This is a genomic window from Mesorhizobium sp. M1406 (genome assembly GCF_040317555.1).
Taxonomy (GTDB): domain Bacteria; phylum Pseudomonadota; class Alphaproteobacteria; order Rhizobiales; family Rhizobiaceae; genus Mesorhizobium.
Genome location: NZ_JAMYKW010000011.1, coordinates 1 through 57,223, shown reverse-complemented (window position 1 = coordinate 57,223; position 57,223 = coordinate 1). Strand labels below are relative to the sequence as shown.

Here is a 57,223-nt window from a genome sequence, read left to right as displayed (position 1 = left end):
CGATCGAGGTCTGCACGAAATAGTTCGGATCGCTGACGGTCAGGCCATTGTTGGTGAGCGCGCCATTGTAGTTCATGACGCGATAGAGGCCAGGGCCGAACGTGCCGCCGGGGCTGGTCGTGATGTTCATCTGGCCATCCAGCGTAAGATTGCCGCCGACATTGATCAGGTCGTTGAACGCGCCGCCGGCGACATTCGCCTGGCCGAAATTGTAGTTGAGGGCCGAGCTGTCGTTGAGCGCAAGACTGCCGTTGATCGTCAGGATTCCGGCGGCATTGCCGACGCCCGGATTAAGAGCACCGCCGTCGGCGACGGTGACACCGCCGCCGATGATGCCGGTGCCGCCCAGCGTCGCCCCGCTGGCGACCGAGGTCAGCCCCGTCGCGCTCGACTGGTTGCCGTTGACGAGCAGGGTGCCCGCATTGACGTTGGTCGCGCCGGTATAGCTGTTGGTGCCGGTGAGCGTCGTGACCCCGGTGCCCAGCTTGTTCACCACGCCGCTGCCCGAGATCGCGCCGCCAAAGGTGTAGGCGCTGTTCAGGTTGAAGGCGAGCGTGCCGTTGTTCGTCACGGTTGGCGTCGTGAGCGCGCCGGCCGCCGCGCCGTTGCCGACCTGCAGCGTACCGGCCTGGATCGTCGTGCCGGCGCTGTAGCTTTGATTGCCGGTCAGGATCAATGCGCCCGAGCCTTGCTTGAGGAGGCTCTCGAAGCTGGTGACGTTGGCGCTATCGAGGGTGCGGCCTGCGGCGGTGTTCACCTGCAGCGTGTCGCCGGTTCCGCTCTCGCCGCCAGTGCCGGCATTGACGCCGGTGCCGCTCAACACGGCGGTATCATTGAGCACCAGCGTATCGTTGCCGGCGCCAAGGTTCAGCGCGGCGGCGCCCGTATTGAGGGTGCCACTGACATTGACGACGTCGTTGCCGCCACCGAGGTCGCCATTGGCCTGCAACGTGCCGCCCGCATTGACGTTGATCGTGCTCGCCCCCGCGTCGCCGGTCACCGTCGAAGGCGTGGCGCCGGGTGCCTGCACGGTGCCGTTCACGGTCAGCGTGCCGGCGCCGGTCATGGCGATCGTCGCGGTGGCCAGAGCGCCGTTCACTTGCAGCGTGCCGGCGCTGATGCTGGTCGCGCCGATGGCGTTGCCGGCCGAGGTCAGCACCGTGGTGCCGGTGCCGATCTGCGCCAGGCTGCCGGGCCCGCTCAGCGTTCCCGTGAAGTTGAACGTGTCGCTGCGGTTGATCGACAGCGTCGAGGTCGGGGCGTTGACGATCACATTGCCGGCGCCGGCATTGCCTGACGTGCCGCCATTGCCGATCATCAGATTGCCGTTGTTGATAACGGTGTTGCCGGTGAATGTGTTGTTGCCGGTCAGCACCCAGGTGCCGCTGTCGTTCTTGGCCAGCGTGGTGATGCCGGTGCCGGCATTGCCGATCGATCCGGCGAGCGTGTTGTTGCCGGTGTTGGTGCCGCCTAGCGCGATGGTGCGCGCCTGGTTGGTGCCCGCCAGGGTCACCGGTCCCGTGTCGGTAAAGACCACTGCGCCCGTGCCCGAGGATTCGACGAAGGTGGTGCCGGCCGAAAGGGTGAACAGGCGGTTGGTGATGTCGCCCGCGCCGGTGTAGCGCAGCGTCGAGCCGTTGCCGATGATCAGATTGGACGCGGCGGCCGACGACGCGCCGATGCTGCTCGCGATGCCGCCATTAGAGAGCTTGTCCACCCCGAGTACGCCACCATTGATCGTGGTGACGCCGGTATAGCTGCTGCTCGGGTTGTTGAGAATCCAGGTGCCGAGACCGTCTTTGCTGAGCGACGTCACGCCCGCGCCATTGTTGGTGATCCGCGCGGCCAGGCTGTTATTGCCGGTATTGGTGCCGCCGAGCGTCAGCGTCTGACTGGTGTTGGCAGTCGAGAACCCGATCGGCCCGGTGCCGGTAAACGCGATCGCACCCGTGCCGGAAGCCTCCAGCCTGCTTGCGGCCGAGGCGCCGAGCGTGAACAGGCGATCCGTGCTTCCGGCCGCGCCGGTGTAGCGCAGGGTTCCGCCATTGAGGATCAGATTGCTTGCGCTGGCGCTGGAAGCGCCGATCGCACTGTTGCTGCCGCCATTGGCCAGGCATGAAGCCTCGATCACGCCAGCGTTGATCGTGGTGCTGCCGGTATAGCTGCTGCTACAACCCGTGAGAATTTGGGTGATGGCACCATTCTTGACGAGGCCGCCGCTGCCGCTGATGGCGCCAGCATAGCTGGCGGTCCCGGAAGGCCAGTTCAGCGTCAGCGTCGCCGTGCCGAGCGTGACGTTGCCGCCGAGCGCACCGCCCCCGTTTAGATAGCCGACGGTGTTGTTGAAGCCGGCAAGATCGAGTGTGACACCAGCGGTGTTTGAGAGCGCGACCCCTCCCGACCCGAAGGCGCTGGTCGAGCCGGCGCGCAAGATCCCCGCGGTGACGGACGTGCCGCCGGTGTAGGTGTTGGCGCCGGACAGGACCAAGGTACCAGTGCCCGCCTTCTGCAACAGCCCTGTACCTCCAACCGCGCCGCTGAATTGAAGCGTGGCGGCGGGATTGTTAACCGTGAGGGTTCCAGTCCCGCCCAGCGTGAACCCGCGATTGGTGGTTGTGCTGCCGCCGGTGTAGATCAGGTTGCCGTTATTCAGGACCAGATTGGCGGAAGCACTGCTCGACGCGCCGATGCCACTGGCAAGCCCGCCATTGGCGAGACAGTCCACGCTCAACGTCCCACCACTTACTGAAGTGGCGCCGGTATAGCTGTTGTTGCAGCCGACGATCGTCTGGACGCCGCCGGCCGTCTGGAAGAAGCCGCCGCTGCCGCTGATCGCGCCGGTGAAAGTGCCACTAGCGCCGCCCGAGGTCAGCGTGGCCGAACCCAGGACGACGGAGCCGCCGCCGGCAAGTGCACCGACCCTGTTTGCGAATCCGGCGAGATCCAGCGTCGCGCCTGCATTGACGGTCATCAGTGCGGTTTGGCTGCCGAACGCCTGAACCGAACCCGCACGCAGTGCGCCGGCGGTGATCGTCGTACCGCCCGAGTAGAGATTGGTGCCGGACAGCAGCAGCGTGCCGCCGCCTTCCTTGATCAGCCCGCCAGAACCGATCGCCGTGCCGCTGAGCGTCAGCGTGGCGGCAGGATCGCTCACGCCGATCCGGCCATTGCCAGTCCCCAGCGTGAAACCGCGGTCGCTGCTGCCCGTTACGCCCGTATATTGCAGCCCGCCGCCGCCCTGGAGCACAAGGTTCGCGGAATCCGCTGTCGATGCGCCGATGCCGCTTGCCACGCCGCCGTTCGCCAGCGCGTTGACCGACAGGGTGCCGGCCGATACCGTCGTGATACCGGTGTAGGTGTTGGCGGCGTTCGCGAGCGTCAGCGTGCCCGAGCCGGTCTTGGTCAGGCTGGCGTCGTCCGGGCCGACGACCACGCCACCGAAAGTCAGGTTGGCGCCGCCATTGTCGACCTGGATCGTGCGCGACGGACCGCCGTTCACCAGCGTGAAGCCGCGATCAGTCGTCGCCGTGCCGCCCGTATACTCCAACGTGCCGCTCTCGATCACCAGGTTCGATGAGGCCGCCGACGATGCGCCGATGCTGCTCGCCACGCCGCCATTGGCGACGCTGTTGACGACGAGCGTGCCACCGCTGAGCGTCGTTCCACCGGTGTAGGTGTTGGCGCCGGTCAAGGAGACGCGACCGATGCCGCCCTTGATGAAGCCGGTGGCGCCACCATTGTCGACGATCGCCGATGCGATCGTGAACGTGCCGCTGCCGGTGCCGTTGTGAAGGACGCCGACAGTGCCGCCGCCGGCGCTGCCGGTGAGCGAGCCGCCGGTGATCGTCTGGCTGGCATTGCCGACGCTGGAGGCGACGATGATCGTGCCGTCCACGCCTAGCGTGTTGCCGCCGCCCACGGTGACCGTGGAATCGGCGGCCGCGGTATATTTGAGGCCGCCGAGCCGGACGCTGCCGGCGACGGTGTTGAAGAAGGCGGTATTGGCCGCTCCTCCAGCATCGCTGACGACGTCGCCGGTCGCCCAGGTGCTGGCGTCATCCTTGTTCGCATAGGCGGTGAAGGCGGTGATGGTGCTCGCCTGCACCTGCGCATAGTCCGTGCCGTTGACCGTCGCCCATCCCAGGGCTTCATCGCCGTTGGTCGTGGTGATGGCGCCGCTGGTGGGCAGCGTGAAGTCCATCAGACCGCCCGTGTGCGTCAGCGCGCCGAGGTTCAACGTCATGCTGCCACCCGCGCCGGAGGTCGCAACGATGCGGTTGTTGCCTGCGGTGACGTTCAGCCCATTGAAAGTCTGACTGTTCCCCAGGCCCGTCGCCCCGGTGAGGGTAAGCGTGCCGCCGGCCATGTTGAGGGTGGACGCGCTCGATATGATGTCGTTGGCCGGCGCCCCTGCGGCGCCGAAATTCAGCGCCAGCGAGCCGCCGTTGATGGTCGTGTCGCCGGTGTAGGTGCTTTGCCCGTTCAGCGTCAGGCTGCTCGTGCCGCGCTTGACGAGGCCGCCGGTGCCGGTGATGCTGCCGGCATAGCTCGTGCTGGCAGCGCCGTTGACCGTCAGGTCGGCGCCGTTGAGCGCCACGCTGCCGCCCGTTCCCGCAAGCGAGGTGACTATGATATCGTGCGTGTTGAGGTCCAGCGTACCGCCGTTGACGACCATCGCGTTCGGTGTGCCGAACGCCTGGCTGCTGCCGGCCTGGAGGGTTCCGCTGGTGACTGTGGTTACCCCGGTGAAGCTGTTGGCGCCGCTGAGCAGCCAGGTATTGCCTGCGCTGCCGTTCATGACGAGATTGCCGGCGCCCGAAATTACGCCCGATAAGGTGTTGTTGCCCGCGAAGCTGCCGCCGAGAGTGAAAGTGTCCGCTGGAGCAGCCGCATTGAAAGCAACCGCTCCGCTAAGGGCAAGCGCGCCCGTACCGTCGTTGAGGACGCTGCTGCTGCCATTGATCGAAAGCCCGCGATTGGTGCTGCTCCCGGTGCCGATATAGGACAGCGCGCCGTTGTTGAGCGAGATGGTCCCGACGCCGGCACCGGTCCCCAGCGAACTCGCGGCGCCCTGGTCGGCCAGTGCGTTTGCCCTAAGGGTGACGGCCTGGAGCGTGACGGCACCGGCAAAGGTGTTGGCACCATTCAGTGTAATGCTGCGGTTTGTCCCGCCGCCGCTGAATACAAACGGTCGGGTTGCACGGTTGCTGCTGATGACGCCAAGCAGCGCCAGGTCCGCGGTCTGCGCATCCAGAATGACGGACGCGTCATACCCTCCCCCCGCGATTATGTCTCCGGTAACCGTTAGCGTGCCAGTTCCCTGGTTTCTCAGAGCCGAGGAGCCAGTGCTGGGCGCCATGTTCCAGCCGCGGTTTGAGGTATTGCCGCTGCCAAGATAGATGGCGGAGGCGTTGCGGACGGAGACTGCGCCATTGGCCGCCGTGGTCGCCGCTCCCAGGGCGCTCGCCTCGCCCAGATTGCCGATCGATGTGAAGGACAGGTTGGAGCCATCGGTACCTACCCCCCCGGTGAAATCGTTGGTGTCGTCGCTCAGCGTCGTCGCTGCGACCAGGGAAAAGCCACCCGTCCCGGTGATGTGGGCCGAGCCGACGCCCCCACCAATCGCGGAGGAGCCGGAGAGCAGCGTAACAACGCGGCCAGCGGCTAGCGCGCCGGTGTGCTTCGAAAAGTGGCACCCGAGGACAGATTGATGGCGTTGCCCGCGGCGCCTAGCGACGAATCGCCGCTGACGCTCAGGGTGCCCGCGGCGACGTTGACGCCGCCGCTGAAGGTGTTGGCGCCGGTGAGGGTCAGGACGCCGGCGCCCGCCTTGGTCAGCCCCGCGTTGCCGGCAAGAATCGAATTGATCGTGGCGGTGCCGTCGGTGGTGACCGTCGGTGTCGCGCCGCCGAGCGTCAGCGTGCTGCCGGTCAGCGTATAGGTGGTGTTGAGATCGAAGGTGAGGTTGTGCGCGATGATCGGCGTGTTCAGCGTCACCGTGGCGGTGGTGCCGTTGGGGCCGCCGAAAATGGCGTCATCGATCGCGGCGTTGCTCCAGATGGTGTACGGGCCGCTGACGCCATCCCCGTTGGGGCTCCAGAAAGACGAGCTTGTGTCCCATATGCCCGTGCCGCCGCGGTTGGCTGCCGTGCCGTTGGGATCCCAGTATCTGTCGGCACCACTGGCCGAACCTGCGGCAAGTCCCATCAGCAGCGCGGCCGGCAGAAGCCGGGCGCCCCACTTGCGTGCGACAGTCGAGACGAGATGCGCCACATTTGGCGCATAGCTTGCAGCTTCGCCCTTGCACTTGGTCATGCGGCCTCCGCGCACGATGCGCGAATCTGATGCCGCGCTGTTGCCCCTCGGATTTCCATGCAATCGAAACCCGGATCTCCCAGTGCGTTCGCCGGATTGAGAAAGGCGTTGAACCGTCTCGCCGCCGAGCAATTCCACTATAACTTACCCCACCTAAGTATTATGAGTTGCTAATGTTATTATACATTCGCATTCTCGCCGACTCACACTCTGTAACTGAGAATTGTCCACAAGTTGAGAACTACTGCCAAATATTATTGAGAGCATCTTAATTTTCTGATCAGTGTCGCATCCGCGCCACGGTCGCCACAAAACGAACGCGGTAACGGCTCCGCAAGCCGAGACGTGGCGGGGTCGACTAGGCAGTTCAAAATGACATCGACCGAGGTCCGGAAAACGACCGTTCTCCGTACAGGTTTAATCAGCGGATCAAGAGCTGTTCGTGTACGGAAACTATGTGCGGAATTCTATTATTGTGCCGACAACGCTCCACCAGCCCAATCAAACAGACCCGCATACGACCGCTAAATCCACACCGTCGGAAATCGTTCGTGGGACCTTCTGGGGCAATGCCGACGATGTTGGTTCCAAGCCGCGCCAACTCTGGACTCAAATTCCGACCATGAGGTGCTAAATCGAATCTGATATCCGAATTTCTCCCATAAGCGCATGCAATCCCGGCGGGGACACGACCCCAAAAAGTTCGAAAAGCTTCCAAGAACCCCAGCCATCCCTTTAAGGTCCGTTCCGGACACATGGGTTACGGTTTATACCGGAGACATGGGTAACACTTTTGGCCCGAAGGGGTTTGGAGTGGCTCGAGCCTCCCAGTGCAAATCGCGGCAAACGGGGATCGTCACTTTGCACATGGTCTGAATAGTATTGAACATCTCCCTCTTTTCCATACAAGGTCGTCGAAGAATCGACCAAGAGGGGTGGCGGCTCAAAATGGAACTTCAATGAACCTTCCTATCTTCGCCATCAACCTCGATCGCGAGACCGGTCGCTGGAGCGAATTGGTCGCCAGCGCCGAGGCGGCCGGCCTGACCTTGCAGCGCATTGCCGCCATCGACGGCCGCGCCCTCGCTAAGGAGGAATGGACGGAGATCGATCTTCCAACCGCGCGCAAGCTAAGCGGGCGCGACATTCTGCCCGGCGAATATGCCTGTTACCGCAGCCATATCCAGGCGCTGGAAACGTTCCTGGCCGGTGGCGGCGCCCATGGCCTGATTGTCGAGGACGACGTCCTCTTCAGCGAAAACACCATACCGCGCATCGAGGCCATCATCGCGGCGGTCCCGGATTTCGACGTCATAAAGCTGATCAACCATCGCATGAGCTTCTTCATGCGCGCTGTCGAGACGACGGAAGGCGACGAGATCGGTCGCGCGCTGCATGGCCCGCAAGGCTCAGCGGCCGCCTATCTGGTTACGCGGGAGGGGGCGCGGGGACTGTTGTCGGCGCTCGCCGTAATGAAAATGCCATGGGACGTCGCACTCGAACGATTTTGGGATACCGGCCTGAAAGTCTATTCGGTCCGCCAAAACGTGCTTGGCTTCGCCGCCAGCAGCAAGATTTCCGGCATAGCCGGTCCCTCGGGAAGCTACAAATTCGCAAGGCTTGGCGGGCCGAGCCGGCTACGCGCCGGGGCGTTGCGGGCCAGCGAAGAGCTGCGCCGCCTGCATCACGTCCTGCTGCGGCCCCCTTTGCCGCGAGAAACCCCGGACTACGCCAGGGGCGACGCGCCGCGCAACACCCTGCTTCTGTTGCTTGCGGCACTCGCTATTCTCGCTTTGGTCTCCGCGGTCTGGCGCGAGGCCGACACCTACCGCTATGCGGGCCTGGCGCTCGCTTTGATCGCAGTCGTCCGCTGGTTCAGGGTGGACCTTTGGACCTACAGCAAACCGCTGATTGGTTGGGTCGGCGGTCTGTGCATAGGTTGGTCGCTCTATGTCTTCATCCGACTGGCGATCGTCTATTTCGGCACTCACCAGTTGGGTGGCGCCGAAGGCATTTACCTGTTTCCGCTGTTCTACGCGACGACCGGCTTCGCGTTTCTGCTGCTTGTCAGGCAGCCCGCGCGGCTCGTCCTCTGGTTCATGATCCTCAGTCTTGTCTTCCTGGCGGCGGACACCCCCTATTCGGACATGCTTCATGGTATCCAACCGGCGCCGCGGCTTTTCAACAATCCTATCCACGCGTCGGTGGCGGCCGGTTTCATCTTCCTTTGCACGCTACAATTCATGGCATACACGGCCCAAAAAACGGACCTGAGGAAAGCAACCAAGAACCTGCATTGGGCGCTGTCGACAGCCGTCCTGCTGTTTGCCCTCGTCAACATCATTGGGATGCGGTCAAAGGGTGTCTGGCTTGCGCTTGCGCTGGTCCTGCTCTTGTTGGCGGTCATGACCCTGGCGAGAGGCCATCGCCGCGAACTGTTGGTTTCGGGTGGCGTGCTGGCGATCGTGGCGGCCGGGGTTGTCGCAACACACAACATCTTCTCGTCCACCGCCGGCGAGACCATGATCTTCGCCAAGGCCCTGGTTCCGGATGTCTTGAGGCATGGCGTCCTCCCGGCCTTCGACCGCGCCATCGCGAGCGATACGGTTCCATTTGCAGCCAAGGAACGGCTGATGCTGTGGGCGGATGCGATCGAGATCTGGAAACGCCACCCGATCTTCGGAGCCAGTTCCAGCTGGCTGACCGAATGGGAGCACAGAACCTATCATCCCATGATCTTCAACGTCTTCCACAACGGTTATCTGGAGATTGCCGTGCGTTATGGTGTGGTCGGACTGGCGTTCTTCGCCTTTCTCTACACGTGGTCGGCCAGGCAGGTTCTGCTGGCGATGCGGGCCAAGCTTATCGCTCCGGCCGCATGGTCCTGCTACATCTCAACACTGGTCTTCTTCGCCCTAACCATCCTTACCAATTCAAACAACCGGCTGGCTATGGGTGAGGCTTTCATGTGGTTCGCCGCGGCATTCGGCTTCTATTGTTTCTATGTTCGCCAGCAGAACAACCTTGTCGCGCCGCGAACCTATTTCTAGCCAGACGGGCCGGCGTGGCGCGGGCCGCGTCAGCTCGCCTCGCGCATCGCTTCGGCCGCTTGCAGGTCGACCGACACAAGCTGGCTGACGCCCTGCTCGGCCATGGTCACGCCGAACAGCCGGTTCATGCGCGCCATGGTGATCGGGTTGTGGGTGATGATGACGAAGCGCGTCTCGGTGGTGGCTGCCATTTCGTCCATGAGATTGCAGAAGCGCTCGACATTGTGATCGTCGAGCGGGGCATCGACTTCGTCGAGCACGCAGATCGGCGCCGGATTGGTCAGGAACACCGCGAAGATCAGCGACATCGCCGTCAACGCCTGCTCGCCGCCGGACAACAGCGTCATGGTCTGCGGCTTTTTGCCGGGCGGGCGGGCCAGGATTTCGAGCCCTGCCTCGAGCGGATCGTCGGATTCGATCAGCTGCAACTCCGCCGTGCCGCCGCCGAACAGATGCGAGAACAGCCGCTGGAAATGGCTGTTGACGACGTCGAAGGCGGCGAGCAGCCGCTCACGACCTTCGCGGTTGAGGCTCTGGATTGCTTGCCTGAGCTTGCGGATCGCCTCGATGATGTCCTCGCGCTCCGACACGATCGCCTCGAGCCGGTCGGAAAGCTCCTTCTGCTCTTCCTCGGCGCGCAGGTTGACGGCGCCCAGCCGTTCGCGCTCGATCTTCAGCCGGTCGAGCTGACGCTCGATCTCGGCCATATCAGGCATCGGGCTGTCAGCCTCCAGACCGGTATGGCGGATGACCAGATGCGGCGGCGTGTTCAGCGTCTCCTGGATGCGTGCCTCGACCTCCAGCCGGCGTTCGTCGGCCGCGGTCAGCCGCTCTTCGGCGCGAACGCGGGTCTCGCGCGCCTCGGCCAGGAACTGGATGGCGCCGGTGGCGGCCTTGTCCAGTTCGGATTGCCGGTTCTCGGCTTCCTGCAAACGGTCGGCCGCCCCCTTGCGCAAGGTCTCGGCCTCGGTGAGCTGCGACAGCAGCGCGCGCCGCTTGGCGTCGATTTCATCGGGCGCATCCGCCAACCGCTCGCGTTCGGCCTCGGCTTCGGCCTTGCGTTCGCCAAGCGATGCGATCTGTGTCGAGGCGTTTTCAGCCCGCTCCAGCCAGTTGCCGCGCTCGGCGCCAATGGCATCGAGCCGGCGCGCGCGCGCCTCGGCTTCGCGCCGCAGACCCTCGTGCACCGCACGCGCATCGGCAAGCGTGGCGCGGTCGCGGGCAACATTGGCCGAGGACTGTTCGAGCTGCAATTGCAGGTCGCCGAGATCGGGCGCGTCCTGCAGCAGCATTTCCGCCTCGGCGAAGGCCGCCGAGGTCTCCTCATGGCTGTCGACGATGCGCGCACGCGCCTCATCCAGTGCGGCGCGGCGGCTCTGCAATTCGCCGCCGGCCCGTTCGGCCTCAGCCAGCGCATTGCGGGCAGCGTCCAGCCGATGCTGGGCTTCACGACCGGCCTGGCGCGCATTGCGCTCGGCCTCGCTCGTCAGGCGAAGCGCTTGTTCGGCCTGCGCCAACGCTTCTTCGGCCTGACGCAGGACAAGCGTCGCCTGTATCGCCTCCGCATCGAGTTCAGCCAGCCGGTTCTTCTGCGCCAGCCGCTGTGCGGCGGCGGTCGGTGCGTCGGCACTGGCGGTAAAGCCATCCCAGCGCCACAGCGCGCCCTCGCGGCTGACCAGCCGCTGGCCGGGAGCAAGGAGGGCCCGCAGGCGGCGGCCATCGCCTGATACAACGATACCGATCTGCGCCAGGCGGCGGGCGAGCTGTGCCGGGGCGTGAACCACGCTGGCAAGGCTCCTGACGCCCTCGGGCAGAGCCGCGTCGCCGGGCTGGATTCCGCTTTCGCCCCAATGCACCGGCGCGCTGCGGTCGAGCGGCACGTCGAGGTCTTCGCCAAGGGCCGCACCAAGCGCCGTCTCGAAACCGCGCTCGACGCTGATCTGTTCCAGCACGGCCGGGAAAAGGTCGCCGCTGGCGGCATTGAGTATCTTGGCCAGCGTACGCGCTTCCGTCTCGATCCGCGCCAGCTCGGCCCTGGCATCCTGAAGCGGCGGCCGGGCAGCGCTTTCGGTGGCGCGGGCATCGATAACCGACTGTTCGGCCTCCAATACGGCAGCCTCGGCTTCCTCCAGCAGCGCCATGGCCTGTTCGACCAGCACGCGCTTCTCGGCCGGATCCGGCAGGCCGGCGACCTTGGAGAGTATCTCCGACAATTCGCGGTCGACGTCGGCAAGCTGACGCGCGAAGCGGTCGCGGCGCTCGGCGGTGTCGCGCAGCGTCCGTTCGATCTGGTTGCGCGCGGCGGCAGCCTCTGCCCGCTCGGCGGTCAGCGTGGCGAGCTTGGCCTCGCTTTGCGAAAGCGTCGATGCCGCCTGTTCGAAGGCGGCGCGGGTGCTCGCCTCGCGCTCGGCGGCACTGGCATTTTCGGAATTGAGCGTGGCTTCCTCGGTGCGCAGGCGTTCGAGGATGTCCGCATTGTCGCGAACCATGCGCTCCTCACGCGCGATGTCTCCGTCGAGCTGCTGCAGCCGGCGCTCAAGTTCGGTCTGACGGGCACGGATACGGCCGGCTTCCTCCTCGATCTGCGACTTGGCGATCGACAGGCGCTGGAAGGCAGCGGCCGCGGCGGCTTCCGCGTCGCGCAGATCGGGCAGGCGGTGAGCGCCGATGCCTTGCTCGCGGGCGGCGGCCATCTGTGCGGCGGCGCGGTCGCCGACAAGCGCCGTGGCAACGGCAAGTGCCGAGCGCGCATCGCCCTCCTGGGTCTTGGCCAGCGTCCAGCGCAGATGCAACAGCGTTGCTTCGGCCTTGCGGATATCGGCCGACAGGTTCTTGAAGCGGGAGGCCTGGCGCGCCTGGCGCTTCAGGCTTTCGATCTGGCTTTCCAGTTCGCCGACGACGTCGTCCAGCCGTTCGAGGTTCTGTTCGGCCGCCTTCAGCCGCAGTTCTGCCTCATGGCGGCGCGTGTGCAGGCCGGAAATGCCGGCCGCCTCTTCGAGAAGGGCGCGGCGCGCCTGCGGCTTGGCCTGGATCAGTTCACCGATACGGCCCTGGCCGACCATCGACGGCGAGCGCGCGCCGGTCGACTGGTCGGCGAACAGAAGCTGCACGTCCTTGGCGCGCGCCTCCTTGCCGTTAATGCGATAAAGCGAGCCCGCCTCGCGCTCGATGCGGCGCGAGACCTGCAATTCATCGGCATCGTTGAAGGCTGCAGGCGCGCTACGGTCGCTGTTGTCGAGGAAAAGCGTGACTTCGGCGGTGTTGCGTGCCGGGCGCGTGCCCGAGCCGGAAAAGATGACGTCGTCCATGCCGGACGCGCGCATGTTCTTGTAGGAGCTTTCGCCCATCACCCAGCGCAGCGCCTCGACCAGGTTCGACTTGCCGCAGCCGTTCGGCCCAACAATGCCGGTCAGTCCGCGTTCGATGACGAACTCGCCGGGCTCGACGAAGGACTTGAAACCGAGGAGGCGAAGGCGCGAAAACTTCATTCGCGCCGCCCATTAAGCGGGTTTGCGCGGTTTTGCAAAAGGAATTCGCGGCACGACAAGAAGCCGCGCACGCCGGAGCGCCGCAGCCTCAGTGCTGACTGGACATCAGAGCAGAGGGTCGATGATGGCCGACATTTCCTCAATCGACATCGCCCCTTTGTAGGTCTTACCGTTGATGAAGAAGGTCGGCGTCGAGTCGACCTTGAATTCATTAGCGCCGCGCTTCTGGACCGATCTCACATCGTCCAGAAGTTTCTGGTCCGTCAAGCAGGCCTCGAAGGACTCCTGTGTAAAACCGGCGAGCTTCGAGATTTGCAGCAGCGCATCCTTGGTGTTCTGAACGCCAACCCAGTTCGCCTGCTGCCTGAACAGGACGTCGACCATAGGGTAATAGTTATCCTTGGCGCAGCGCGCCAGCATGAAACCGGCTTCGGCACTCGGATCGAACGGGAATTCGCGCAGGATGTAGCGCGCCTTGCCGGTGTCGATGTACTTGGTCTTCAGTTCCGGAAAGGTGGTCTCGGCGAAATGCGCGCAGTGTGGGCAGGTCATCGAGGCATATTCGACGATGGTAACCTTGGCGTCGTCCTTGCCAAGCTGCTTGTCGGGCAGCGCACCCGGCTTCATCAGTTCCGCCATATCCACGGTGCCCTGGGCTTCCGGCGCGGTTGCGGCGGCCGGCGTGGCGGGCTTCGCGGGAGTGGCAGGGTTCGCGGGCTTCACATCCGCGGCCTTGGCTTCCTCGCTGGAGTCGCTGCAGGCGGCGAGCAGGGCGACCGCCGGAATGGCGGCCAGCGAAGACAGGACGTTTCTGCGAGACAAGCTTTGGCCGAACGGGGGACGGTTCATACGAATCACCTGACAAGGGTTGGATTTTGCAATGCAAAGGCACGAAAAGGCGAGAGTTGGCGCGAATTAAGGCATCTCCATCCCCAATCCAATCGCGAAACCTGACAAGGGCGATCACGAATGCGAGATATTGACGACAAATCCATGACGTTCTTCAGGGGGTCTATGACTTCCTCTCCCCGATAATGGTCGCGCCAAGTCTTTCCAGCGAGGCGCGCAACTCATCATTGTCGACCAGGCCGACGGTCCCCGACAGTTTCGTCTTCTCGGCCGCCGTCAGCGGCCTGAGGGCCGGTCTGCGCCTTCCCTTGTCGGCTGTCACCGGCTTCTGCAGGATCCGGATGCGGCTGATGGCGGTGAAACCGAGGAAGGCGTTGACCCGGTTGATGATCTCGCCGGTCTCGTGCTGCAGATGAAGCGCCGCCATGCCTTCGCAGGCGATGACCAGCACCGCCGGCTCGAACGGATCGTCCTCATGCATGCGGCGCGGCCACTGGATTTTTTCGGGGCGCGAGTGGCTGGCCAGCCGTGGCCCGGCAATCTCTTCCCATGACTGGACGAGGCCGATCGAAATGCCGGCCCGCTTGCGCAGCACCGGATCGAGGATCTTGGTCGCGAGATCGCTGACCGGGACGGGATTGCCGTAGGGCGTTCTCCCTGCCATGTACGTTCTCCAGCCACAACCTTCATCAGTATCGGCCAAGGCCAATTCCCGATCAATGGCACCAGCAGACCAGACCCGCAAGACCGCATCCCGAGATAGCAGCCCAGTCGCATCTGGAGATAGCGACGATATCGCATACCGCCTGCTCGGCTGGTATGATGTGCATCATCGCGAGCTGCCGTGGAGGATCACGCCACGCGAGCATGCGCGGGGCGTGAGGCCCGATCCCTATCGCATCTGGCTGTCCGAAGTCATGCTGCAGCAGACCACGGTCGAAGCGGTGAAGGCCTATTTCCGGGTTTTCGTCGAGAAGTGGCCTGACGTCGTGGCACTGGCCGCGGCGCCGACCGAGGACGTGATGAAAGCCTGGGCCGGGCTCGGGTACTACTCCCGCGCCCGCAATCTCAAAGCTTGTGCCGATCTGGTGGCCCTGCGTGGCGGCCGGTTCCCCGACACCGAGACGGGGTTGAGAGAACTGCCCGGCATCGGCGCCTATACGTCGGCGGCCATCATGGCAATCGCCTTCGACCGCCCTGCCGCCGTGGTCGATGGCAATGTCGAACGCGTCATCTCCCGGCTGTTTTCGATCACGACGCCGCTGAGCGAGGCCAAGCCGGAAATCCGTGCCTACGTCCAGCGCATGGTGCCAGGGACAAGGCCGGGCGACTTCGCCCAGGCGATGATGGATCTCGGCGCCACGATCTGCACGCCGCGCCGACCGCGCTGCATGCTGTGCCCGCTTAGCGAAGACTGCAGCGCGGTCGTTTCAGGCGATCCCGAGCACTTCCCAGTGCGCCTGCCCAAGGCCGACAAGCCCCTGCGGCGCGGCGCAGCCTTCGTCGCCGTGCGGGGCGACGGTGCCATTCTTCTGCGCAAACGGGCGGAGAAGGGCTTGCTTGGCGGCATGACCGAGGTGCCGACGACAGGCTGGACCGCGCGGATCGATGGGGGCACGACGCAAGCGGCCGCGCCTTTCCCTGCCAACTGGCGGCGTGCCGGCCAGATTGCCCATGTCTTCACGCATTTCGCTCTCGAACTCGAAGTCTTTCACGCCCACATCAAAGGTGATGCGCCGGAGGGGCATTTCTGGTCGCTCGCCCACGAGATTTCCGGCGAGGCGCTGCCCACTGTCATGAAAAAGGCAATCGAGGCTGCGATACCCGGCGCGACGAAAAAGCCGTCGCCACACCATGCAAAGAGGCCCCATGACTGAAATACGCCACATCGTTTTCGACATCGGCAGGGTGCTGATCCACTACGATCCCAACATTCCGTTCAACCGCCTCATTCCGGATGCCGAGGAGAGAAGGTGGTTTTTCGACAATGTCTGCACGCATGACTGGAACATCGAGCAGGACCGCGGCCGGACGTGGGAAGAGGCCGAGGCGCTGCTGATCGCGGACCATCCCGATCACGCGGAAAACATCCGCGGTTTCCGCCGCCACTGGCACGAAATGGTGCCGCACGCCTATGACGACAGCGTCGCCATCATGCTCGGCCTGATCGAGGGCGGCCACGACGTGACCATGCTGACCAACTTCGCCAGCGACACGCTGGCCGAGGCACGCGAGCGCTTCGATTTTCTCGACCGGCCACGCGGCGTGACCATTTCCGGCGAGATCGGCATGATCAAGCCGGATCGCGGCATCTACGATCATCACGTCGCCGCATTCGGCCTCGAACCGGCCGCGACGCTGTTCATCGACGACAGCCAGAAGAATGTAGACGGCGCCAAGGCGGCAGGCTGGCAGTCGGTGCTGTTCACCGATGCGAAGACGCTTCAAGCCGATCTTGAGCGTCTCGGAATCAAGGCGTGATTCCAGCGATCCGTTGAACCTTTGAACCAACGGAATTCGAAACCATTGGCAGGGGCTCAGGCCCCTGCCCGCTCCATGCCAAGCCGTGCGATGCGGCGAAGCTCGTCGATCGGGGTGAGGCCGCCGCTGCGCTCATAGTGCCAGAAGGTCCAGCCGTTGCAGGCATCCAGCCCCTGCACTTCGGCGCCGATCTTGTGGATCGAGCCGGCGCTGTCGCCGATCGCCACCGTGCCATCGGCGCGCACCTTGGCCGCCCAGCGCTTCTTGGCGTCGTAGAGCGTCGCGCCCGGCATCATCAGCCCTGTGTCGATGAGGCTGACGAAGGCGACGCGCGGCTCGGCGCGCTTGCCGGTAAGCACGGTGAGATCCGCACCGTCCAGCGGCCGCACCGCATCGATGCGCTCATTGGCGGCGTCGATATAGGCCTGCTCGCGTTCGATGCCGACGAAATGGCGGCCGAGGCGTTTTGCGACCGCGCCGGTGGTGCCGGAGCCGAAGAAGGGATCGAGCACGATGTCGCCCGGTTTGGTCGAGGCCATCATGATGCGGGCGAGCAGCGCTTCCGGCTTCTGCGTCGGGTGCAGCTTGTCGCCATTGTCGTTTTTCAGCCGCTCGCCGCCGGTGCAGATCGGAAACAGCCAGTCGGAACGCATCTGGATGTCGTCGTTGGACGCCTTCATCGCTTCATAGTTGAAGGTATAGCCCTTGCCCTTCTGGTCGCGCGAGGCCCAGATCATCGTCTCATGCGCGTTTTGAAAGCGGCGGCCACGGAAATTCGGCATCGGGTTGGTCTTGCGCCAGACCACGTCGTTGAGGATCCAGAAGCCGAGATCCTGCATCTTGGCGCCGACCCGGAAGATGTTGTGATAGGAGCCGATGACCCAGATGGTGCCGTTGGGCTTCAGCACCCGCCGCGCCGCCAAGAGCCAGGCACGGGTGAAGGCGTCATAGGCCTCGAAACTCTCGAACTGGTCCCAGTCGTCATCGACGGCGTCGACTTTCGACTGATCAGGGCGGTGCAGGTCGCCGTCGAGCTGCAGATTGTAGGGCGGATCGGCGAAGATGACGTCGATCGACTTTTCGGGCAGCCGGTCGAGCGCGGCGACGCAGTCGCCCTTGAGGATCGTGTCCAGCCATTCGGATTGCTGGGGGGCATGGGATAGCTCGTCGAGAAGACGCACGGCAGACATTCTGACACCCAAGGCACGCGTTACTGTTTACTCTCCGTTATGGTTACCGATCAGCGTAAATATTCGGTGAAGACTGCAGAGTTTGCGAACGGTGCCCTGTTGGTGTATGCCGCGCCGCCTGAGCCTCCCGAGGCCCCCTTCATCCTCCCATTGTCCGGATCACCATGCCCCAGCCAGACCTTGTCATCTTCGATTGCGACGGCGTGCTCGTCGATTCCGAAATCATCGCCGCTCGCGTCGAGGCGGAGCTGCTTACCCTAGCCGGGTACGAAATCTCCGCGGAAGAACTCGCCGAGACCTACGCTGGTCTGACGTTCAAGGACATCATGATGCGGGTCGAGGAGAAGTCCAGCATCCCGTTCCAGGTATCGTTGATCGACCGCGCCGAAGAACTGGTCGACCGTAAATTGCGCAGCGACGTACGTGCCATCGATGGCGCGCGCGAGGCAGTCGCCGCGGTGACAATGCAGCGTTGCATCTGTTCCAATTCACGCTCGGAGCGGATCGAATTCATGCTGGAGAAGGTTCACCTGATGCCCTTCTTCAAGGACCGCATTTTTTCCGCGATGGAAACACCGACCGGAAAAACCAAGCCTGCCCCAGACGTGTTCCTGTTCGCGGCGGAGAAACTCAACGCAAACCCGTCGAACACGTTCGTCATCGAGGATTCCGTGCACGGCGTCCACGGCGCCAGGGCGGCCGGCATGCGGGTGATCGGCTTCACCGGCGCCACCCATAGCTATCCCGGCCATGCCGACGCGCTGACCGAGGCCGGCGCCGAAACGGTGATCCGCCGATGGGCTGAGCTGAAAAGCGTGATCGCCGCGCTGTCGGAGTGGTCGGCGGATGCCTGAGGTATGATTGAATTCCGCCCTCGTGGCGGGACTTTTTCTCGCCCGGCCGGCCTACCGTTCTCGTGCTTCAGAGTTGTACGATGCGATGCTGCAATTTTGGGGCTGGTTTTTCGCTTCAAAACCCTGATGGCTCTGCGATAATTGCGCCATGACGATTGAGCTTGAAATGATCTAGCTAATTGGCCGCACCGACGAACTCTTGGCGTCAAATCCCATGATCGGGCGCAAGGGGCGAGCGGGCGGAACCCGCGAGCTTGTGATAGCGCGGACACCCTACATCGTTGTTTACCGGGTGCGCGGCAGCGACATTGAAATCATCGCCGTTGTCCATGGGGCCAGAGAATGGCCGGAGGGCCTCACATAGCCCGCCCATGTCTTGTGTTCGTCGCTTAATTCGTCGCCGGAGCTCTCTTCCTGTGGGTCTTCTTCGGCTTGTCCGTCGTTGCCTTCGGCGCGTTTTCATCATAGCCGGCAAAGGCCTGATAGTCCTGCGCCGTCGGCTCGGGCACGACGACATTGGAATCGGTGAAGACGAACTGGGTGGCGACCGAGGGGTCGGTGACCTGGACCTGATACTGGTGAAGCTGCGAGTAAAGGACCTCGGTGCCATGCATCACGGCGGTGCGGATCGGCATGGAGATGGTGCCGGGCGAGAATTTCGGTCCCGGCACGATTTTGCCGGCGACCGCGATCTTCATCGTCAACTGGCCGTTGGCACGGCTGCAGTCGCGTGTCACGTCGCTGACCGATGCCTGGTAGATGATGTTCGCCGACTCGTCGGGCGGAGTAGCAGCGGCGGCGTCGGCCTCAGCCTGGGCCGCAGCGTCCTGCGCGGCGTCTCCCGTCTTCTTGAGCCTGGGCTTGGGCTTCTGGGCGTCCTTGGAATAGGTGTTGTAGAATGCCGTGCCGTCTCGCACCGTCACCCTCGGACAATAGGCCTGCAGCTGGCTGGCCAGTATCTTGGGGTCCTGTGGCGGCGGTGGCGCGGTTGGATCCTTCTTGCCGATGCCGAGGTTCAGGATGCCATTGTCGCCCGATTGGCAGCCGGCGGCGGCAAGCATAAAGCCGGTGAGCGCAAGACCCGCCAAAAAGCGACCACTGAATGTACGAAACGCCATGAAACTGCACTTCCCTCTCGCAAAGCTGGTGACGTATATCAACCGCGCGGCAAAAATGCGACTGAGCCAGCGCGGAAATTAACCACCTTGCGGTGGACGGAAAAGCCAAGCAGTAACGGATTTGTGACATGCAATATGTGAGTACCCGCGGGGAAGCCCCCGTTCTTGGATTTTCCGACGCCGTGCTGGCTGGCCTGGCGCGCGACGGCGGGCTCTATGTGCCGCGCGAGTGGCCGCAGTTTTCCGCGGCCGATATCCGCGCCATGCGCGGCCTTGCCTATCCCGATCTTGCCATCCGCGTGCTGTCGCCGTTTCTCGGCGACGAAATCCCCGCACCCGTCTTCGAACGCCTGGTGCGCGAAGCCTATGCCACCTTCCGCCACGAGGCCGTCTGCCCGCTGGTGCAAACCGGCCCCAACACCTTCATCCTGGAGCTCTTCCACGGGCCGACGCTCGCCTTCAAGGACGTGGCGATGCAGCTTCTCGCCCGGCTGATGGACCATGTGCTGACCGAACGCGATCAGCACGCCACCATCGTCGGCGCCACCTCGGGCGATACCGGCGGGGCGGCAATCGATGCGTTTGCCGGGCGCAGCCGCACCGACATCTTCATCCTTTTCCCGCACGGTCGCGTCTCGCCGGTGCAGCAGCGGCAGATGACGACATCGACGGCTGAAAACGTCCACGCGCTGGCGATCGAAGGCAATTTCGACGATTGCCAGGGCCTGCTCAAGGACATGTTCAACGATCATGGCTTTCGCGACCGGGTTGCGCTTTCTGGCGTCAATTCGATCAACTGGGCCCGCATCATGGCCCAGATCGTCTATTATTTCTCCTCGGCGCTGTCGCTCGGCGCGCCGGACAGGCCGGTCTCCTTCACCGTGCCGACCGGCAATTTCGGCGATATCTTCGCCGGCTACGCAGCCAAGAAGATGGGCCTGCCGATCGAACGGCTGGTCATCGCCACCAACGACAACGACATCCTGGCGCGGACCTTCGCGACCGGCGAATACCGCACCAAAGGCGTCTTTGCGACCACCTCGCCGTCGATGGACATCCAGGTGTCGTCCAATTTCGAACGCTTGCTGTTCGAGGCCTCAGGCCGCGACGCCGCGACCGTGCGACGCTACATGGACGGCCTGAAGCAGTCCGGCGCTTTCACCATCGAACCCCAGCAAATCGCCGGGATGCGGTCCGAATTCGATGCCGGCCGCGCTGATATGGACGAGGTCGCCGCCACCATCCGCTCGACGCTCGCGGCCAGCAACTACCTGCTTGATCCGCACACCGCGGCAGCCGTGCATGTCGCGGCGGGCAAGGCGTCAGGCGCCGTGCCGATGGTGGTGCTGGGCACCGCCCACCCGGCAAAGTTTCCGGCCGCCGTCGAAGCAGCCAGCGGCGTGTCGCCCGCACTGCCCGCATGGCTAGGTGGGTTGATGACGTCGGAGGAAAAATACACGGTACTTCCATCCGACCTGAAAATGGTGGAAGATTACGTCGGCCGCCGTGCACGGGCGGCGCGTTAGGGAGTAGTAGCCATATGGGTGTTGAGGTAAGCCGTCTGTCGAACGGCCTGACAGTCGCCACCGAAACCCTTCAAAGCATCGAATCGGTTGCCCTTGGAGCCTGGGTCAAGTCGGGTGCCCGCAATGAACGTGACGACGAGCATGGCATGGCCCATCTGCTCGAGCATATGGCGTTCAAGGGTACGAAAAGGCGAAGCGCCTTCGAAATAGCCTCGGAGATCGAGGACGTCGGCGGCGAGATCAACGCCGCCACCAGCGTCGAGACCACCTCATACTATGCCAGGGTGCTCTCCGACGATGTGCCGCTGGCCGTCGACATTCTTGCCGACATCCTGCAGGAGTCCGAGTTCGACCCACAGGAACTCGAACGCGAGCAGCATGTGATCCTGCAGGAGATCGGCGCCGCGCACGACACGCCCGACGACATCGTCTTCGACCGCTTCACCGAGACGGCGTTTCGCCACCAGACCATCGGCCGCTCGATCCTTGGCACGCCGGAAACCGTCAAATCCTTCACCTCGAAGCAGTTGCACGATTTCATCGAACGGCAATATGGCGCCGAGCGGATGGTGATCGTCGCTGCCGGCGACATCAAGCACGATAATTTCGTGCGCGAGGTCGAAAAGCAGCTCGGCGGCTTCCGCAGCAAGGCCGACAGCACCATCCCGCAATATGCGCAATATGTCGGCGGCGACTTCCGCGAGGATCGCGACCTGATGGATGCGCAGATCGTGCTGGGGTTCGAAGGCCGCGCCTATCATGTGCGCGACTTCTACGCCTCGCAGGTGCTGTCGATGATCCTCGGCGGCGGCATGTCGTCGCGCCTGTTCCAGGAGGTCCGCGAAAAACGCGGCCTGTGCTATTCGGTCTATGCCTTCCATTGGGGCTTTTCCGACACGGGCGTCTTCGGCGTCCATGCCGCCACCGGCCAGAGCGACATCGCCGAACTGGTGCCTGTCATCATCGACGAACTGCAGAAGGCCGGCGAGAAAATCCTGCAGGAAGAACTCGACCGTGCGCGTGCCCAGTATCGCGCCGGGCTGATCATGTCCGCCGAAAGCCCGGCCAGCCGGGCTTCGCAGATCGCACGGCAACTGCTTCTGTTTGGCCGGCCGATCGCCAAGGAGGAACTGATGGAACGGCTGGCGGCGCTGACGATCGAGCGGCTGACCGATCTGTCGTCGCGATTGTTCTCGACCAAGCCGACGCTTACCGCTGTCGGGCCTGTGGGCACACTGGCGCCATACGAAACGATCCTCGAATCGCTCGCAGGCACGCAGACCACGGCCCGCAAGCTCGCCGTCTAAGCCCCTCAAAGCGCCATGTTCGCGCTCCCTTTCTTCCGCCGTGATCTGCCGGCGCTGAAAGGCGACCGCGTCACGCTACGCGTGCCATTCACCAATGATTACCGCGAGTGGGCGGCGGTGGGGGGCTAACGCCGCGCCTTCCTCGAACCTTGGGAGCCCCGCTGGACTCCCGACGAACTCGACCGCAACGCATGGCGGCTGCGCATCAGCCGCTACCGCGAAGACTATGCGCAAGGGACGGCCATCGCCTTCTTCATCTTCGAAAGGAGCAGCGGCAAACTGGCGGGCGGCATCACGCTCGGCAACATACGCCATGGCGTCTCGCAAAGCGGCCATGTCGGCTACTGGATCGGCGAGCGCTTTGGCGGCCGCGGCTTGATGACCGACGCGGTCAAGGTGGTGACCCGCTTCGCCTTCGATACGCTGAGGTTGCACCGGATCGAAGCGGCCTGTATTCCCGACAACGCCCGGTCGATCCGCGTGCTTGAAAAAGCCGGATTCCGGCGCGAAGGACTTCTGCGATCCTATCTCAGGATCAACGGCATCTGGCAGGACCACTACCTCTACGCCCGGATCGCGGACGATCCGCCGGGCGTTGGAACGAAGGACTGATTTTGACGAATTTCCTGCGAAACGGGCCGCTGTTCGCCTTTGTCCTCGCGACAATCCTGACGCTGTGCGCGGCGACCTCGGCCTTCGCCGTCGAACCGATCAAGATTGCCCGCGATGACGTCGCGCTCGACCTTTCCGGTGCCGTCGAGATCTACCGGAACCAGGGCGAGAATTTCCAGGTGTCCACCGCTCCGGGTCCGGACGGCATCGTGCGGCGCATCGAGGTCGAGGCCAATGACGCGCGTTCGACCGGCGACTGGGCGGTGTTCGCGCTGGCCAACACCACCGACCAGCAGCTCGACAGGCTGATCGTCGCACCGCATTTCCGCCTGGTGAATTCCGGCATCTTCTGGCCGGATCTCGGCTCGACCCGCATCGCCGCCATCACGCCTAGCGAAGGCTTCGCGCTCGACCGCCAGACCAGCCCCGACGCCGACGTGTTCCGGGTGACGCTGAACCCCGGCACGGTCATCACCTTCATCGCCGAGTTGGCCTCGCCGAAGCTGCCGCAGGTTTACCTGTGGGATCCGGAATCCTACAAGGACTCGGTCAATTCCTACACGCTGTTTCGCGGCATCGTCATCGGCATCGCCGGCCTGCTGGCGCTGTTCCTGACCATCCTTTTCGTGGTCAAGGGAACCTCGATGTTCCCGGCGACCGCGGCGCTTGCCTGGGCGGTGCTGGCCTATATCTGCGTCGATTTCGGCTTTCTCAACAAAATCATCGAAATCTCGCCCGGCAACGAGCAGATGTGGCGGGCGGGAACGGAGGTGGCGCTGGCGGGAACCTTCGTGGTGTTCCTGTTCGCCTACCTCAACCTCAACCGATGGCACGGCCATTTCAGCTACGGTGCATTGGTCTGGATCCTCGGACTGGTGCTGATCGCCGGCGTCGCCATCGTCGACCCGGCGGTCGCCGCCGGCATCGCCAGGCTGTCCTTCGCCGCCACGGCGCTGACCGGGCTCGGCCTGATCATCTTCCTCGGCATACGCGGCTATGATCGCGCCATCATGCTGGTGCCCAGTTGGGTCATGGTGCTGTTGTGGCTGTGCGGATCGTGGATGGCGATCACCGGCATGCTCGACAACGATATCGCCCAGCCCGCCTTGGGCGGCGGGCTGATCCTGATCATCCTTCTGATCGGTTTTACCGTCATGCAACATGCCTTTGCCGGCGGCGCGCTGCATCAGGGCCTGTTTTCCGACCTCGAGCGGCAGGCGCTGGCCGTGGCCGGATCGGGCGACACGGTTTGGGACTGGGACGTGCTGCGCGACCGCGTCGTCACCAAGCCCGATGTCAGCATCCAGCTCGGCCTGGCGCCCAACAGCCTCGGTGGTGCCGCACGCAACTGGCTGCCGGTGCTGCATGCCGACGACCGCGACACGTTCCGCACGACACTCGACGTGGTGCTCGAACACCGGCGCGGCCGGGTGTCGCAGAACTTCCGACTGCGCGGCGCCGACGGTCATTATCACTGGTTTTCGCTGCGCGCGCGCCCGGTGATCGGATCGGACGGCGAGGTCATTCGCTGCGTCGGCACCATGGTCGACGTGACCGAGCAGAAGAAATCCGAGGAAAGGCTGCTGCACGATGCCGTGCACGACAATCTGACCGGCCTGCCGAACCGCGAATTGCTGATGAACCGGCTGGAAGCGATCATCTCGATCGCCCGCACCGAAGAGAAAGTGCGCCCGACCGTCTTCGTCATCGACATCGACCGTTTCAAGCAGGTCAATGACGGGCTTGGCATTTCGGCCGGAGATACCATCCTTTTGACCATCGCACGCCGTCTGCACCGGCTGCTCAAGCCGAAGGATTCACTGTCGCGCTTTGCCGGCGACCAGTTCGCGCTGATGCTTTTGTCCGAACAGGACCCGGCCCGCATCGCGGCCGTCGCGGACGCCATCAAGCATGCCATCAACAACCCGATCACCTTCGCCAAGCGCGAGATCGTGCTGACGGCCTCGATCGGACTGATCACCTGGAACTCGCCGCAAATGTCGGCCGAGGACATGGTCAAGGATGCCGAGTTGGCCATGCATCAGGCCAAGCGCTTCGGCGGCGATCGTATCGAGCCGTTCCGCCCGGCCTTCCGCAGCGTCGGCACCGATCGGCTGCAGTTCGAATCCGACCTGCGGCGCGCCATCGAGCGGCGCGAATTCACGCTCGCCTACCAGCCGATCGTGCGGCTGGAGGATGGCAGCGTCGCCGGCTTCGAGGCCCTGCTGCGCTGGGACCATCCGCGCCGCGGCATGATCCCGCCGGCGGATTTCATCCCGGTCGCCGAGAGCTGCGGGCTGATCGTGCAGCTTGGCCTGTTCGCCATGCAGCAGGCGGCGGAAGACCTCGCCGGCTGGCAAAAACAGATCGGCGACGCGCCGCTGTCGGTTTCGGTCAACCTGTCCAGCCGCCAGCTGATCCGCCGCGACCTGGTCAGCGACGTGCGCTCGGTCATCGCGCGCGCCAATCTGAAGCCGCGCTGCTTCCGGCTCGAACTCACCGAATCGCTTGTCATGGACAATCCCGAGCAGACCGCTCATGTGCTGACCAAGCTGAAGCAGCTCGGCATCGGCCTGTCGCTGGACGACTTCGGCACCGGCTATTCGTCATTGGCCTATCTGACGCGTTTCCCCTTCGACACCATCAAGATCGACAAGAGCTTCGTCGACGACAACACGCCGAAGCGCGCGGTGCTGCTCAAATCGATGGTCAACATGGCGCATGAACTTGGCCTGTCCGTCGTCGCCGAGGGCATTTCGGACGAAAGCGATGCGCTGGAATTGCGCCAGATGGGCTGCGAATATGTTCAGAGCTTCATGTTCGGCGCGCCGATGCCGGGCGACCAGGTGCTGAAGACCCTGAAGGAGCAATATCCGCTGACGCAGGCGTGAGAAGCTTAGGCGTGTCCGGCGGCGAGGCTGAGATGGGCGAGATCGATGCCGATCGCGGCGAGAATCCGGTCGTATTTGCGCTCGATGTCGGTGTCGAACAGAAGCTCGGCATTGGCCGGGCAGGTCAGCCAGCCATTCTCGGCGATCTCGGTCTCCAACTGGCCGGCGCCCCAGCCGGAATAGCCGAGCGCCATCAGCGCGTGACGAGGGCCGCGCCCAGACGATATGGCGCGCAATATGTCGACGGTCGCGGTCAGGCAGATGTCGTCCGAAACGGTCAGCGAGGATTCCACCCGGTAGTCGCCCGAATGCAGGACGAAGCCCCGGCTGCGATCCACGGGGCCGCCATTGCGCACGACGAAGTCGCGCGCCTGCGCCGGCAGGCGGATCGCCTCCTGTTCGTTCATGATGCCCAGTTGCACGAGCAGGTCCGGAAACAGCATCTGCTGTGTCTGGTTGATGATCAGCCCCATGGCGCCTTCATCGGAGTGCGCACAGATATAGACTACCGAGCGCGTGAAACGGTCGTCCTTCATGCCGGGCATGGCAATCAGGAACTGATCGTCGAGAAAGCCGCGGCTGGCGGCCGTCTTCTTGTGGCGCAACAAGTCCATGGAAGGGAGCGTAACGCGTTTCCAAAGCGCCGAAAAGATGCACTGTGCGCGATTCGACCAAAGCTCATGCCGGCGGCTCGAGCATTTCTCCCCTCAAGGTCACGCAAATATGATACCGGCAAGGTCATGAGATCATTGCGCGGCCACGAACGGACGATCAAATCACCGCCATGCAAAGCTTGAAAATCCTGCTGCTCGGCGCCGCCATCGGCTCGGCAACCGCTCTTCCCGCCGCCGCCTCCTCATCGGCATGGTACAGCAGCGAAGGCGGTAAGGTCCGGCTGGTGACTTCAGGCCAACCCGACGACGCCGGCCGCATCCAGGGCGTTCTCGACATAGCGCTCAAGCCCGGCTGGAAGACCTACTGGCGCGATCCGGGCGACGCGGGCGTGCCGCCGCAGCTCGACATTTCCGCCAGCACCAACATCGCCGACGCCGCTCTGTCGTTTCCTGCTCCTCAGCGCCACGACGACGGCTATGGCAAATGGGCAGGCTATAACTATCCGGTTTCGCTGCCGGTGACGTTCACGCTGGCCACGCCGAACCAGCCGGCGGTGATCGATGCCGACATCTTTCTCGGCATTTGCGAAACGATCTGCATCCCGGTGCAGACGCGGCTGACCGTTTATCCCGCCTCCGACCCGGACAATGCCGAGGACGCGGCGCTGGTGACGGCAAGTTTTTCGGCATTGCCGGCGCCCGCGAGGGCCGATTTCGGCATCAAAGTCCTGCCGGGCGACCACGAAACGCTGATTGTCGAGGCTAATCTTCCCGGCGATCCGGAGGCGGCGGATTTCTTCGTTGCCGGCGAGCGGGATTATATGTTCGGCGCCCCAGCGCGCAGCGAAAAGGACGGCAAGCTGATTTTCACCGTGCCGATCCTCAATCGCCCGTCGACGACGCCGACGGATGGCGGGCTTCACTACACGCTGACGAGTTCGGCGGGCGCGGTCGAAGGGCTTCTGCCTTTCCCTTGATCCAGTGTCTCCAGACGGTTGCGGGAAACCGTTGAGTTCGCTACGCAAAGACACACCCTTCCCGATTTTCCAAGCGAGGAATTCATGACCATTTCCGTTGGCGATAAGCTGCCTGACGTGACCTTCAAGACGATGACCGCCGATGGCGCCAAGCCGATTACCGGAGCCGAGATATTCTCCGGCAAGAAGGTGGTGCTGTTTGGGGTTCCCGGCGCCTTCACGCCGACCTGCAGTAACAACCATTTGCCCGGCTATCTCGAGAACCATGACGCCATCCTGGCGCGCGGTGTCGACACCATCGCCGTCGTTTCGGTGAACGATGCGCACGTCATGGGCGCCTGGGCGCGCTTCACCGGCGGTGAGGGCAAGATCCTGTTCCTCGCCGACGGCAATGGAGATTTCGCCAAGGCGACCGGCCTCGACTACATCAGCAACGATATGGGGCTGCGCTCGAGGCGCTTCTCAATGGTCATCGACGATGGCAAGGTCACCGCGCTCAATGTCGAGACCAAGCCCGGTGTCGACGAGTCCGGCGCGGCTCATATTCTGGGACAGCTCTGAACTTCAGCGAGGCGTCGGGCGTGGACCGCAACCACGATCGCGCCTGTAGTCCAGGGTTTGCCTCTGGGGAGACCTTAGCGATGTTTGACATCTTCTGGCGCGCTATCGCGATTGGCATCGGCGCCACCGTGGCGATGGACCTGTGGGCCATCTTCCTCCACAAGGCATTCGGCCAGCCACGGCCGAACTGGGGGCCGGTCGGTCGCTGGGTCTGGCATCTCCGCGACAAAGTCTTCCACGACGATATCGGCAATGCAGTCCCCTACGCGCATGAAAAGGCGCTGGGCTGGGCCTTCCACTATTTTGTCGGCATGGTCTACGGCATCATGCTGGTGGTGCTGGCCGGAGCGGGCTGGCTTGCAGCGCCGACCTTCCTGCCAGCCTTTATCCTCGGCATCGTCACCGTCGGCGCCGGCTGGTTCCTGCTGGCGCCCGGCCTGGGCGCCGGCTGGGCGGCCTCGAAGCGGCCCAATCCGATGCAAATCCGTGCCCTCAATTTGGTATCGCACACGGTGTTCGCGCTCGGGCTGTATGGCACGGCGTTGCTGATCCGTTAGAGCAGTTCACCGTTTCACGGAAACGGTAAAACTGCCGTCCGGCTCCCGGAATCAATAGCTCTGTGTTGAGCGCCGCACCTTTGCGACCGCAGGCTGTGTTGCCTGCGCGGCTGGCTTTGGCGTTGCTGCAGGCTTGAACGGGCCTTTCTTGAACGGTGCCATGCCCTCGCGCGCGAGTTCGTCGGCGCGCTCGTTTTCGGTATGGCCGGCGTGGCCCCTGACCCAGTTCCAGGTGACCTTGTGGCGCCTGTTGGCCTCGTCGAGCGCCTGCCAGAGTTCACCGTTCTTCACAGGCTTCTTGTCGGCGGTCTTCCAGCCGTTCCTCTTCCAGCCGTGGATCCACTTGGAAATGCCGTCCATGACATATTTGCTGTCGGTGTGAAGCTCGACCGAGCAAGGTTCCTTCAGCGCGTTCAGCGCCGAGATGGCGGCGAGAAGTTCCATGCGGTTGTTGGTCGTCTCGGCCTCGCCGCCGGAAAGCTCCTTGGTGGTGCCGTTGAAGCGCAGGATGGCGCCCCAGCCGCCGGGGCCGGGATTGCCCGAACAGGCGCCGTCGGTGAAAATCTCAACCTGTTTGCTCATGACACCCCATATTCGGCCAATCCATATTCCGAAGGAGATCTGATGGCCCGGTGAAAACGCATCCTGCGGATATACTCGGTCGGATCGCGTTTCATCACCAGCCCGCCATTCGGAACAGTCAGCCAGTCGTACAGCCGGGTCAGCATGAAACGCAGCGCCGAACCGCGCGCCAGCATCGGCAGCGCCGCCTTCTCCTGGTCACTTAGGGGACGCACGCTCTGATAGCCGGCAAGCAACGCCTTGCCCTTGGTGAGGTTGAAGGAAAAATCCTTCTCGAAGCACCAGGCATTGAGGCAGGTAGCGACATCGTAGGCATAAAGGTCGTCGCAGGCGAAATAGAAATCGATCAGACCGGACAGCTTTTCGCCAAGGAAGAAGACGTTGTCCGGGAAAAGATCGGCATGGATGATGCCTTGCGGCAGGTCTTTCGGCCAGTTCCGCTCGAAATCGGCGAAGTCGGCATCGACCTCGGCCGCTAGGCCCGGCTCGACCTCGTCGGCGCGATCGCGCGCCGCATTCCAGAGCTTGCGCCAGCCGTCTATGGCCAGCGCATTCGGACGCGTCATCGAAAAATCGGCACCAGCCAGATGCAATTGCGCCAGCGCCTTGCCGACCTCGGCGCAATGCGTTGCTGTCGGCCGCCGCAGCGAAAGCCCTTCGAGGAAGGTGATGATGACCGCCGGCCGGCCCGCGAGCGTGCCGATGACGCTGCCGTCATCCGCGGTCACCGGCAGCGGGCAGGACACGCCTTTGTTGGCGAGATGGCTCATCAGCCCGAGGAAAAACGGCAGATCCGCCTTCTCGACGCGCTTTTCATAAAGCGTCAGGATGTAGGAGCCACTAGAGGTGTGCAGCAGGAAGTTCGAGTTCTCGGTGCCTTCGGCGATGCCCTTGTAGGACAGGAGCTCGCCGACCGGATAGTGCTTCAGGAACGCGCCAAGTTCGCCTTCCGCAACGTCGGTGTAGACCGCCATGTGCCCTACGCGGCTCCATTGACGAAGGCCATGTCGGCCCGCGTCAGTTCGACATCGCGCAGTACCCGCATGACCGGAAAATCCTCCGTTTCCGTGGCCGTGATGGCCAGGTCGATCGTCACATCGAAGCGTTGCCGGAACGCATCGATGATCTCGTCGACGATGATTTCGGGCGCCGACGCGCCGGCCGACAGGCCAAGCGTCGAAATGTTGGCGATGTCATTCCACGGAATCTCGGCGGCGCGCTGCACGAGAAGCGACATCGAGGCACCGGCACGTTCCGCGACTTCGACAAGGCGCCGCGAATTGGAGGAATTGGGCGCGCCGACGATCAAATAGAGATCGGCGCCGGCCGCGGTCTCCTTCACCGCCTCCTGGCGATTGGTGGTGGCGTAGCAGATCGATTCCGCCGCCGGCGCCTGCAGGGCTGGAAAGCGATCCTGCAGCGCGCGGATGATGCCGGCGGTGTCCTCGACCGACAGCGTGGTCTGGGTAACAAAGCCGAGCGCCCGCGGGTCGGCGGGCGCGAGCTTTGCCGCATCGGCTTCGGTCTCGATCAGCGTCACCGCGCCGTCCGGCAGCTGGCCCATGGTGCCGATCACCTCGGGATGTCCGGCATGACCGATCAAGAGCACATGCCTGCCAAGCCGCTGATGGCGCATTGCCTGCTTGTGGACCTTCGACACCAGCGGGCAGGTGGCATCGAGATAGAAAAGGTTGCGCGCCTGGGCATCCGCCGGCACCGACTTTGGCACGCCATGCGCCGAGAACACGACTGGCGACTGCCGGTGTTCGGCCGGGATCTCGGAGAGCTCCTCGATGAAGACGGCGCCAAGGCTTTGCAGTCCCTCGACGACGTAACGGTTGTGCACGATCTCGTGGCGGACATAGACCGGCGCGCCATATTTCTTCAGCGCCAGCACGACGATCTGGATGGCACGGTCGACACCGGCGCAAAAACCGCGCGGCTGGCAAAGCCGGATCGTCAGGGGTGGTTTGGTCGTTGCTTGAAGCATGAATCCAGGCCGGTTGATCAGAGCCGAAATGAGGTGCCTACCCCCGCCCTGTCAAGGGCATCGGTAGAGAGAGGGGGCGTCGGGCGCGTTCATTCCTCTTTCGCGGAACGGCGAAGCCGCAGGATGAGCACGGCGGCGAGTGCCGCGGCAAGGCCATACCAGGTCATCGCATATTGCAGATGGCTGTTCGGCAGATCGATGATGGTGACGCCGCCAACCGGCAATCCGCCTGGATTTGGCGTCTTGTCGGCATCGATGAAGATCGGCACCGGCGCGGCGCCCGCCGGCAGCCCGGCGCTCGCCGCCATCGCGTCGCGGTCCTTCCAGTAGAAGATGTTCTTCGCCACATCATTGTCGGGAAGCATCATCGACGGCTTTGCCGGCAGCGGATTGCGGGCAAGCCCCGTGATCGTCACCCTGCCCGTCACCTGTCCCTTGGCGCGCTTGGCGGCATCCTTCAGCTCGTACGGTACGAAACCGCGATTGACCAGGACGAAGCGGCCATCGTCGAGGCCAAGCGGCGTATAGACGTTGAAGCCGGCTTCGCCTTCCCAGGTCGCGTAGAAATGCCGTTCGCCTTGATGCAGGAACGTGCCGGTGACGGTGACCGGCGTGTAGTCGACGTCGCCGGTGGCGGCGAATTCTTTCTCGATTTCGGCTAGCGGCCGTGGCGCTGAATGGGTGCGCTGGTCGATGGTCTGGAGAAGACCTTCCTTCCAGTACAGGCGCTGGACCTGCCAGGTGCCGAGCGCCAGCAGGATCAGGAACAGCGCCAGACCAAGGCCGAACAGCAATGCCGTCCGTGGCCGCGAGCGGCCACCGGCTTTGATGGACGCCTCGCTCATTCGCCGCGGTCCAGCCGCCCCTCGGCCGCCTTGTTGCGGTATTGCAGGGTAAGCAGGACGCCCTTGATCAGCCGCAGCGCCGTCAGGCACAACACGACAGCCAGCGGGATCCAGACCAGCAGATGCAGCCAGAGCGGCGGGCTCAGCGTGACTTCAACCCAGAGCGCCAGACCAACAATGAGGAAGCCGATGATCAGGATGACGAAAACCGCCGGTCCATCGCCGGCATCGGCGTAGGAATAGTCGAGGCCGCAATTGACGCAGCGCTTGCCGACGGTGAGGAAACCGGAAAACAGCCGCCCCTCGCCGCAGCGCGGGCAGCGGCCGTGCAGGCCGGCCGAAATCGGGTCGACCGGCGGCCAGATCGCCCTATCTTCACCCATTGAAGCGTCGTCGTCGCTCATTGCTTACCGCTCGATCTCGATCGGTGTGCCATCGGCCACCATTGCCCAGATTTCGTCCATGTCGGAGTCCGTAACCGCAATGCAGCCGTCGGTCCAGTCGACCAATTGAAGCAGCTCGGCAACATCGTGAGCATGAATGCGCAGATGGCAGGGAAGTGTCGGCCGCATCGTCCATCGATCGGCGATCATTGCGCCGGAAAGAAGAAGGCGGCCACGTCGCCGCGGCCGCCCCTCCCCAAATCGAAATCCTAAAAGCTAGATCAGTGGGCTTCGACCACCGCGCCGACCGATCCCCAGACGTAGATCGATGCGAACAGGAACAGCCAGACCACGTCGACGAAGTGCCAGTACCAGGCGGCCGCCTCGAAGCCGAAATGCTGCTTTGGGGTGAAATCACCCTTCATCGCCCGGATCAGGCAGACAGCCAGGAAGATGGTGCCGATGATGACATGGAAACCATGGAAGCCGGTCGCCATGAAGAAGGTGGCGCCATAGATAGAATCCTTGAAGGCGAACGGAGCGTGCATGTACTCATAAGCCTGCACCATGGTGAACAGCATGCCGAGGCCGACGGTCAGCACCAGCCCGTTGATCAGTCCCTTGCGGTCGCCATGGATGAGCGAATGGTGCGCCCAGGTAACGGTGGTACCCGACAGGAGCAGGATGACGGTGTTGTAGAGCGGCAAATGGAAGGGATCGAGAACCTCCATGCCCTTCGGCGGCCAGACGCCGCCGGTAAACGCGGTGCGGGCATATTGCTGGGCTTCGCCGGCGAAAAGGCTGGCGTCGAAATAGGCCCAGAACCAGGCAACGAAGAACATCACCTCCGAGGCGATGAACATGATCATGCCGTAGCGCAGATGGAGCGACACGACGCGCGTGTGATGGCCCTCATGCGCTTCCTTGATCGTGTCCGACCACCAGGCGAACATGGTGTAGAGGACGATCACGATGCCGATGAAGAACAGCCACGGATTGGCGATGTTGAAGCCGAAGATCGGGAAGCTGCCGCCCTTCAGGTACTCCATCAGGCAGACGCCGCCAAAAGCGGTTACGAGCGCTCCTACCGATCCCAGGAAAGGCCACGGGCTCGGGTCGACGAGATGATAGTCATGCTGTGGTTTTGCGTGCGCGTCTGCCATATCAACCCCCGAGATTTGCTTCGGTATTCGAAATTGTCTTGCTATTGCCCTTGGCCGGCTCCGAGGAGGCGACCGGCTTGGTCTTCTCGACCGGGAACATCGTATAGGACAGGGTGATCGTCTTCACGTCCTTCAGTTCCGGCACGTTGACGATATCGGGGTCCACATAGAACAGGACCGGCATGTCCAGCGTCTCGCCGGACTTCAGCGTCGTGTCGGTGAAACAGAAGCACTCGACCTTGTTGAAGTAGGGCCCTGCCAGTTCCGGTTGCACATTGAAGGTGGCGCGGCCGGTCACGGGGCGATCGAACTTGTTGGTCGCCTTGTAGTGCGCCTGCACCGTCTCGCCGATCTTCATGGTCATAGAGCGCTGGACCGGCTGAAACTCCCAAGGCACGCCGGCGATGTTGGCATCGAAGCGGACTGTGATCTCCCGGTCGAGCACACGGCCGGCATACTGCTTCTCGGCACGTTGCGTCGTGCCGCCATAGCCTGTCGCCTGGCAGAACATCTTGTAGAGCGGCACCGCGGCATAGGCCATGCCGATCATGCCGGTGAAGAAGGCAAGGCAGACGGCTGCGACGACGACGTTGCCGCTCTTCCCGGCAGGCCTTTTGGACGTCTCGACGCTCATCACATCGTGCCTGACAGATTGTGGCCGAACTTCACGATCGTCGCGATATAGAAAATGACGACCAGCACAGCCAGCGCCACGCCGATGGCGACCGAACGGTTGCGTCTGGCCTTCCTCTGCCGCTCGGTCAGCGTGACCAGTTCGAGCTTTTCTTCGATCATGGTCATGCTCCGCTCATGGCAAGCGCGCGCTCGACGACGCTGTCGGCCAGATAGGCAGCGAAGATGGCGAAGAGATAAAGCAGCGAATAGGCGAATAAAGCTTTAGCCGGTTTCATGACGCGGTCGTCGTCGGCCATGCCAAGCACTTTCCAGGCATACCAGACAAAGCCGACTCCGAGCAGCGCGGCGGCCACGCCATAGACCGGCGTGGTGTAGCCAAGCAGCCACGGCAGCACTCCGATAGGGGCCAGCACCAGCGCGTAAGCGAATATCTGGCGGCGGGTTGAAGCGTGTCCGGCGACGTTCGGCATCATCGGGATACCGGCCTTGGCGTAGTCCTCGGACTTGAACAGCGCCAGAGCCCAGAAGTGCGGCGGCGTCCACAGGAAAATGATCAGGAACAAGACAATGCTTTCAAGACTGACCGTCCCGGTCGCCGCGGCCCAGCCGATCACCGGCGGGATGGCGCCCGCGGCACCGCCGATGACGATGTTCTGCGGCGTCCAGCGCTTCAGCCACATCGTGTAGACGACGGCATAGAAGAAAATGGTGAAGGCCAGCAGCGTTGCCGCCAGCCAGTTGACCAGCACGCCGAGCGTCATCACCGACAGCACCGACAGCACCAGACCGAAGCTCAGCGCCTCGTGCGGCTGGATGCGACCGGACGGCACCGGACGGCTGGCGGTCCTGGTCATCACCGCGTCGATGTCGGCGTCGTACCACATGTTGAGCGCGCCCGAGGCGCCAGCACCAATGGCAATAGCCAGGATGGCGATCACGGCCAGCAGCGGATTGATGGTCACGGGTGCCGCGACCATGCCGACAAAGGCGGTAAATACCACCAGCGACATGACACGCGGCTTCAGCAGGGCGAAGAAATCGCCCGCTGTTGCTTCCGACATGCGAAAGCCCGCTTCGTCAATCAATGGGTCGTCGACAAGGGCCATGCGTACTTAAGTCCATTATTCCGTTGGCCAAAATCGCCGGCGGACCGGCGGTTTCGTATTCGAGCGGGCAGCCGCCTTACTTGATCTTCGGCAGTTGTTCCCACTGGTGGAAAGGCGGCGGCGAAGGCAGCTGCCATTCGAGAGTCGTTGCACCCTCGCCCCACGGGTTGGCACCGGCGATCCGCTTCTTCTGGAAAGCCTCGAACACGCAATAGAGGAAGATCAGGACGCCGACGGCCGAGATATAGGAGCCGATGGACGACACGTAGTTCCAGCCGGCAAACGCGTCCGGATAGTCGATCGTGCGGCGCGGCATGCCGGCGAGGCCGAGGAAATGCTGCGGGAAGAAGATCAGGTTGACGCCGACGAAAGTGACCCAGAAGTGGGTGTTGGCGATGACCGGCGAGTACATGTAGCCGGTCATCTTCGGGAACCAGTAGTACCAGCCGGCGAAGATGGCGAACACCGCGCCCAGCGACAGCACATAGTGGAAGTGGGCAATGACGAAATAGGTATCATGCAGCGAGCGGTCGAGACCGGCATTGGCCAGCTGGACGCCGGTAACGCCACCGATGGTGAACAGGAAGATGAAGCCCAGCGCCCACAGCATCGGCGTCTTGAACGAAATCGACCCGCCCCACATCGTCGCGATCCAGGAGAAGATCTTCACGCCCGTCGGCACCGCGATGACCATGGTGGCGAAGACGAAATAGCGCTGCGTGTCGAGCGACAGGCCGGTCGTGTACATGTGGTGCGCCCAGACGATGAAGCCGACGGCGCCGATCGCGACCATGGCGTAGGCCATGCCGAGATAACCGAACACCGGCTTCTTCGAAAAAGTCGATATGACGTGGCTGATGATGCCGAAGCCCGGCAGGATCAGGATGTAGACTTCCGGGTGACCGAAGAACCAGAAAAGGTGCTGGAACAGGATCGGATCGCCGCCGCCATCGGGAGCAAAGAAGGTCGTGCCGAAATTGCGGTCGGTGAGCAGCATGGTGATGCCGCCGGCCAGAACCGGCAACGAGAGCAGCAGCAGGAAGGCGGTGATCAGCACCGACCAGGCAAACAGCGGCATCTTGTGCAGCGTCATGCCAGGCGCGCGCATGTTGAAGATGGTGGTGATGAAGTTGATGGCGCCAAGGATCGACGACGCACCGGCGATGTGGATCGACAGGATCGCCAGATCCATGGCGGGTCCGGGCTGACCCGAGGTCGACAGCGGCGGATAAAGCGTCCAGCCGCCACCGACGCCGAAGGCACCCGGCGCACTCGGCACGAACATCGAGGTGAGCAGCAGGATGAAAGCTGGCGGCAGCAGCCAGAAGGAGATGTTGTTCATGCGCGGGAACGCCATGTCGGGCGCGCCGATCATGATCGGCACCATCCAGTTGGCAAAACCGCCGATCAGCGCCGGCATGACCATGAAGAAGATCATGATCAGCGCGTGCGCGGTGGCGAATGCATTGTACATGCTCTTGCCGCCGTCGATCGCGGCGTCACCGTTCATGCCGTAGACCATCTGCGCCAGACCGCTGAATATCTGAATGCCCGGCTCCTGCAACTCCATGCGGATGGCGACAGACAAGGCACCGCCGATGATGCCGGCCATGATCGCGAAGATCAGGTAGAGCGTACCGATGTCCTTGTGGTTGGTCGAATAAACCCAGCGCACCCAGCCGTGATAAGGCTTGTGATCGTGCCCGTCGTGAGCTGCAGCGTCTGCCATGTTCCGCTCCGTTCCCTGATCTTTTCTGGCCGCGGCATCAGTTGCCGGCGGCTGCTACCTTGTTTTGGCCGTCGACCTCGGCCATCAGCGTCTTGTTGGCGCCGGGCAGATCGGTCTTGGCTGCCGCCAGCCAGGTCTTGAACTGCTCATCCGAGACGACGCGGATTGCAATCGGCATGAACGCATGGTCCTTGCCGCAGAGCTGCGAGCATTGGCCGTAATAGAGGCCTTCCTTCTCCGCCTTGAACCAGGTCTCGTTGGTGCGGCCCGGAATGGCGTCGATCTTGATGCCGAACGACGGCATGGCAAAGGAGTGGATGACGTCGGTCGCGGTGACAAGCACGCGGGTCATGGTGTTGACCGGCACCACCATCTCGTTGTCGACGGCCAGCAGGCGCGGATATTCGTTGCGGTCCTCCTTGCCGGCGGCGGTGCGGTCGGTGTCCTGGAGGATCGCGGAGTTGAAGGAGAGCGTGTTCTCGGTCTGGTACTCGTAGTCCCAGTTCCACTGGTTGCCGGTCGCCTTGACGGTCAGCTTTGCTTCTTCCGGCGGCGTATATTGCGCGGTCAGCAGCTGGAACGAGGGAATGGCGAGGCAGAGCAGAACGACGACCGGGCCGACAGTCCAGATCACCTCGATCAGCGTGTTGTGGCTGGTCTTGGACGGGACCGGGTTCGCACTCGCGCGGAATCTCACGATGCAATAGGCGAGGAGAAGCAGCACCAGGATGGTAATCGGGACGATGAACCACATCGTGTAATTTCCGAACCACTCGATCTGCCGCATCATGTCCGTCGCCGGCGCCTGGAAGGTTGTCTCCCAGTTTTTTGGCTGGTCGGCATGGGCGGATGTGCCGGCGAAAAACGTGATAGCGGCACAAGCACTTAGAAGCTTGTCACTTGCTGGAAACTTGGCGTTTGCCAGGAAATTTCTCATCGCCCTCATCGTCTCCCAGTTCCTCGCAGCTGTAGCCACGAGAATAACGAACAACGCCGGGACGGGAATCCCGACTGTCTCAAGTTGGTTCAAACCATACTCTTTTTCCCTCCGCAAGAAAGGAGCGGGCAAAACCGTGCGGCATTTTTGCGCGCAAGCCCGGATGCGCCTTTGAAGGCAACGGCGGCGGCTCCGAATCGCCTATGTTGGGCCAACGGTTGCATTCCTGCGGGCCGCTCGTACCGGGCGTCGCAATTCGGGCGAATTTGGCAGGGAAAAGCGCCGGATTGGCCTTTTCAGGGCAGACCGGTTGCGGTCTCATCCTTTACTTGGCTTTGGCGCGGCTTAAAGTGCCGTGATTCGCAATGGAGCCGTCATGAACTCTTGGCTTTCGAGAACCTTGGCGAAGGTCATCTTTCTCGCCGCCTTGTCCACGACGGGCCTGCCCGGCACGGCCACTGCCGCGCAGCCGAGCGGCACCGTCCGCTCGACGCACGGTGCATGGTCGATCATTTGCGACACGCCAGCTGGCGCCACGTCGGAACAATGCGTGATGATGCAGAACGTCGTCGCCGAGGATCGTCCGGAGATGGGGCTGTCGGTCGTCGTGCTGCGCACCGCCGACAACAAGGCGGAGATCCTGCGCGTGCTGGCGCCGCTCGGCGTGCTTTTGCCCAACGGGCTCGGCCTCAATGTCGACGGCAAGGATATCGGCCGCGCCTATTTCGTGCGCTGCTTCCAGGACGGCTGCTATGCCGAGGTCATTCTCGAAAAGCCGCTGCTCGACACGCTAAAGACCGGCACGTCGGCCACCTTCATCGTCTTCCAGACCCCGGAAGAAGGCATCGGCATCCCCGTCGATCTCAAGGGCTTCGCCGACGGTTTCGCCGCCCTGCCCTGACAGCTTAGCACTCGCTGGAAACCCAGCTCTGCAACTGGGATTCAATGGCTAGCGACATCAAGGACTTCATCAACCAGAAGTGACGTCGAGAAGCTGTCGGCGGAACGCATTTGTCTTCGCAATGCGACGGGACGATTGTCTCGACGCGCCTTCGCGCCTACATCGTGGCAAAGACCCATTCCTCCTGTGAACGGACGCGCCATGAACAGCCTGATCGGCCAATTCGACATTTCAGACGATCGCATCAAGCAGATCGTCGCCGAGACCATCAATGGTGCCGACGACGGCGAACTGTTTCTCGAATACAGCGAAAGCGAAGCGCTGATGTTCGACAATGGCCGGCTGAAGACCGCCAACTTCAACACCGACCAGGGGTTTGGCCTGCGTGCCGTCGCCGGCGAAGCCAGCGGTTACGCGCATTCCAGCGATCTTTCCGAGGCCTCGCTGCTGCGCGCGGCCGACGCCGTTTCAACCGTCAAGAGTGGTTATTCCGGCACGCTTGCCGCCGCACCCGCCCGCACCAACCGCCATCTCTATGGCGACGAGAACCCGATCCCCTCGCCCACCTTCGAGGCTAAGGCCAAACTGCTGCAGGAAATCGACGCCTGGCTGCGCGCCGAGGATCCGCGCGTGCGCCAGGTTTCGGCCTCGCTTGCCGCCTCCTGGCAGCATGTCGAGATCGTGCGCGCCGACGGCCATGTGGTGCGCGATATCAGGCCGCTGGTCCGCATCAACGTCTCTGTCGTGGTCGGCAATGGCGACCGCCAGGAGAGCGGCTCCTACGGCATGGGCGGTCGCAAGGCCTTTGGCGAATTCCTGGTCGAGGACAGCTGGAAGCACGCCGCCAAGGAGGCGCTCAGGCAAGCCCTGGTCAATCTCGAGGCGATACCAGCGCCGGCCGGCACCTTCGACATCGTGTTGTCCAGCGGCTGGCCGGGCGTCATGCTGCACGAGGCCGTCGGCCATGGGCTGGAGGGCGACTTCAACCGCAAGAAGACTTCAGCCTTCGCCGGCCTGCTGGGCCAGCAGGTCGCCGCCAAAGGTGTCACCGTCGTTGACGACGGCACCATGCCCGAGCGGCGCGGTTCGCTGACGGTCGATGACGAAGGCACGCCTTCGGCCCGCAACGTGCTGATCGAGGACGGCAAGCTGGTCGGCTATATGCAGGATCGCCAAAACGCCCGGCTGATGGGCATGAAGGCAACCGGCAACGGCCGGCGCGAAGGCTATGCCCACCAGCCGATGCCACGCATGACCAACACCTATATGACGGCGGGCGACATGGAGCCGGACGAAATCATCGCTTCGGTCAAGAACGGCATCTATGCCGTCTCCTTCGGCGGCGGCCAGGTCGACATCACGTCGGGAAAATTCGTGTTCGGTTGCACCGAGGCCTACATGATCGAGAACGGCAAGGTAACGCAGCCGATCAAGGGCGCCATGCTGATCGGCAACGGCCCGGATGCCATGCACCGCGTTTCGATGATCGGCAACGACATGAAGCTCGACACCGGCATCGGCATGTGCGGCAAGGCCGGACAGGGCGTGCCGGTCGGCGTCGGCCAGCCACATCTGCGCATGAATCAGATGACGGTCGGCGGCACCAGGGTCTGATGCGATGGCCACTGGAGAAAAGTCCGTTGCCTCCAATTCAACCGACGATCAGGTCACACGGCCTGCTCCGGTCTTTCCCCCAACGCGACCGGAGGATGTGTTCGGGTCGCTGCCCAACAGAGGCAAGTCGAAAACACTGAGAGAAATGGAAACGGGCGTGCTCGCGGAAGCACGGCGTCGCCAAACCAGCGAATGATCTACCGTCGCCGTTTCGGCTTCTCCAGCAGCGCCACCGCCTCGACATGTGGCGACCACAGAAACTGGTCGATCGGCGTCACGCTTTTCAAGGTGTAGCCGCCGTCGATGAGGATGCGCAAATCCCTGGCGAGCGTCACCGGATTGCAGGACACCGCGGCAACGTAGGGAACATCCGAACGGGCGATCTGCTTCGACTGGTCCTCGGCGCCCGCCCGTGGGGGGTCGAACACCAAGCCGTCGAAGGCATTCAATTCCTTGAATGTCAGCGGTCGGCGGAACAGGTCGCGGCGTTCGCCCGTCACCCGCTTCAGCCCGGTCGCGAAGCGCGATCCTCGGTCGAGTGCCGAAAGGGACGCCGCATCACCTTCCACCGCATGGACTTCCGATTTGGTCGCTAGCCGCAAGGCAAAGCTGCCGCAACCGGCGAAAAGATCCGCTACCTTCTTGGCACGCTTCAGATGTCCGCCGACGATATCGGCCATCGCCTGTTCGGCGGCCTCGGTCGCCTGCAGGAAGGCGCCCGGTGGAATGGCGACGGCCACGCCGCCGAACTTAACCACCGGCTTTTTGGGTTCGATGACGATCTCGTCGTCGATCGAAAGCCGGGCAAATCCCCGGGCCATGACGAAGTTGGAGGCGACCCGACGTTGGTTCTCGCCCAGTTTGCCTGACTCATAGACCGCGACATCGAGCCCCGAACCGGTCACGGTGACCGCCATGCGGAACGATTTGGTGGTGGCGCAGACCAATTCAGCGAGTGCCTTCAAGCGATCGAACGCGGCGACGATCTCCGGCAGCGAGATCGGGCATTCCTCGATGGAGATGATCTCCGGCGACAGATGCCGATAGAAGCCGAGCAGCATGCCCGTGTCGGTGCGCCGGGCGGCAAGCACGACACGGCGGCGGGTGTGCGGCGCGCAGGCGACCAGTTCGCCGATCTCACAATCGATGCCTTTGCCCTTCAGGGCGTGCACCACCTTTTCGCGTTTCCACTGGCGATAGGCTTCGGCTTCGAAATGCTGGAGGGCGCAGCCGCCGCATTCGGTGAAATGGCGGCAGGCGGGATCGATGCGCAGCGGCGAGGCTTCCAGCACCGCCATCAGCATGGCGCGATCCCTTTCGCGCGCGGCGGTGACCGTTTCGCCGGGCAGTGTGAAGGGGATGAACAGATCGCCTGTCTCGGTCTCGGCGATGCCGTCGCCCTGGGCGCCAAGTTTCCTGATGCTGAAGCGCGCGCTCATCGATCCTTGATCCCACCGAGCAGGAATTCGCGATTGCCGTCGCCGCCCTCGATCGGCGACAAATGCAGCCCGAGCGCGCGCCAGCCGGGAACGGCGTCCAGCCAATCCTGCAGCAGGCCGGCGACACGGGAGGCATTGTAGGGATCTTTCAACAGACCACCCTTGCCGATCGCTTCGCGACCAGCCTCGAATTGCGGCTTGACCAGAAACATGGCCTTGGCGCCAGCTTTCGCAAGGCCAAGCGCCGGCGGCATCGCCAGCTTCAACGATATGAAGCTGACATCGGAAACGATGAAATCCGGAATACGACCGCCAAGATCGGCGACGGTGAGATCGCGTGCGTTCAGACCTTCGATCACCGTCACACGCGGATCTCCCCCGACATCAGGGTGCACCTGACCATGCCCGACATCGATGGCGGTGACGTGGGCAGCGCCGCGCTCCAGCAGAACCTGGGTGAAGCCGCCGGTCGAGGCTCCGATGTCGAGTGCCTCACAGCCGGCGGGATCGAGGCCGAAATGGTCGAGCCCGCCGATCAGCTTGAGCGCCGCGCGCGACACATAGCCTTGCGCCGGATCATCGATGGCGATGAGACATTGCGGCGAAACGCTCTGACCGGGCTTGCGGGCAAGGACGCCGTCGACAGTCACCGTGCCGCGTTCGACCGCGTCGCGGGCACGCGAGCGGCTGGCAAACAGCCCGCGCTGGACGAGCAAGTCGTCGAGCCGCTGGCGTGCGCTGGCTGGCAGAGGTGAAGTCATCGGCCTTCATGGCGAAAGCGGACGACGATGGCAAGGGCACTAGCCCGGCATCGACGGGAAGCATTTCGTCTCCCATCCCTACCACCATGCCCAGCATTGGGCTTGAGACGACGGCGAGTATTTCTGTCACGCCCACCATTCTTTGAAAACTACACGCGGTGGCGCGCGTGGTTGCCGAAGCACCAGGCGTCGCCGTTTTGCGGACCACTGTCCCGAGTTCCAGAAATCTCATGGATCGTTAACCTATTTTTGTCGCATTTGCTTGAGGACTTAAATGTTATGACTGCGACAGCCCGCAAAACGGAATGAAGAGGCGGCAACCTTGGAAATGGCCAGCGATATCGTCTACAAGGTGCTTGATCGGATTTCCGGTGCTGGCCTGCTGGCGACCGGACTTCTGTTGCTGACCGCTTTGCTCAGCGCTCTCGTCGCCTATTGGCGCACGGTCGAGAAAAAGAGCTGGAAAGAATTCTTCGAGTTCGCGATCCCGCACGAGGTGATCACTCATCCCTCGGCTAGGGCTGACCTTTTGTTCTGGGTGACGAGGAAGGCCCTGATGCCATTCCTCATGCTGCCTGCCGGCATCGTCTTCGTCAGCGCCGTCGGCTATGCGACGAACTGGCTGCTCTCGACGCTCCTGGCGATCCAGCCGCCCCTTGTGGAGGGCCCGGCAGGGCCAGTGACGGTGACCATCTTCACCATCACCATGCTGCTCGCCTACGACATTTCGTACTATCTCTATCACGTCGCCCAGCACCGCTATCCGGTGCTCTGGGAACTGCACAAGGTGCACCATTCGGCCGAGGTGATGGTCGGCATCACCAAGGATCGCGTCCACCCGCTCGACGAATTGATGAACCGGGCCTGGGATGGCGTCATTCCCGGCATCTGCTTCGGCATCTGGTCGCTGGTCGCGTTGAACCTCGTCGAACTGACGATCTTCGGCGTCAACGTCTACATCATACGCAACATCCTGATGATGGATTTCGTCAGGCACACGCATTTCAAGATCTCGTTTGGGCCGTTGAACAACCTGATCTTGTGTCCGCACTGGCATCAGTTGCACCACAGCACGGACCCGCGTCATTACGACAAGAACTTCGGGCTCCTCTTCTCGTTCTGGGACCGGCTGTTCGGAACTCTATGCGTCCCCAGACCGGACGAGGATTTCAAGTTCGGGTTGATCGAACGCAACGCGCGCGACTATCAGTCGCTCGCAGGCCTCTATATCCTGCCGCTGAAGCGGATGTGGCGGCAGATCGCCAGACACTTCCGCACCGACAAGCCCGAGCCACGGCAATTGCCGCAAAGGGGCGAGCCTTGAACGGGCCTGTCGTGTGCCGGCTGCCGCGAACGCACCGGATCGAGGTCGCGACCTCGGCCGCGCGCCTGGCGGAAATAGCGCCCGCCTGGACGGCGCTCTGGCAACGCGCCGGCGGCCTCGTTTTCCAGCATCCGGACTGGATCTCGGCCTGGTGGCGCACGACGCCGCATCAGGACCGGCGCGGCCTCAGGATCGGGTTGGTCTGGAGCGACGAGCGGCTCGTGGCCGTCATTCCGCTCGCGACCTTCAAGCGCTCCGGCATCCGCATCCTAGAATGGGCGGCGAAGGATCACTGCGACTATGGCGATGTCTTGCTCGCCCCCGACTGCGATCCGCAGATCCTGCCGGAGCTCTGGCAACGCATTCTCGACGATGGCGGCTTCGACCTCGTCTATTTGAATCGTTTGTTGCCGGATGCCCGGTTCCAAGCCCTGCTCGATCCCGCCGTCCCAGGCCGCGGCACGATCCTGCAGCCAAACCACCGCAGCGAGATCAGCTATCGTGTCGTTGGCACCTGGCAAGACGGCGCGCAATGGTTCGAAAGCCAATCGAAAAAAACCCGGCAAAACTATCGCCGTGGCCACAAATTCATGGAGGAAGGCGGCGCGCTGCGCTTCCGGCTGATGGATGCGCACGAAGACCGCGAGCCGGTGCTCGAGCGCGTCGCGGCGCTGAAGCGGCTATGGTTGGCAAAGCACGGCCGCGCGTCGGACCTCTTCGACGAAGGCTCCACAGCTCTGGCGGCACTGGTCTCCGTCCTGGCCGGGCTCGGATTGCTGCGCATCTTCGTGCTCGAACGCGACGATGCGATCATCGCCGTCTCGATCAATTTCGAGCAGCATGGAACGATGATGGCTTTCGTCACGACCTATGACCCGGCCTTCGAGCGAGCCTCACCGGGCATGGTCTTGATGATGGATTATATCCAGTGGTCGCTAGACCAGGGCTTGACCACGGTCGACTTTCTCTGCGGCGGCGAGGATTTCAAGCGCCGCTTTTCGACGCATTCGGTGACCTTGTCGTCGGTGATGGGCGGGCGGAGCCTGCGCGGGCGCCTCGCTGCCTTGGCCGACCGGGCCCACCACGCCACAAAATCATGGCGCTCGGAGAAACCGTCGAAACGAGCGGAACTGGCGGAGGAGTAACGCCGGCATGGCGGCTGGGACAATGAAAAGGCATCGGCCGGAAACCGATGCCGATCATACCTTGCTAAGCGGCTCCCAGGCTTACTGGTCTCATTGGAACTTAGAATTAGAATATGGTTCGGGAAACCTGCCGTTCCACGGCGGGCGACAGACCGTCATCCGGCTTGCCCGTGGCTTCCTCGAGTGGGCGTTCGGTCACGGCCGCCGGCGCTACGCCCGGCACGACCACAAGCTGCGGCACCTGCTTGTAGGAAAAGCCGCCGCGAATATCGCCCATCTTGCCGGCGACAATGCCCATGGCCGCCTTTTCGAGGCTGCGATCATAGCGCGTCTCGGCGGCGGCCGGCGCGACGATGACGGCGCAAAGCGCTACGCCGCACAGAAGCGTTTTCATTTGTCGTCTCCCTGCCTGATCAACGATCTAGCAGGGCGTCGTTGAAAAACGGCCAAGAGACACGGTAAGCGAAAAGCCAAATTGCCGCGTAAACAATGGGTTAAGGTCGCGGTTCGGCTAACTTATTCGTTGAGGCTTTGATTCAGGCGCGCTGAGCGCGAACTGTATGACCGAGCGCGACGAACACGGTGCGCACGATGCCGGCCGCGTCTAGCCCGGCATCGGCGTACATCTTTTCCGGCTTGGCGTGGTCGGTGAACGCGTCGGGCAGCACCAGCGGACGCACCTTCAGGCCGCTTTCCAGCAGACCTTCATGGGCGAGGAACTGCAGCACGTGGCTGGCGAAGCCGCCGACGGCGCCCTCCTCCACCGTCACCAGAACCTCATGCGAGCGGGCCAGCCGCCGGATCAGATCCTCATCGAGCGGCTTGGCGAAACGGGCATCGGCGACCGTGGTGGAAAGTCCGGCGGCACCTAATTCCTCGGCGGCGATCAGACAATCCTGCAGCCGCGTGCCGAAGGACAGCAGCGCCACCTTGGTGCCCTCCCTGACGATGCGGCCCTTGCCGATTTCGAGAACCGAGCCACGCTCCGGCATGTCGACGCCGATGCCGTTGCCGCGCGGATACCGGAAGGCGATCGGGCCCTCATCATAGCTCGCCGCGGTCCGTACCATGTGGCGCAGTTCCGCCTCGTCGGCCGCCGCCATGACGACGAAACCCGGCAAGGTCGCCAGGAAAGTGGTGTCGAAGGCGCCGCAATGGGTCGCGCCATCGGCGCCGACGAATCCGGCGCGGTCGATGGGAAAGCGCACCGGCAATTTCTGGATGGCGACGTCGTGGACGACCTGGTCGTAGGCACGCTGCAGGAAGGTCGAATAGATCGCCGCGAACGGCTTGTAGCCTTCGGTGGCAAGGCCGGCGGCGAAAGTCACCGCGTGCTGTTCGGCGATGCCGACATCGAATGTCCGCGACGGAAACGCTTCGCCGAACAGGTCGAGGCCGGTGCCGCTCGGCATGGCGGCGGTGACGGCGACGATGCGGTCGTCCTCGCGGCCTTCCTGAACCAGGCTTTCTGCGAACACCTTGGTGTAGGCAGGCGCGTTGGCCGGCGCCTTGGCCTGCGCGCCGGTGATGACATCGAACTTATTGACGCCGTGATATTTGTCGGCGGCGGCTTCCGCCGGTGCGTAGCCCTTGCCCTTCTGGGTGACGACATGGATCAGCACCGGGCCTTCGCCATTGTCGCGGACATTTTTCAGGACCGGGATCAGATGCTCCAGATTGTGACCGTCGATCGGGCCGATGTGATAGAAACCGAGCTCCTCGAACAGCGTGCCGCCGGTGACGTAACCGCGTGCATGCTCGACCGCCCTTGTGATCGCACGGTCGGCGCGCTTGCCGAGATAGGACGTCAGTTTCTTGCCGAAGTCGCGCAGGCCGATATAGGCCTTGCCCGAGGCCAGACGCGCCAGATAGGCACTCATCGCGCCGGTCGGCGGCGCAATCGACATGTCGTTGTCGTTGAGGATGACGATGAGCCGCGCATCGAGCGCGCCGGCATTGTTCATCGCCTCATAGGCCATGCCGGCAGACATCGCACCGTCGCCGATGACGGCGATGACATTGTTGCGGCCGCCGGAGAGATCGCGGGCAGCGGCCATGCCGAGGCCAGCCGAAATCGATGTCGAGGAGTGGGCGGCGCCGAAGGGATCGTACTCGCTCTCGGCGCGGCGGGTGAAGCCCGACAGGCCGCCTTCCTGGCGCAATGTGCGGATGCGGTCACGGCGGCCGGTCAGGATCTTGTGGGGATAGGCCTGGTGGCCGACATCCCAGATCAGCCGGTCATCGGGGGTGTTGAAGACATAGTGCAGCGCCACCGTCAGCTCGACCACGCCAAGGCCGGCGCCAAGATGGCCGCCGGTGTGAGAGACGGCGTCGATCAACTCGGCGCGAAGCTCGGCTGCCAATTGCGGCAGCTCGCTTTCGGCAAGCGTGCGCAGGTCGGCCGGGATGCGGACCTTGTCGAGAAGCGGCGTATGCGGCGTTGCGTTCACGGGTGCCCAGGCTTTCTGTTCATTGGCGAAATAGGCCGCCGGCCGGAGAATGTAAATGCATGTCAGTGACGCGGATCAGGCCGTGGTTTTTGTTTTGATGCACGCCGTTCGCCCAAAACCGGGGCCACCTTTAGGCGACACGCATCAGCTTTCCGGCAACGGAATGAACTCTTCCTCATCGCCAGGAACAATATCGAAGCGTCCCGTCTTCCATTCCTGCTTGGCCTGCTCGATGCGTTCCTTCGACGATGAGACGAAGTTCCACCAGATGTAGCGCTGCGAGCCGAGCGAAGCGCCGCCGAACAGCATGAAATGCGCGCCGGTCCGCGACGATACGACGATCTCGTCACCGGGCCGAAACACCAGCAGCCGTTCGGCCGGGAAAATGTCGCCCGAAATCGAGACCTCTCCTTCCAGTGTGTAGATGGCGCGTTCTTCCGCATCGGCCGGGATCTTCACGCCGGCGCCTGGCGCAAGGCGCAGGTCGGCATAAAGCGTCTCGGAGTCGGCCCTGACCGGGGACCGCAATCCCTGGAAATCACCTATGACGATGCGCCCGCTGACGCCTTCGGCGTCGATCTCGGGCAGCCGTAGTGCCGCGGTGTTCTCGAAAACCGGGGCTACTTCTTCCTTGCCGTCCGGCAGCGCCAACCAGGTCTGCAAGCCGGAAATCGACATCGGTGCGCCGCGCAGTTCTTCGGGGGTGCGCTCGGAATGGACGATGCCGCGGCCGGCGGTCATCAGGTTTACGTCACCGGGCTGGATGACCATTTCGGTGCCGAGTGAATCGCGATGCCTGATCCTGCCGTCGAACAGATAGGTGACCGTCGACAGGCCGATATGCGGATGCGGACGGACATCGAGCGCCTGCCCGGCGCGCAGGATAGCCGGGCCCATCCGGTCGAAGAAGATGAACGGTCCAACCAACCGCCTCTTGGCGGTCGGCAGGGCGCGGCGCACCTGAAAACCGCCAATGTCCTTGGCATTCGGGATGACCATAAGCTCGATCTGGTCGCTGGCGAAGGCGTCGCCGACTTCAGGGTCTTTCCCCGGGAAAAAGCTCATGAACTCTCCTCGTCAGCGCCAGAGGCAGCCTGGACGTATCAGGAAAACCGGATCGCCGATTTCGCCCTTAGTTTGGCCGCCACTTCTTCGCGATTGCGCGGATGCTGATGGGTTTCGAGTGAATCAAGCAGTTCGCGCGCCGATGCCGCGATGGCTTCGACCGCGTGGTCGAAGGCATGCTGATTCTGCTTCGAAGGCCGCGTCGTTCCGCTCAGCTTGCGGACGAACTGAAGTGCCGCGTCGCGGACTTCGTCGTTGGTAGCGGGCGGATCAAAATTGAACAGGGTCTTGATGTTTCTGCACATCGCTTCCGTATCTCCTCTTGTCCTGGAGCGCTTTCAATCGGGACGCGTTCTATCCTCGATCATGATCATGTCCAAAAGCCGGTGAGGCAAGACCACCGTTCGGACCGCCTCAATCCGCGTCAAGCGGCTCCGTTCCGACCGGCTTGCCATCGCGCGACAGCCTGATCTTCTCGACCTTGTCCTCGGCGGCCTTCAGCAGCCGGTCGCAATGCGCTTTCAGTGCCTCGCCGCGCTCATAGATCTTAATCGACTGGTCGAGCGGCACGTCGCCACGCTCAAGATCATCGACGATCTTTTCGAGTGCGTCGAGTGCCTGTTCGAAGCTCATCGCCTTGACATCTTCGTTGGTCTCACCGGCCATCATTCATCCTTTCATCAGTCGCCCGACATGGGCGGCGACCGAAAATGCCAATCCCTGCAGATCGTAGCCACCCTCGAGCAGGCTGACGAGCCGGTTGCCGCTGTGACGCGCGGCGCGCTGCATCAGCTGGCCGGTCGCCCAGTCGAAATCGTCCTCGGTCAGGTTGATCTCGGCCAGCGGATCGCGGTGATGCGCGTCGAACCCGGCCGAAATGATGATCAGATCGGGCGCGAAATTGTCGAGCGCCGGCAGCACGCGCGACAGGAAGGCATCGCGAAACACCTCGCTGCCGGTCTGCGGCGCCAGCGGTACGTTGACGATGTTGCCGGCGCCGGTTTCGTTCTTCGCGCCGGTGCCGGGGTAGAGCGGCATCTGGTGCGTCGAGCAATAGAGCACCGACGGATCGTCCCAGAAAATATCCTGCGTGCCGTTGCCGTGATGCACGTCCCAGTCGACGACGGCAACCCGCTCGACACCATGCTTCTTCTGCGCATAACGCGCCGCGATCGCCGCGGTGTTGAACAGACAAAAACCCATCGACGTGGTTTTTTCGGCATGGTGGCCGGGCGGCCGAGCGGCTACGAAGACATTGTCGGCGCGGCCTGCAAAGACGTCGTCGACGGCGGCGTTGGCCGCACCGATCGCGGTGATCGCCGCCTGCCAGCTCTTCGGGCTGGCGGTGGTGTCGGCGTCGATGCGGGCGATTCCCTCGTCGGGAATGGCGGCGCGCACGCGGGCGACGAAATCGGCGGGATGGGCATAGAGGATGGTGGCCTCGTCGCCTTCCGGCGCCTGGATACGATCGAGCGCGGCAAAAGCTTCGTCGTCCAGCACGCGCTCGATGGCGCGCAGGCGGTCCGGCCGCTCGGGATGGCCGGGCGGCGTGAGGTGCTCAAGGAAGACTGGATGGGTATAGAGACGGGTAGCCATCGTCCTAATCTAGTGACCCGGATCGACAAAGGCCATGCACGGGCGGCCGATGATTGGGGAAAATCGCGCCTGCGTCCATTCGCGTCGCTGCAGGCATTGGCGTCGTCCGCGCTTCGGAGTAAGGTCGGTGGCACTGCCTGGTGCCCGCCGCAAGCGGGAGAATCGGGAACACGGTTGAACTCCGTGGCGTGCCCAACGCTGTAAGGGGGACCGCGCCGGTATGTGCCACTGTCGATGACGGGAAGGCACCGGACGCGGGTTGATCCCAAGCCCAGAAGACCGGCCTGGCAGGCATCGTCATCCGCATGGTCAGGCGGATGGCATTGATTGCAATCGCAAGGGGACAAGCGATGCCGGAAACCATGACCGTTCTTGTTGGCGACGGATTTGAGCAGAATGCGCGCGATGCGGTGTATCGCGCCATGTTCACGCGGCGTGATGTGCGCAGCCACTTCCTGCCCACCGCGCTCGACGATGAGGTGCTGGCGCGGCTGCTGCTTGCCGCTCATCACGCGCCGTCGGTCGGCTTCATGCAGCCTTGGAATTTCATCGTCATTCGCGATGCCGAACGACGGGAAAAGGTGCGCGACCTGTTCCTGGCGGCGCGCGAGCAGGAATTGCCGGCCATCGAGGAAGAGCGCCAGGCGCTCTACCGCAAACTCAAGCTGGAAGGCATTTGCGAAAGCGCGCTCAACATCTGCATCACTTGCGACCGGCAGCGCTCGGAAGGTTCGCCGCTGGGACGCTGGCACAATCCGGAGATGGACCTCTACAGCACGGTCTGCGCGGTGCAGAATTTCTGGTTGGCGGCGCGCGCCGAAGGCGTCGGTGTCGGCTGGGTCAGCATCATCGAGGCGCAAGCGCTGAAAGGCCTGCTGTCAATTCCGGAGCATGTGACCCCGGTCGCCTATCTCTGCGTCGGCCGTGTCTCGGAGTTCGCGCCAAAGCCGGACCTTGAAACGCATGGCTGGGGACGGCGGCTGCCGTTGCCGGAACTGATCATGAGCGAGGTTTTTTCCGGGCAAGGTGAAGCGTTGCTCAAATCGACCGTGGCGCGCCTCAACACCGTTGCTGCCACGCCGGCGAGCCTCGCCGATCAGCTTGTCGCGCCGGCCGTGCCCCAACGCGAGCCGCCGAAGGAGGCCAGCGCCTTATCCTTAAGCTCCCTAAACTTCGACGACGCCTCGGCCAGCCGGGCATCCCAGTCGGGATCGGGCACCTGGCCGGCGATGGTCTTGAAATAGACCTGCATCAGGCAGGCGATGGCGAAGGGTTCGATGAACGCCGCCTTGAAAGCCCAGGCGAAGACGATGGCGAGCACGAAGGCCCAGCCGGCGAGTTGGCCGGGCATCAGGAAGAGAATGGCGCCGGCAGGCGCCAGCATCAGCAGGAAGATGACGAAGGACACGCCCCACATGATGACCGCCAGCCAGACGGCGTTCTTGACCATGACCTTGCCGTTCTGGGCATAGAGCACGACGCCCTGGCGCGCCGTCTCGAACGGCGAGGACGAATTGATGCGGATGTTGTAGCCGAGGATGATCTCGTCGACATAGGTCAGGGACAGGCGGATCACCGTGTTGATGAAGGAGATCAAGCCGCCCAGGCCCGGGATCGGCAGGAAGGCGGCGATGCCGCCGATGAGGCCGGTGATGGCGCGGATGGCGCCCTTGACCAGTTGGTCGACGACGAAAAGGATGTTGGCCTCCGCGAAACGCTGGGTGACGATATCCTTGGCGTAGGCGATCTGGTCCTGGCCGCCGGGAATGTCACGGCCGTCGATCAGATGGACCATGACGGCGATGTGGCCGGCCTTGACGACATAGAGGATGTATTCGCGGATCCAGTAGACGGCGATCGAGACGATGCCGAAACCGACCACCCCGCCCCACAAGGCAAAGGACATCGGCCCGTCGGGATCGGTGGAGATGTGGCCGACGCCATAGCCGACGCTAGCGCCCGTGCCGGTCGCCATGATGTAGGCCAGCGTGATGCCGAAATAGACGATCATGCGAAAGACAATGAACGGCCAGGTCCGCATCATTATGGACACCGACCCGCCGATATCGAAATCCCACATGCCCCGAATCTCCCCCTCAGAGGTGGTGAAAGAGGATGGACCCAACCCGGCGATTGTCAATTGCCGGGTTGGCGCCCGGGCAACGAACTCGGGTTAACGGGTTTCCTTCGCAGCCTTCGCCGGCGCGTTGGCTGACGGAGCATCAACCGAAAAACCCGCCTGTGCGGCGGGTCACTGGCGCAAATCAGCACCATGGACGAATATGTACCATAGCTGAGGTCATGGAATCAAGAAAAAATTCCTATCGTGAAAGCTGCCGGCACCGCCGAACTGGCTGTCGTAAGGTCTTTTATTAACCTGAGTTCGAAGCCCTACCGTGGCGCCGGGCCACCGATGGGATTTCAGTTCGATTGCGAACCCGGCTTTTTGAGCAGGCCTTCGAGCAGTTGCTTGAACGCCGTCACCACTTTCTTCGAGGTCGCTTCGGGGTCGTTCGAATTGGCGATCCGTTGCGCCGCCTGGCTGCTCGCGCCGTTGATCAGCCGCGAGGCCGTTTCGGGGTCGAGGCTGGAGACGACGACTCCCTCCTCCTGCAGCGCCGTCAGATGGCTGGTCATTGAAGCGATGCACGCATTGGCGTTCGGCCATTGTGCCGGATCCCCGAGAACGGCCGGGCCATCCCGGAACATGATGCGCTGGATTTCCGGCTCAAGCGCCATCTCGATATAGGTCGTGCATTCGTCGACAAAATGCTGCCAGCGGGTCGGCGCTCTCGACGCGACCTCATTGATGCGTGCCGCCATCTCGCCGTCGATTTCGGCGATAACCGCCTGCAGCAGTCCCTTCTTGTCGCCGAAGTGATGATACAGCGCGCCGCGCGTCAGCCCGGCTGAGGCAGTGAAGTCATCCATCGAGGCTTCGGCATAGCCGACCGTGCCGAAGGCATGGCGGGCGGCCGCGATCAGCTTGGCGCGCGTCTCGGCAATCATCTCCTTGCGAGGTTTGTGCATGGCTCTGGCCCTACCAACATACGTGCCGTATGCCAATTGACATACCCGGCGTATGCTTTATTTGATATTCATACGCACCGTATGTAATTGTCGAATCGTGCTTTGTCGAGGAACCAACCCATGCAAAATCCCTATGCGGAGATCTTTCGTGCCCCCGGAACCAAGGGCTTTGCCGCCGCAGGCTTCATAGCGCGCCTACCGATCGCCATGGCGCCGATCGGCATCGTGGCAATGCTGTCGCAGACGCGCGGTGAATATTGGCTGGCCGGCGCCGTCGCCGCGACATTCGCGCTCGCCAACGCTTTCCTCGCGCCGCAGATATCAAGACTGGTGGATCGCCTTGGCCAGACGCGGATCGTAGTGCCCACCACCATCATTTCCGTGTTGGCCTTCGCCGTCCTGATGGCAGCGGCTAATCAGGACTGGCCGGTATGGACGCTGTTCGTGTCGGCACTGCTGGCTGCCGCGATGCCCAGCATCCCGGCAATGGTGCGCGCGCGCTGGACCGATATTTTCCGCGGGCGGCCGCAGATGAACACCGCTTTCGCCTTCGAGTCGGCAGCCGACGAGCTGGTCTATATCGCTGGGGCATCGCTGTCGGTGGGCCTGAGTGCCGCCCTGTTCCCGGAAGCGGGCATGCTGGTGAGCACCTTGTTCCTTGCCTTCGGCTCGACCGCCTTCATCCTGCAGCGCTCGACCGAGCCGCAAGTGCAACCGGTGGAACAGGGCTCTAGCGGCTCGGCAATCCGCCTGCGGCCGGTGCAGATCCTCACCTTCGCCCTGATCTTCATCGGCGCGACGTTTGCAACGACCGAAGTAAGCACGGTGGCGATCACCAAGGAGCTTGGCCAACCGGGGGCCGCGAGCCTCGTCATCGGCGTCTATGCGCTGGGATCGTTCGTGTTGGGCATCGTCGTCGGCGCGCTCAACCTGAAAGCGCCGCTGCAACGCCAGTTGGCCATCGCAGTCGCCCTCGTCGCGCTCGGCACGCTGCTGCCGCTCACCGCCGACACCGTGCCTCTGCTGGCGCTGACCGTATTCATCAGCGGCGTGGCGATCTCGCCGACCTTCATCACCGCCTTCGGCCTGATCGAGCGGCATGTGCCGGAAGCGATGCTGACCGAAGGCATCACCTGGGTGATGACCGGGATCGGCGTCGGCATGGCCATCGGGTCCTTCGCCGCCGGTGCGGTGGTGGACGTGTTCGGCGCCCAGAACGGGTTCTGGGTCTCGGTGGCTTCAGGCACAATCGCACTGGCCACCGTGCTGCTTGGGCAGCGCAGCCTTGCCACTCAGGAGTGCGAACTGGACGGATGCGAAGCCACCGCGATTGCGGCGGAATGATCGACGGGCGCCCGGTTTGAAACCGGGCTCTGTCGGCCGGAGGCTCAGAGAATCTCGGTCTTGGCGATATGGATGCCAAAGCCCTCGAGGCCGACATAATGGCGTTCGCGCGAGGCGATCAGGTTGATCGAGGAAATGCCGAGATCCTTGAGTATCTGCGCGCCGAGCCCGATCTCGCGCCACTCGTTTTCGCGGCGGCGCGCCTCTTCGTGATCCTCGCGGTCGCCGCTCGCCGGCCGCTTGCGCTCCTGATGGGCGACGCCGACGGAGCCTTCGCGCAGATAGACGATGACGCCGCGCCGGCGCTCGCCCATCGCCTTCATGATGGCGTCGAGCCGGTGGCTGGTGCCGAACACATCCGTCACGACATCTTCTGAATGCAGGCGCACCGGCACGTCCTCGCCGTCGCGGATGTCGCCGAAGACAATCGCGACATGATGCATGGAGTCCCAGGGCAGCGTATAGGTGAAGACCTGCGCCTTGCCGCCGAGCGTGTCGATTTCGGAGCAGGCTACGCGCTCGACCAGCGTCTCCTTGCGCTGCCGGTAGGCGATGAGATCGGCGACCGAAATCTGCTTCAGGCCATGCTCCTGGGCGAAAGCCTGCACCTGCGGGCCGCGCTTGACGGTGCCGTCATCATTGACCAACTCGGAAATGACGCCGACCGGCGGCAGGCCGGCGAGCTTGCAGAGATCGACCGCGGCTTCGGTATGGCCAGAGCGCATCAGCACGCCGCCCTCGCGCGCGATCAGCGGGAAGATGTGGCCGGGCCGGACGAAGTCCGAGGCGCCGACATTGCCGTTGGCAAGGTTGCGCACGGTCAGCGTGCGGTCGTCGGCCGAAATGCCTGTAGTCGTGCCATGCTTGAAATCGACGCTGACGGTGAAAGCAGTGGTGTGGGCCGAATCATTGTCGGCGACCATCGGCTGCAAGTTGAGCCGCTTTGCTTCCTCGCGCGGCATCGGCGTGCAGACAATACCGGACGTGTGGCGGACGATGAACGCCATCTTTTCCGGCGTGCAGTGGACGGCGGCGACGATCAGATCACCCTCGTTCTCGCGCCCGTCATCATCCATGACGACAACGATCTCGCCGCGTTCGAAAGCGCGCAGGGCTTCGACGATTTTCTTCTGGTCGTAAGGCATGAAAAACTCGCTTCGCTCGTAGGGAGTAGGGAGTAGGGAGTAGGGAGTAGGGAGTAGGGAAAAGACTGTCTCTGTAGACAATCCAACATACTGCCTACTGCCTACTGACTATTCCCTATTCCCTTCCTGTCTGTCCCCGATGACGCAGATAGTGATCGGCAATCGCGCAGGCAACCATTGCTTCGCCGATCGGCACGGCGCGAATGCCGACACATGGGTCGTGGCGGCCCTTGGTCATGATCTCGACGTCGTGGCCGTCCTTGTCGATCGACTTTCGCGGCGTCAGGATCGACGAGGTCGGCTTGACGGCGAAACGGGCGACGATGGCCTGGCCGGTCGAGATGCCGCCCAGGATGCCGCCGGCATTGTTGGACAGGAACACCGGCTTGCCGTCATTGCCCATGCGCATCTCGTCGGCATTCTGCTCGCCGGTGATGCGGGCGGCCTCGAAGCCGTTGCCGATCTCGACGCCCTTGACCGCGTTGATCGACATCAGGCCGGACGCGATGTCTTGGTCGAGCTTGGCATAGATCGGCGCGCCGAGGCCTGCTGGAACGCCGTCGGCGACGATCTCGATCACCGCACCTACCGAGGAGCCAGCCTTGCGGATGCCGTCGAGATATCTAGTGAAGACGGGAACGGAAGCCGGATCGGGGGTGAAGAACGGATTTTCCGCGTCGCCGAGGAAATTCCAGTTCCAGTTGGCGCGGTCGATGGATTTTTCCCCCATCGACACCAGCGCGCCGCGCACCACCACGCCGGGCACAACCTTGCGGGCGAGCGCGCCGGCCGCCACGCGCGCCGCGGTCTCGCGAGCCGAGGAGCGGCCGCCGCCACGATAATCGCGCACGCCATATTTGACGTCATAGGTGTAATCGGCATGGCCGGGCCGGTATTGGCGAGCGATCTCGCCATAATCCTTTGAACGCTGGTCGACATTCTCGATCAGCATCGAGACCGGTGTGCCGGTGGTGATCATCGTCTCGCCGTCCTCGTCGAGGATGAAGCCGGACAGAACCTTCACTTCATCTGGTTCGCGACGCTGCGTCACGAAACGTGACTGTCCCGGCCGGCGCTTGTCGAGTTCCGCCTGGATGTCAGCTTGAGTAAAGCGGATGCCGGGCGGACAGCCGTCGACCACGCAGCCGAGCGACGGGCCATGGCTTTCGCCCCAGGTGGTGACGCGGAAAAGGTGGCCGAACGTGTTATGAGACATAAATGACCCTGCCCGGCATCGGAGCCTGCTTGGAGCATGACCCCGAAAATCGGAGCGATTTTCGGAAAGGATCATGCGCAAAATCAAAAGTGCTACAGCGTCCTTTGCACGTCCAAGAGGACGCGCGGCGCTGTAGCTTGCCTTCTATTGGCGTTTTTCACAGGGGTCAAACTGTGATCTGGCGGATTTAGTTTTGACACATTCGGTTGGTTTCTGCTCTGCTCCATCCGCCGTTGAACGTCCGCCGCCATGCCGGTGCAATGATAAAGAGGAACGATATGCGTACCCTGATTGGCGCCGTTGCCGCCACACTGCTGCTTTCCACCGCCGCTTTCGCCGGCCAGACCGAAGGCTTGATCAAGAACGTCGACAAGGACGCGCTGACGCTGACGCTGGATGACGGCAAGTCCTACAAGCTGAACGCCGAGACCG

The 57,223-nt window shown here is 63.2% G+C and carries 50 protein-coding genes, 2 pseudogenes and 1 riboswitch (1 of these 53 cut by a window edge); of the genes and pseudogenes, 20 read left to right on the top strand and 32 right to left on the bottom strand.

Translation table 11 applies throughout. The features are described 5' to 3' along the window. Positions 1–5,359, bottom strand: the 5' portion of a protein-coding gene (locus NKH03_RS12430) for an autotransporter-associated beta strand repeat-containing protein (protein WP_352968571.1). Its footprint begins 4,727 nt before the window's first position; the window shows 5,359 of its 10,086 coding nt (coding positions 1–5,359); it begins with the start codon at positions 5,357–5,359; its stop codon lies beyond the left edge, outside the window. A 305-nt stretch (positions 5,360–5,664) separates the two neighbouring features. Continuing rightward, positions 5,665–6,315 (bottom strand): autotransporter-associated beta strand repeat-containing protein, encoded by a 651-nt coding sequence (locus NKH03_RS12425; protein ID WP_352968570.1) that lies wholly within the window; start codon positions 6,313–6,315, stop codon positions 5,665–5,667. 959 nt (positions 6,316–7,274) lie between these two features. On the opposite strand from NKH03_RS12425, the gene NKH03_RS12420 reads away from it, so the two are divergent. Beyond that, positions 7,275–9,365, top strand: coding sequence for an O-antigen ligase family protein (locus NKH03_RS12420; protein ID WP_352968569.1), 2,091 nt, complete (start codon positions 7,275–7,277; stop codon positions 9,363–9,365). A gap of 29 nt (positions 9,366–9,394) precedes the next feature. On the opposite strand, the gene smc is transcribed toward NKH03_RS12420, so the two are convergent. The 3 genes from smc to NKH03_RS12405 form a co-directional block, all read right to left on the bottom strand. Beyond that, complete coding sequence (gene smc, locus NKH03_RS12415) at positions 9,395–12,853, bottom strand: chromosome segregation protein SMC (RefSeq protein ID WP_352968568.1); 3,459 nt, start codon at positions 12,851–12,853, stop codon at positions 9,395–9,397. A 105-nt stretch (positions 12,854–12,958) separates the two neighbouring features. Continuing rightward, positions 12,959–13,702, bottom strand: coding sequence for a DsbA family protein (locus NKH03_RS12410; RefSeq protein WP_352877529.1), 744 nt, complete (start codon positions 13,700–13,702; stop codon positions 12,959–12,961). Positions 13,703–13,865: 163 nt separating this feature from the next. After that, positions 13,866–14,366 carry a DUF721 domain-containing protein gene (locus NKH03_RS12405; RefSeq protein WP_352868822.1) on the bottom strand — a complete coding sequence of 167 codons (501 nt, stop codon included), beginning with the start codon at positions 14,364–14,366 and terminating at the stop codon, positions 13,866–13,868. A gap of 55 nt (positions 14,367–14,421) precedes the next feature. Here NKH03_RS12405 and mutY point away from each other — a divergent pair, with 55 nt between their 5' ends. After that, the gene (mutY, locus tag NKH03_RS12400) at positions 14,422–15,579 is read left to right on the top strand and encodes an A/G-specific adenine glycosylase (RefSeq protein WP_352968567.1); all 1,158 of its coding nucleotides are present in this window, start codon (positions 14,422–14,424) and stop codon (positions 15,577–15,579) included. Then, entirely contained in the window at positions 15,572–16,183 is a 612-nt protein-coding gene (locus NKH03_RS12395; protein WP_352968566.1) for an HAD family hydrolase, read from the top strand. The genes mutY and NKH03_RS12395 overlap by 8 nt, the downstream gene beginning before the upstream one ends. Before the next feature lie 56 nt (positions 16,184–16,239). Here NKH03_RS12395 and NKH03_RS12390 read toward each other — a convergent pair whose 3' ends face one another. Continuing rightward, positions 16,240–17,373, bottom strand: coding sequence for a site-specific DNA-methyltransferase (locus tag NKH03_RS12390; protein WP_126068412.1), 1,134 nt, complete (start codon positions 17,371–17,373; stop codon positions 16,240–16,242). Between the two features lie 164 nt (positions 17,374–17,537). Between NKH03_RS12390 and NKH03_RS12385 the strand changes: the two genes are divergently transcribed. Then, positions 17,538–18,227 (top strand): HAD family hydrolase, encoded by a 690-nt coding sequence (locus NKH03_RS12385; RefSeq protein ID WP_352968565.1) that lies wholly within the window; start codon positions 17,538–17,540, stop codon positions 18,225–18,227. Positions 18,228–18,426: 199 nt separating this feature from the next. After that, positions 18,427–18,591 (top strand): type II toxin-antitoxin system RelE/ParE family toxin, encoded by a 165-nt coding sequence (locus tag NKH03_RS12380; protein WP_352968564.1) that lies wholly within the window; start codon positions 18,427–18,429, stop codon positions 18,589–18,591. Positions 18,592–18,616: 25 nt separating this feature from the next. Here the strand turns inward: NKH03_RS12380 and NKH03_RS12375 are convergent, their stop codons facing one another. Further along, positions 18,617–19,345: a hypothetical protein gene (locus tag NKH03_RS12375; protein WP_352968563.1), complete on the bottom strand. Its 729-nt coding sequence runs from the start codon at positions 19,343–19,345 to the stop codon at positions 18,617–18,619. Between the two features lie 128 nt (positions 19,346–19,473). Here NKH03_RS12375 and thrC point away from each other — a divergent pair, with 128 nt between their 5' ends. The 4 genes and pseudogenes from thrC (at position 19,474) to NKH03_RS12355 (ending at position 25,681) form a co-directional block, all read left to right on the top strand. Continuing rightward, complete coding sequence (thrC, locus tag NKH03_RS12370) at positions 19,474–20,871, top strand: threonine synthase (protein ID WP_352868838.1); 1,398 nt, start codon at positions 19,474–19,476, stop codon at positions 20,869–20,871. Between the two features lie 14 nt (positions 20,872–20,885). Then, positions 20,886–22,178 carry a M16 family metallopeptidase gene (locus NKH03_RS12365; RefSeq protein ID WP_352868840.1) on the top strand — a complete coding sequence of 431 codons (1,293 nt, stop codon included), beginning with the start codon at positions 20,886–20,888 and terminating at the stop codon, positions 22,176–22,178. A 15-nt stretch (positions 22,179–22,193) separates the two neighbouring features. Further along, a pseudogene (locus NKH03_RS12360) lies at positions 22,194–22,790 on the top strand (GNAT family N-acetyltransferase). A gap of 2 nt (positions 22,791–22,792) precedes the next feature. Beyond that, positions 22,793–25,681 (top strand): EAL domain-containing protein, encoded by a 2,889-nt coding sequence (locus tag NKH03_RS12355; RefSeq protein ID WP_352968562.1) that lies wholly within the window; start codon positions 22,793–22,795, stop codon positions 25,679–25,681. Between the two features lie 5 nt (positions 25,682–25,686). Here the strand turns inward: NKH03_RS12355 and NKH03_RS12350 are convergent, their stop codons facing one another. Next, positions 25,687–26,295: a YqgE/AlgH family protein gene (locus NKH03_RS12350; protein ID WP_352868845.1), complete on the bottom strand. Its 609-nt coding sequence runs from the start codon at positions 26,293–26,295 to the stop codon at positions 25,687–25,689. Between the two features lie 170 nt (positions 26,296–26,465). Between NKH03_RS12350 and NKH03_RS12345 the strand changes: the two genes are divergently transcribed. From NKH03_RS12345 to NKH03_RS12335, 3 genes are all read left to right on the top strand, one after another. Further along, positions 26,466–27,272: a protein-disulfide reductase DsbD domain-containing protein gene (locus NKH03_RS12345; protein ID WP_352968561.1), complete on the top strand. Its 807-nt coding sequence runs from the start codon at positions 26,466–26,468 to the stop codon at positions 27,270–27,272. A gap of 84 nt (positions 27,273–27,356) precedes the next feature. After that, on the top strand, positions 27,357–27,833 hold the full coding sequence (locus NKH03_RS12340) for a peroxiredoxin (RefSeq protein ID WP_352877549.1): 477 nt from the start codon (positions 27,357–27,359) through the stop codon (positions 27,831–27,833). An 80-nt stretch (positions 27,834–27,913) separates the two neighbouring features. After that, positions 27,914–28,390, top strand: a complete 477-nt coding sequence (locus tag NKH03_RS12335) for a DUF2938 domain-containing protein (protein WP_352968560.1) — start codon at positions 27,914–27,916, stop codon at positions 28,388–28,390. A 51-nt stretch (positions 28,391–28,441) separates the two neighbouring features. Here the strand turns inward: NKH03_RS12335 and rnhA are convergent, their stop codons facing one another. The 12 genes from rnhA to coxB form a co-directional block, all read right to left on the bottom strand. After that, positions 28,442–28,972 (bottom strand): ribonuclease HI, encoded by a 531-nt coding sequence (gene rnhA / locus NKH03_RS12330; protein ID WP_352968559.1) that lies wholly within the window; start codon positions 28,970–28,972, stop codon positions 28,442–28,444. Beyond that, entirely contained in the window at positions 28,969–29,946 is a 978-nt protein-coding gene (locus NKH03_RS12325) for a homoserine kinase (protein WP_352870326.1), read from the bottom strand. The genes rnhA and NKH03_RS12325 overlap by 4 nt, the downstream gene beginning before the upstream one ends. Positions 29,947–29,951: 5 nt before the next feature. Beyond that, entirely contained in the window at positions 29,952–30,962 is a 1,011-nt protein-coding gene (gene ispH, locus NKH03_RS12320) for a 4-hydroxy-3-methylbut-2-enyl diphosphate reductase (RefSeq protein WP_352870327.1), read from the bottom strand. Between the two features lie 89 nt (positions 30,963–31,051). Beyond that, a complete protein-coding gene (locus NKH03_RS12315; RefSeq protein WP_352870328.1) occupies positions 31,052–31,807 on the bottom strand; it encodes an SURF1 family protein in 756 nt (251 codons plus the stop codon). After that, positions 31,804–32,190: a DUF983 domain-containing protein gene (locus NKH03_RS12310; protein WP_352870403.1), complete on the bottom strand. Its 387-nt coding sequence runs from the start codon at positions 32,188–32,190 to the stop codon at positions 31,804–31,806. The genes NKH03_RS12315 and NKH03_RS12310 overlap by 4 nt, the downstream gene beginning before the upstream one ends. Positions 32,191–32,214: 24 nt before the next feature. After that, positions 32,215–32,379, bottom strand: a complete 165-nt coding sequence (locus NKH03_RS12305) for a L,D-transpeptidase family protein (protein WP_352877564.1) — start codon at positions 32,377–32,379, stop codon at positions 32,215–32,217. Positions 32,380–32,471: 92 nt separating this feature from the next. Then, positions 32,472–33,353 carry a cytochrome c oxidase subunit 3 gene (locus NKH03_RS12300; protein WP_352870329.1) on the bottom strand — a complete coding sequence of 294 codons (882 nt, stop codon included), beginning with the start codon at positions 33,351–33,353 and terminating at the stop codon, positions 32,472–32,474. A 1-nt stretch (position 33,354) separates the two neighbouring features. Continuing rightward, entirely contained in the window at positions 33,355–33,987 is a 633-nt protein-coding gene (locus tag NKH03_RS12295; RefSeq protein ID WP_352968558.1) for a cytochrome c oxidase assembly protein, read from the bottom strand. Further along, positions 33,987–34,154: a cytochrome c oxidase system small membrane protein gene (locus NKH03_RS12290; RefSeq protein ID WP_023759130.1), complete on the bottom strand. Its 168-nt coding sequence runs from the start codon at positions 34,152–34,154 to the stop codon at positions 33,987–33,989. Before NKH03_RS12290 ends, NKH03_RS12295 begins: the two co-directional genes overlap by 1 nt. After that, positions 34,151–35,095 (bottom strand): heme o synthase, encoded by a 945-nt coding sequence (locus NKH03_RS12285; RefSeq protein ID WP_352968557.1) that lies wholly within the window; start codon positions 35,093–35,095, stop codon positions 34,151–34,153. Before NKH03_RS12285 ends, NKH03_RS12290 begins: the two co-directional genes overlap by 4 nt. Before the next feature lie 76 nt (positions 35,096–35,171). After that, entirely contained in the window at positions 35,172–36,824 is a 1,653-nt protein-coding gene (ctaD, locus tag NKH03_RS12280; RefSeq protein ID WP_023759128.1) for a cytochrome c oxidase subunit I, read from the bottom strand. Between the two features lie 37 nt (positions 36,825–36,861). Next, positions 36,862–37,695 (bottom strand): cytochrome c oxidase subunit II, encoded by an 834-nt coding sequence (coxB, locus tag NKH03_RS12275; RefSeq protein ID WP_352870404.1) that lies wholly within the window; start codon positions 37,693–37,695, stop codon positions 36,862–36,864. On the opposite strand from coxB, the gene NKH03_RS12270 reads away from it, so the two are divergent. From NKH03_RS12270 to tldD, 3 genes are all read left to right on the top strand, one after another. Further along, a complete protein-coding gene (locus tag NKH03_RS12270; protein WP_352870413.1) occupies positions 37,613–37,936 on the top strand; it encodes a hypothetical protein in 324 nt (107 codons plus the stop codon). The two genes, coxB and NKH03_RS12270, sit on opposite strands and share 83 nt — an antisense overlap. Before the next feature lie 201 nt (positions 37,937–38,137). Next, a complete protein-coding gene (locus NKH03_RS12265) occupies positions 38,138–38,662 on the top strand; it encodes an invasion associated locus B family protein (protein WP_352870332.1) in 525 nt (174 codons plus the stop codon). 201 nt (positions 38,663–38,863) lie between these two features. Further along, positions 38,864–40,276: a metalloprotease TldD gene (gene tldD, locus NKH03_RS12260; protein WP_352870333.1), complete on the top strand. Its 1,413-nt coding sequence runs from the start codon at positions 38,864–38,866 to the stop codon at positions 40,274–40,276. A 197-nt stretch (positions 40,277–40,473) separates the two neighbouring features. Here the strand turns inward: tldD and NKH03_RS12255 are convergent, their stop codons facing one another. Together NKH03_RS12255 and NKH03_RS12250 are read right to left on the bottom strand one after the other, a co-directional pair. Next, on the bottom strand, positions 40,474–41,715 hold the full coding sequence (locus NKH03_RS12255; RefSeq protein WP_352870334.1) for a class I SAM-dependent RNA methyltransferase: 1,242 nt from the start codon (positions 41,713–41,715) through the stop codon (positions 40,474–40,476). Further along, positions 41,712–42,476 carry a TlyA family RNA methyltransferase gene (locus tag NKH03_RS12250; protein ID WP_352870335.1) on the bottom strand — a complete coding sequence of 255 codons (765 nt, stop codon included), beginning with the start codon at positions 42,474–42,476 and terminating at the stop codon, positions 41,712–41,714. The genes NKH03_RS12255 and NKH03_RS12250 overlap by 4 nt, the downstream gene beginning before the upstream one ends. A gap of 328 nt (positions 42,477–42,804) precedes the next feature. Between NKH03_RS12250 and NKH03_RS12245 the strand changes: the two genes are divergently transcribed. Both NKH03_RS12245 and NKH03_RS12240 read left to right on the top strand, forming a co-directional pair. Continuing rightward, positions 42,805–43,800 (top strand): sterol desaturase family protein, encoded by a 996-nt coding sequence (locus tag NKH03_RS12245; RefSeq protein ID WP_352870336.1) that lies wholly within the window; start codon positions 42,805–42,807, stop codon positions 43,798–43,800. Further along, entirely contained in the window at positions 43,797–44,945 is a 1,149-nt protein-coding gene (locus tag NKH03_RS12240) for a GNAT family N-acetyltransferase (protein ID WP_352870337.1), read from the top strand. Before NKH03_RS12245 ends, NKH03_RS12240 begins: the two co-directional genes overlap by 4 nt. A gap of 106 nt (positions 44,946–45,051) precedes the next feature. Here NKH03_RS12240 and NKH03_RS12235 read toward each other — a convergent pair whose 3' ends face one another. From NKH03_RS12235 to NKH03_RS12210, 6 genes are all read right to left on the bottom strand, one after another. After that, positions 45,052–45,339: a hypothetical protein gene (locus NKH03_RS12235; protein ID WP_352870338.1), complete on the bottom strand. Its 288-nt coding sequence runs from the start codon at positions 45,337–45,339 to the stop codon at positions 45,052–45,054. 142 nt (positions 45,340–45,481) lie between these two features. Then, positions 45,482–47,395: a 1-deoxy-D-xylulose-5-phosphate synthase gene (gene dxs, locus NKH03_RS12230; RefSeq protein WP_352870339.1), complete on the bottom strand. Its 1,914-nt coding sequence runs from the start codon at positions 47,393–47,395 to the stop codon at positions 45,482–45,484. Positions 47,396–47,539: 144 nt separating this feature from the next. After that, the gene (locus tag NKH03_RS12225; RefSeq protein ID WP_352870340.1) at positions 47,540–48,460 is read right to left on the bottom strand and encodes a pirin family protein; all 921 of its coding nucleotides are present in this window, start codon (positions 48,458–48,460) and stop codon (positions 47,540–47,542) included. Between the two features lie 38 nt (positions 48,461–48,498). Beyond that, positions 48,499–48,765: a DUF2277 domain-containing protein gene (locus tag NKH03_RS12220; RefSeq protein WP_352968556.1), complete on the bottom strand. Its 267-nt coding sequence runs from the start codon at positions 48,763–48,765 to the stop codon at positions 48,499–48,501. A 109-nt stretch (positions 48,766–48,874) separates the two neighbouring features. Beyond that, a complete protein-coding gene (locus tag NKH03_RS12215) occupies positions 48,875–49,126 on the bottom strand; it encodes an exodeoxyribonuclease VII small subunit (RefSeq protein WP_027046614.1) in 252 nt (83 codons plus the stop codon). 3 nt (positions 49,127–49,129) lie between these two features. Then, complete coding sequence (locus tag NKH03_RS12210) at positions 49,130–50,056, bottom strand: histone deacetylase family protein (protein ID WP_352870341.1); 927 nt, start codon at positions 50,054–50,056, stop codon at positions 49,130–49,132. Positions 50,057–50,177: 121 nt separating this feature from the next. Beyond that, positions 50,178–50,358, top strand: a riboswitch (cobalamin riboswitch). Between the two features lie 3 nt (positions 50,359–50,361). Between NKH03_RS12210 and bluB the strand changes: the two are divergent. Then, positions 50,362–51,036, top strand: a pseudogene (bluB, locus tag NKH03_RS12205) (5,6-dimethylbenzimidazole synthase); the annotation flags it as partial. Positions 51,037–51,152: 116 nt separating this feature from the next. Here bluB and NKH03_RS12200 read toward each other — a convergent pair. Beyond that, positions 51,153–52,136, bottom strand: a complete 984-nt coding sequence (locus tag NKH03_RS12200) for a hypothetical protein (protein ID WP_352870342.1) — start codon at positions 52,134–52,136, stop codon at positions 51,153–51,155. A 341-nt stretch (positions 52,137–52,477) separates the two neighbouring features. Further along, positions 52,478–53,086 carry a TetR/AcrR family transcriptional regulator gene (locus NKH03_RS12195; RefSeq protein WP_352870343.1) on the bottom strand — a complete coding sequence of 203 codons (609 nt, stop codon included), beginning with the start codon at positions 53,084–53,086 and terminating at the stop codon, positions 52,478–52,480. A gap of 120 nt (positions 53,087–53,206) precedes the next feature. Here NKH03_RS12195 and NKH03_RS12190 point away from each other — a divergent pair, with 120 nt between their 5' ends. Then, on the top strand, positions 53,207–54,430 hold the full coding sequence (locus tag NKH03_RS12190; protein ID WP_352870344.1) for an MFS transporter: 1,224 nt from the start codon (positions 53,207–53,209) through the stop codon (positions 54,428–54,430). Between the two features lie 44 nt (positions 54,431–54,474). Here the strand turns inward: NKH03_RS12190 and ribB are convergent, their stop codons facing one another. Then, positions 54,475–55,575 carry a 3,4-dihydroxy-2-butanone-4-phosphate synthase gene (gene ribB, locus NKH03_RS12185; RefSeq protein ID WP_352870345.1) on the bottom strand — a complete coding sequence of 367 codons (1,101 nt, stop codon included), beginning with the start codon at positions 55,573–55,575 and terminating at the stop codon, positions 54,475–54,477. Between the two features lie 115 nt (positions 55,576–55,690). Then, positions 55,691–56,791, bottom strand: a complete 1,101-nt coding sequence (gene aroC, locus NKH03_RS12180) for a chorismate synthase (RefSeq protein ID WP_352870346.1) — start codon at positions 56,789–56,791, stop codon at positions 55,691–55,693. A 278-nt stretch (positions 56,792–57,069) separates the two neighbouring features. Here aroC and NKH03_RS12175 point away from each other — a divergent pair. Further along, the coding region (locus NKH03_RS12175) for a DUF1344 domain-containing protein (protein ID WP_352968638.1) at positions 57,070–57,223 on the top strand (154 nt) is incomplete at its 3' end.

Bases quoted from the DNA above. Each gene is read 5' to 3' on its own strand.
- NKH03_RS12425 (WP_352968570.1), bottom strand. From the start codon at position 6,315: ATGACCAAGTGCAAGGGCGAAGCTGCAAGCTATGCGCCAAATGTGGCG.
- NKH03_RS12420 (WP_352968569.1), top strand. From the start codon at position 7,275: ATGAACCTTCCTATCTTCGCCATCAACCTCGATCGCGAGACCGGTCGC.
- smc (WP_352968568.1), bottom strand. From the start codon at position 12,853: ATGAAGTTTTCGCGCCTTCGCCTCCTCGGTTTCAAGTCCTTCGTCGAG.
- NKH03_RS12410 (WP_352877529.1), bottom strand. From the start codon at position 13,702: ATGAACCGTCCCCCGTTCGGCCAAAGCTTGTCTCGCAGAAACGTCCTG.
- NKH03_RS12405 (WP_352868822.1), bottom strand. From the start codon at position 14,366: ATGGCAGGGAGAACGCCCTACGGCAATCCCGTCCCGGTCAGCGATCTC.
- mutY (WP_352968567.1), top strand. From the start codon at position 14,422: ATGGCACCAGCAGACCAGACCCGCAAGACCGCATCCCGAGATAGCAGC.
- NKH03_RS12395 (WP_352968566.1), top strand. From the start codon at position 15,572: ATGACTGAAATACGCCACATCGTTTTCGACATCGGCAGGGTGCTGATC.
- NKH03_RS12390 (WP_126068412.1), bottom strand. From the start codon at position 17,373: ATGTCTGCCGTGCGTCTTCTCGACGAGCTATCCCATGCCCCCCAGCAA.
- NKH03_RS12385 (WP_352968565.1), top strand. From the start codon at position 17,538: ATGCCCCAGCCAGACCTTGTCATCTTCGATTGCGACGGCGTGCTCGTC.
- NKH03_RS12375 (WP_352968563.1), bottom strand. From the start codon at position 19,345: ATGGCGTTTCGTACATTCAGTGGTCGCTTTTTGGCGGGTCTTGCGCTC.
- thrC (WP_352868838.1), top strand. From the start codon at position 19,474: ATGCAATATGTGAGTACCCGCGGGGAAGCCCCCGTTCTTGGATTTTCC.
- NKH03_RS12365 (WP_352868840.1), top strand. From the start codon at position 20,886: ATGGGTGTTGAGGTAAGCCGTCTGTCGAACGGCCTGACAGTCGCCACC.
- NKH03_RS12350 (WP_352868845.1), bottom strand. From the start codon at position 26,295: ATGGACTTGTTGCGCCACAAGAAGACGGCCGCCAGCCGCGGCTTTCTC.
- NKH03_RS12345 (WP_352968561.1), top strand. From the start codon at position 26,466: ATGCAAAGCTTGAAAATCCTGCTGCTCGGCGCCGCCATCGGCTCGGCA.
- NKH03_RS12340 (WP_352877549.1), top strand. From the start codon at position 27,357: ATGACCATTTCCGTTGGCGATAAGCTGCCTGACGTGACCTTCAAGACG.
- NKH03_RS12335 (WP_352968560.1), top strand. From the start codon at position 27,914: ATGTTTGACATCTTCTGGCGCGCTATCGCGATTGGCATCGGCGCCACC.
- rnhA (WP_352968559.1), bottom strand. From the start codon at position 28,972: ATGAGCAAACAGGTTGAGATTTTCACCGACGGCGCCTGTTCGGGCAAT.
- NKH03_RS12325 (WP_352870326.1), bottom strand. From the start codon at position 29,946: ATGGCGGTCTACACCGACGTTGCGGAAGGCGAACTTGGCGCGTTCCTG.
- ispH (WP_352870327.1), bottom strand. From the start codon at position 30,962: ATGCTTCAAGCAACGACCAAACCACCCCTGACGATCCGGCTTTGCCAG.
- NKH03_RS12315 (WP_352870328.1), bottom strand. From the start codon at position 31,807: ATGAGCGAGGCGTCCATCAAAGCCGGTGGCCGCTCGCGGCCACGGACG.
- NKH03_RS12310 (WP_352870403.1), bottom strand. From the start codon at position 32,190: ATGGGTGAAGATAGGGCGATCTGGCCGCCGGTCGACCCGATTTCGGCC.
- NKH03_RS12305 (WP_352877564.1), bottom strand. From the start codon at position 32,379: ATGCGGCCGACACTTCCCTGCCATCTGCGCATTCATGCTCACGATGTT.
- NKH03_RS12300 (WP_352870329.1), bottom strand. From the start codon at position 33,353: ATGGCAGACGCGCACGCAAAACCACAGCATGACTATCATCTCGTCGAC.
- NKH03_RS12295 (WP_352968558.1), bottom strand. From the start codon at position 33,987: ATGAGCGTCGAGACGTCCAAAAGGCCTGCCGGGAAGAGCGGCAACGTC.
- NKH03_RS12290 (WP_023759130.1), bottom strand. From the start codon at position 34,154: ATGACCATGATCGAAGAAAAGCTCGAACTGGTCACGCTGACCGAGCGG.
- NKH03_RS12285 (WP_352968557.1), bottom strand. From the start codon at position 35,095: ATGGCCCTTGTCGACGACCCATTGATTGACGAAGCGGGCTTTCGCATG.
- ctaD (WP_023759128.1), bottom strand. From the start codon at position 36,824: ATGGCAGACGCTGCAGCTCACGACGGGCACGATCACAAGCCTTATCAC.
- NKH03_RS12270 (WP_352870413.1), top strand. From the start codon at position 37,613: ATGTCCGTCGCCGGCGCCTGGAAGGTTGTCTCCCAGTTTTTTGGCTGG.
- NKH03_RS12265 (WP_352870332.1), top strand. From the start codon at position 38,138: ATGAACTCTTGGCTTTCGAGAACCTTGGCGAAGGTCATCTTTCTCGCC.
- tldD (WP_352870333.1), top strand. From the start codon at position 38,864: ATGAACAGCCTGATCGGCCAATTCGACATTTCAGACGATCGCATCAAG.
- NKH03_RS12255 (WP_352870334.1), bottom strand. From the start codon at position 41,715: ATGAGCGCGCGCTTCAGCATCAGGAAACTTGGCGCCCAGGGCGACGGC.
- NKH03_RS12250 (WP_352870335.1), bottom strand. From the start codon at position 42,476: ATGACTTCACCTCTGCCAGCCAGCGCACGCCAGCGGCTCGACGACTTG.
- NKH03_RS12245 (WP_352870336.1), top strand. From the start codon at position 42,805: ATGGCCAGCGATATCGTCTACAAGGTGCTTGATCGGATTTCCGGTGCT.
- NKH03_RS12235 (WP_352870338.1), bottom strand. From the start codon at position 45,339: ATGAAAACGCTTCTGTGCGGCGTAGCGCTTTGCGCCGTCATCGTCGCG.
- NKH03_RS12225 (WP_352870340.1), bottom strand. From the start codon at position 48,460: ATGAGCTTTTTCCCGGGGAAAGACCCTGAAGTCGGCGACGCCTTCGCC.
- NKH03_RS12220 (WP_352968556.1), bottom strand. From the start codon at position 48,765: ATGTGCAGAAACATCAAGACCCTGTTCAATTTTGATCCGCCCGCTACC.
- NKH03_RS12215 (WP_027046614.1), bottom strand. From the start codon at position 49,126: ATGGCCGGTGAGACCAACGAAGATGTCAAGGCGATGAGCTTCGAACAG.
- NKH03_RS12210 (WP_352870341.1), bottom strand. From the start codon at position 50,056: ATGGCTACCCGTCTCTATACCCATCCAGTCTTCCTTGAGCACCTCACG.
- NKH03_RS12200 (WP_352870342.1), bottom strand. From the start codon at position 52,136: ATGTGGGATTTCGATATCGGCGGGTCGGTGTCCATAATGATGCGGACC.
- NKH03_RS12195 (WP_352870343.1), bottom strand. From the start codon at position 53,086: ATGCACAAACCTCGCAAGGAGATGATTGCCGAGACGCGCGCCAAGCTG.
- NKH03_RS12190 (WP_352870344.1), top strand. From the start codon at position 53,207: ATGCAAAATCCCTATGCGGAGATCTTTCGTGCCCCCGGAACCAAGGGC.
- ribB (WP_352870345.1), bottom strand. From the start codon at position 55,575: ATGCCTTACGACCAGAAGAAAATCGTCGAAGCCCTGCGCGCTTTCGAA.
- aroC (WP_352870346.1), bottom strand. From the start codon at position 56,791: ATGTCTCATAACACGTTCGGCCACCTTTTCCGCGTCACCACCTGGGGC.